The organism is Microbacterium sp. NPDC089320 (assembly GCF_040684875.1).
Taxonomy (GTDB): Bacteria; Actinomycetota; Actinomycetes; order Actinomycetales; family Microbacteriaceae; genus Microbacterium.
In genome coordinates this window covers 1-57671 of the sequence record NZ_JBFBGY010000005.1, presented here as the reverse complement: position 1 = coordinate 57671, position 57671 = coordinate 1, and the positions used below count along the sequence as shown (strand labels likewise).

At 69.1% G+C, this 57671-nt stretch carries 42 protein-coding genes (1 of these 42 running past the window's edge); 23 read left to right on the top strand and 19 right to left on the bottom strand.

The window, feature by feature from the left end; all coding sequences use genetic code 11:
* The 7 genes from AB0N61_RS14335 to AB0N61_RS14305 form a co-directional block, all read left to right on the top strand.
* Positions 1 to 4778: the 3' portion of an Ig-like domain-containing protein gene (locus AB0N61_RS14335; protein ID WP_363365020.1), read on the top strand. 1201 nt of this gene lie to the left of the window's left edge; only the last 4778 of its 5979 coding nucleotides appear in the window; its start codon lies beyond the left edge, outside the window; it ends in the stop codon at positions 4776 to 4778.
* Positions 4779 to 4877: 99 nt separating this feature from the next.
* The gene (locus AB0N61_RS14330; protein WP_363365392.1) at positions 4878 to 5843 is read left to right on the top strand and encodes a MoxR family ATPase; all 966 of its coding nucleotides are present in this window, start codon (positions 4878 to 4880) and stop codon (positions 5841 to 5843) included.
* Positions 5840 to 7210 carry a DUF58 domain-containing protein gene (locus AB0N61_RS14325; protein ID WP_363365019.1) on the top strand — a complete coding sequence of 457 codons (1371 nt, stop codon included), beginning with the start codon at positions 5840 to 5842 and terminating at the stop codon, positions 7208 to 7210. Before AB0N61_RS14330 ends, AB0N61_RS14325 begins: the two co-directional genes overlap by 4 nt.
* Positions 7207 to 9759: a transglutaminase domain-containing protein gene (locus AB0N61_RS14320; RefSeq protein ID WP_363365018.1), complete on the top strand. Its 2553-nt coding sequence runs from the start codon at positions 7207 to 7209 to the stop codon at positions 9757 to 9759. Before AB0N61_RS14325 ends, AB0N61_RS14320 begins: the two co-directional genes overlap by 4 nt.
* Positions 9756 to 11531 carry a DUF5684 domain-containing protein gene (locus tag AB0N61_RS14315; RefSeq protein ID WP_363365016.1) on the top strand — a complete coding sequence of 592 codons (1776 nt, stop codon included), beginning with the start codon at positions 9756 to 9758 and terminating at the stop codon, positions 11529 to 11531. The genes AB0N61_RS14320 and AB0N61_RS14315 overlap by 4 nt, the downstream gene beginning before the upstream one ends.
* Entirely contained in the window at positions 11528 to 12358 is an 831-nt protein-coding gene (locus AB0N61_RS14310) for a protein phosphatase 2C domain-containing protein (RefSeq protein ID WP_363365015.1), read from the top strand. Before AB0N61_RS14315 ends, AB0N61_RS14310 begins: the two co-directional genes overlap by 4 nt.
* Entirely contained in the window at positions 12355 to 12939 is a 585-nt protein-coding gene (locus tag AB0N61_RS14305) for a hypothetical protein (protein ID WP_363365014.1), read from the top strand. Before AB0N61_RS14310 ends, AB0N61_RS14305 begins: the two co-directional genes overlap by 4 nt.
* Positions 12940 to 12970: 31 nt before the next feature.
* Here the strand turns inward: AB0N61_RS14305 and AB0N61_RS14300 are convergent, their stop codons facing one another.
* From AB0N61_RS14300 to eccD, 7 genes are all read right to left on the bottom strand, one after another.
* Entirely contained in the window at positions 12971 to 13438 is a 468-nt protein-coding gene (locus AB0N61_RS14300) for a hypothetical protein (protein ID WP_167945385.1), read from the bottom strand.
* 28 nt (positions 13439 to 13466) lie between these two features.
* Entirely contained in the window at positions 13467 to 14180 is a 714-nt protein-coding gene (locus AB0N61_RS14295; protein ID WP_167945387.1) for a hypothetical protein, read from the bottom strand.
* 49 nt (positions 14181 to 14229) lie between these two features.
* Positions 14230 to 14553, bottom strand: coding sequence for a hypothetical protein (locus tag AB0N61_RS14290; protein WP_167945390.1), 324 nt, complete (start codon positions 14551 to 14553; stop codon positions 14230 to 14232).
* Between the two features lie 4 nt (positions 14554 to 14557).
* A complete protein-coding gene (locus AB0N61_RS14285; RefSeq protein WP_167945397.1) occupies positions 14558 to 15283 on the bottom strand; it encodes a hypothetical protein in 726 nt (241 codons plus the stop codon).
* Between the two features lie 108 nt (positions 15284 to 15391).
* The gene (locus tag AB0N61_RS14280) at positions 15392 to 16732 is read right to left on the bottom strand and encodes a S8 family serine peptidase (protein ID WP_363365013.1); all 1341 of its coding nucleotides are present in this window, start codon (positions 16730 to 16732) and stop codon (positions 15392 to 15394) included.
* On the bottom strand, positions 16732 to 18084 hold the full coding sequence (gene eccB, locus AB0N61_RS14275) for a type VII secretion protein EccB (RefSeq protein ID WP_363365012.1): 1353 nt from the start codon (positions 18082 to 18084) through the stop codon (positions 16732 to 16734). The genes AB0N61_RS14280 and eccB overlap by 1 nt, the downstream gene beginning before the upstream one ends.
* 3 nt (positions 18085 to 18087) lie before the next feature.
* On the bottom strand, positions 18088 to 19422 hold the full coding sequence (gene eccD, locus AB0N61_RS14270) for a type VII secretion integral membrane protein EccD (RefSeq protein ID WP_167945422.1): 1335 nt from the start codon (positions 19420 to 19422) through the stop codon (positions 18088 to 18090).
* A gap of 290 nt (positions 19423 to 19712) precedes the next feature.
* Between eccD and AB0N61_RS14265 the strand changes: the two genes are divergently transcribed.
* The 8 genes from AB0N61_RS14265 (at position 19713) to eccCa (ending at position 30370) form a co-directional block, all read left to right on the top strand.
* On the top strand, positions 19713 to 20027 hold the full coding sequence (locus AB0N61_RS14265) for a WXG100 family type VII secretion target (protein ID WP_167945424.1): 315 nt from the start codon (positions 19713 to 19715) through the stop codon (positions 20025 to 20027).
* 41 nt (positions 20028 to 20068) lie between these two features.
* Positions 20069 to 20350, top strand: coding sequence for a WXG100 family type VII secretion target (locus AB0N61_RS14260; RefSeq protein WP_136052373.1), 282 nt, complete (start codon positions 20069 to 20071; stop codon positions 20348 to 20350).
* Between the two features lie 126 nt (positions 20351 to 20476).
* Positions 20477 to 20908, top strand: coding sequence for a hypothetical protein (locus tag AB0N61_RS14255; RefSeq protein WP_363365011.1), 432 nt, complete (start codon positions 20477 to 20479; stop codon positions 20906 to 20908).
* Positions 20908 to 22242 carry a S8 family serine peptidase gene (locus AB0N61_RS14250; protein WP_167945430.1) on the top strand — a complete coding sequence of 445 codons (1335 nt, stop codon included), beginning with the start codon at positions 20908 to 20910 and terminating at the stop codon, positions 22240 to 22242. Before AB0N61_RS14255 ends, AB0N61_RS14250 begins: the two co-directional genes overlap by 1 nt.
* Complete coding sequence (locus AB0N61_RS14245; protein WP_363365010.1) at positions 22232 to 23674, top strand: hypothetical protein; 1443 nt, start codon at positions 22232 to 22234, stop codon at positions 23672 to 23674. Before AB0N61_RS14250 ends, AB0N61_RS14245 begins: the two co-directional genes overlap by 11 nt.
* Before the next feature lie 119 nt (positions 23675 to 23793).
* Positions 23794 to 25158 carry a hypothetical protein gene (locus AB0N61_RS14240; RefSeq protein ID WP_363365009.1) on the top strand — a complete coding sequence of 455 codons (1365 nt, stop codon included), beginning with the start codon at positions 23794 to 23796 and terminating at the stop codon, positions 25156 to 25158.
* Positions 25155 to 26399 (top strand): FHA domain-containing protein, encoded by a 1245-nt coding sequence (locus tag AB0N61_RS14235; protein ID WP_363365008.1) that lies wholly within the window; start codon positions 25155 to 25157, stop codon positions 26397 to 26399. The genes AB0N61_RS14240 and AB0N61_RS14235 overlap by 4 nt, the downstream gene beginning before the upstream one ends.
* Complete coding sequence (gene eccCa, locus AB0N61_RS14230; protein ID WP_363365007.1) at positions 26396 to 30370, top strand: type VII secretion protein EccCa; 3975 nt, start codon at positions 26396 to 26398, stop codon at positions 30368 to 30370. Before AB0N61_RS14235 ends, eccCa begins: the two co-directional genes overlap by 4 nt.
* 48 nt (positions 30371 to 30418) lie before the next feature.
* On the opposite strand, the gene AB0N61_RS14225 is transcribed toward eccCa, so the two are convergent.
* The gene (locus AB0N61_RS14225; protein ID WP_185274861.1) at positions 30419 to 30889 is read right to left on the bottom strand and encodes a recombinase family protein; all 471 of its coding nucleotides are present in this window, start codon (positions 30887 to 30889) and stop codon (positions 30419 to 30421) included.
* Positions 30890 to 30941: 52 nt separating this feature from the next.
* Positions 30942 to 31931: a malate dehydrogenase gene (locus AB0N61_RS14220; protein ID WP_363365006.1), complete on the bottom strand. Its 990-nt coding sequence runs from the start codon at positions 31929 to 31931 to the stop codon at positions 30942 to 30944.
* A 49-nt stretch (positions 31932 to 31980) separates the two neighbouring features.
* Between AB0N61_RS14220 and AB0N61_RS14215 the strand changes: the two genes are divergently transcribed.
* Both AB0N61_RS14215 and pip read left to right on the top strand, forming a co-directional pair.
* Positions 31981 to 32865 carry a neutral zinc metallopeptidase gene (locus AB0N61_RS14215; protein WP_167946638.1) on the top strand — a complete coding sequence of 295 codons (885 nt, stop codon included), beginning with the start codon at positions 31981 to 31983 and terminating at the stop codon, positions 32863 to 32865.
* A gap of 9 nt (positions 32866 to 32874) precedes the next feature.
* On the top strand, positions 32875 to 33837 hold the full coding sequence (gene pip / locus AB0N61_RS14210) for a prolyl aminopeptidase (RefSeq protein ID WP_363365005.1): 963 nt from the start codon (positions 32875 to 32877) through the stop codon (positions 33835 to 33837).
* 35 nt (positions 33838 to 33872) lie between these two features.
* Here pip and AB0N61_RS14205 read toward each other — a convergent pair whose 3' ends face one another.
* From AB0N61_RS14205 to AB0N61_RS14195, 3 genes are read right to left on the bottom strand one after another with little or no spacing between them, the layout of a single operon-like run.
* Positions 33873 to 35627: an aldehyde dehydrogenase family protein gene (locus AB0N61_RS14205; protein ID WP_363365004.1), complete on the bottom strand. Its 1755-nt coding sequence runs from the start codon at positions 35625 to 35627 to the stop codon at positions 33873 to 33875.
* A gap of 28 nt (positions 35628 to 35655) precedes the next feature.
* Positions 35656 to 37053 (bottom strand): MFS transporter, encoded by a 1398-nt coding sequence (locus tag AB0N61_RS14200; RefSeq protein WP_363365003.1) that lies wholly within the window; start codon positions 37051 to 37053, stop codon positions 35656 to 35658.
* A 38-nt stretch (positions 37054 to 37091) separates the two neighbouring features.
* Positions 37092 to 37355 carry a glutaredoxin domain-containing protein gene (locus tag AB0N61_RS14195; RefSeq protein WP_363365002.1) on the bottom strand — a complete coding sequence of 88 codons (264 nt, stop codon included), beginning with the start codon at positions 37353 to 37355 and terminating at the stop codon, positions 37092 to 37094.
* A gap of 108 nt (positions 37356 to 37463) precedes the next feature.
* Between AB0N61_RS14195 and AB0N61_RS14190 the strand changes: the two genes are divergently transcribed.
* Positions 37464 to 37856 carry an SIP domain-containing protein gene (locus AB0N61_RS14190; RefSeq protein ID WP_363365001.1) on the top strand — a complete coding sequence of 131 codons (393 nt, stop codon included), beginning with the start codon at positions 37464 to 37466 and terminating at the stop codon, positions 37854 to 37856.
* Positions 37857 to 37899: 43 nt separating this feature from the next.
* Here the strand turns inward: AB0N61_RS14190 and AB0N61_RS14185 are convergent, their stop codons facing one another.
* Positions 37900 to 38361, bottom strand: a complete 462-nt coding sequence (locus AB0N61_RS14185; protein WP_167945452.1) for an adenylyltransferase/cytidyltransferase family protein — start codon at positions 38359 to 38361, stop codon at positions 37900 to 37902.
* A 160-nt stretch (positions 38362 to 38521) separates the two neighbouring features.
* Between AB0N61_RS14185 and AB0N61_RS14180 the strand changes: the two genes are divergently transcribed.
* Together AB0N61_RS14180 and AB0N61_RS14175 are read left to right on the top strand one after the other, a co-directional pair.
* The gene (locus tag AB0N61_RS14180; RefSeq protein ID WP_363365000.1) at positions 38522 to 39703 is read left to right on the top strand and encodes a glycosyltransferase; all 1182 of its coding nucleotides are present in this window, start codon (positions 38522 to 38524) and stop codon (positions 39701 to 39703) included.
* A gap of 301 nt (positions 39704 to 40004) precedes the next feature.
* Entirely contained in the window at positions 40005 to 41471 is a 1467-nt protein-coding gene (locus AB0N61_RS14175; protein WP_363364999.1) for a right-handed parallel beta-helix repeat-containing protein, read from the top strand.
* A gap of 75 nt (positions 41472 to 41546) precedes the next feature.
* Here AB0N61_RS14175 and AB0N61_RS14170 read toward each other — a convergent pair whose 3' ends face one another.
* The 6 genes from AB0N61_RS14170 to AB0N61_RS14145 all read right to left on the bottom strand — a co-directional run bounded on the left by AB0N61_RS14170 (position 41547) and on the right by AB0N61_RS14145 (position 46638).
* Positions 41547 to 42827, bottom strand: a complete 1281-nt coding sequence (locus AB0N61_RS14170; protein WP_167945458.1) for a nucleotide sugar dehydrogenase — start codon at positions 42825 to 42827, stop codon at positions 41547 to 41549.
* 12 nt (positions 42828 to 42839) lie between these two features.
* Complete coding sequence (locus tag AB0N61_RS14165) at positions 42840 to 43565, bottom strand: polysaccharide deacetylase family protein (protein ID WP_167945460.1); 726 nt, start codon at positions 43563 to 43565, stop codon at positions 42840 to 42842.
* Positions 43562 to 44557, bottom strand: a complete 996-nt coding sequence (locus AB0N61_RS14160) for a glycosyltransferase family A protein (RefSeq protein ID WP_363364998.1) — start codon at positions 44555 to 44557, stop codon at positions 43562 to 43564. The genes AB0N61_RS14165 and AB0N61_RS14160 overlap by 4 nt, the downstream gene beginning before the upstream one ends.
* A 217-nt stretch (positions 44558 to 44774) precedes the next feature.
* On the bottom strand, positions 44775 to 45470 hold the full coding sequence (locus AB0N61_RS14155; protein ID WP_363364997.1) for an acyltransferase: 696 nt from the start codon (positions 45468 to 45470) through the stop codon (positions 44775 to 44777).
* A complete protein-coding gene (locus tag AB0N61_RS14150; protein WP_363364996.1) occupies positions 45463 to 46203 on the bottom strand; it encodes a CDP-alcohol phosphatidyltransferase family protein in 741 nt (246 codons plus the stop codon). The genes AB0N61_RS14155 and AB0N61_RS14150 overlap by 8 nt, the downstream gene beginning before the upstream one ends.
* A 306-nt stretch (positions 46204 to 46509) precedes the next feature.
* Positions 46510 to 46638, bottom strand: a complete 129-nt coding sequence (locus AB0N61_RS14145; protein WP_363364995.1) for a hypothetical protein — start codon at positions 46636 to 46638, stop codon at positions 46510 to 46512.
* Between AB0N61_RS14145 and AB0N61_RS14140 the strand changes: the two genes are divergently transcribed.
* The 3 genes from AB0N61_RS14140 to AB0N61_RS14130 form a co-directional block, all read left to right on the top strand.
* The gene (locus AB0N61_RS14140; protein WP_363364994.1) at positions 46625 to 47020 is read left to right on the top strand and encodes a hypothetical protein; all 396 of its coding nucleotides are present in this window, start codon (positions 46625 to 46627) and stop codon (positions 47018 to 47020) included. The genes AB0N61_RS14145 and AB0N61_RS14140 overlap by 14 nt on opposite strands.
* Before the next feature lie 125 nt (positions 47021 to 47145).
* Positions 47146 to 52194, top strand: a complete 5049-nt coding sequence (locus AB0N61_RS14135) for a PKD domain-containing protein (RefSeq protein ID WP_363364993.1) — start codon at positions 47146 to 47148, stop codon at positions 52192 to 52194.
* 246 nt (positions 52195 to 52440) lie between these two features.
* Positions 52441 to 57671: PKD domain-containing protein (locus tag AB0N61_RS14130; protein WP_363364992.1), on the top strand; the 5231-nt coding region annotated here is incomplete at its 3' end.

The window sequence follows — 57671 nt, the reverse complement described above, 5'->3', positions numbered from 1 at the left end:
TCGTCGAAGACGTGGCCGAGCAGATGCCGCCGGTCGCCGTCGACGACGCCTTCGGTGTCCGCTCCGGTGAGCAGGTGATCCTGCCCGTTCTGCTCAACGACCACGATCCGAACAAGAAGGACGTCCTGTCGATCGACCCCGAGTCGGTCGCGGGCGGGCTCGACCCGGCGTTCGGCGATCTGACGCTCGTCGCGAACGGGCAGTCGCTCGTGGTCAACGTCGCAGCGGGATCGGGGCAGGCGAGCTTCACATACGCGGTCACCGACGGCGCCGCCGTGTCGTCTCCGGCGACCGTGACCCTGACCGTCGTCGACCAGGCGACGAACTCTGCGCCCGTGTGGTGCGGCGTCGATGCCTGCCAGCAGGAGTGGCCGACGCCGCAGCTCCTTCCGGGCGGCAGCACCGTCGTCTCGGCTTTGTCGGGCTGGGTCGATCCCGAGGGCGATCCGTTCGTCCTCAGCGACGCCTACGAGACCGATTCCTCCTCGCCCGTCATGGTCGTGCCAATGGCCGACGGACGGGTGGCGATCCGCCACACCGACCCGAATGCCGCGGATGCCGTGATCTCGGTCACCGTGGTCGTCGAGGATGTGCACGGTGCGACCGCCGAGAAGACCCTCGACGTGCAGGTCACCGGAAGCCCGGCCCTGGTCGCCTCGCCGGTCGCGCTCACGGCGCGTGTCGGGGAGCTGCAGTCGGTGCGCATCTCGGACCACCTGTCCGGCGGCTCCGGTTCCTATCGCCTCGTTGACGCCGTGCAGACTGCGGCGACCGCGCAGGGACTCGAGGTCAACCCGAACGCGGCATCCGGCACCGTCGAGATGACCGTGGCCGAACCCGGGCAGTACGTCGTGACGTACACGGCCCAGGACGTCACGACCCAGGCCGAGCAGTCGGCCGTCATCCGCATCACCGCGGTCGACGGATCCGCCGGCCTCGCGATGGCGCCGCTGACCGCGTTCGTCCGAGAGGGCGAGGACACGACGGTCGATGTTCTCCGCGCCGTGCAGAACACGAGCGGTCGGGTGCTGATGCTGGCCGATGCCGTGAGCTCGACCCCGCAGCTCGGGGTGCGTGTGGTCGGCAGCGAGAGCATCCGGGTGAACGGCACCACGGAAGACGGCGAGCCCGGGGTGATCGGCAAGGCGACCGTGACGGTCGCCGACGGCACCGGCGCCGCAGTGCAGGGAACCGTCACGGTCTTCCTCACACCGCCGTCGACGGTGACGCGGCCGATCGTCTTCCCCGACGCCATCACCGTGCGTGCGGGCTCGCTCACGCGCATCAACGTCACGGCCAACGACGTCGCACCCCGAGGCGAGCCCTTGGTGGTGCTCCCCGAGGTGACCGGCTCGGGCGAATCCGGCGAGCTCGTCTTCGCCGACCGCAACGCTCTGCGCTACCTCGCCCCCACGACGCCAGGAACATATCGGCTCTCGTACTCGGTCTCGCTCGAACGCAATCCGGCGCTCTCCGACAACGGCGTCGTGACGGTCACGGTGGTTCCTCCGGGCACCAACCGCGCGCCGACGCCGTCGACCCTGACCGGCAGGGTCCTCAGCGGCCAGACCGTGTCACTGCCCGTGCCCTCGACCGGCATGGACAGCGACGGCGATCGAGTGGTGCTCACGGGCGTCGACCAGCCCCAGAAGGGTGCGGGGACGGCGACGATCTCGGCCGACGGAGACGCGATCGTCTATCGGGCGCCCGCCGCGGGGGTCGACGGCGGCCAGGTCAGCTTCCGCTACACCGTGCGTGACCCGCAGGGAGAGCAGGGGACAGGCGCCGTCCGCGTCGGCGTTCTCGACGCGGACATCGACGACGCAGCCCCTGTGACCTTCAGCGATTATGTGCGCGTCGAGGCCGGGTCGAGCACTCCGATCGTCCTCGACCCGCGTCTCAACGACCTCGATCCCGCGCAGAGCGAGCTCGAGATCACCGAACTCGTCCCGAACGCGCCACCCGTGAAGGGGAATCCGCTCTACGACCGTCTGAACGCGCTGATCGACCCCGACACCTCTCTGGAAGACGGCCGGGTCGTACTCCGCGCGGGTGACACGGCCGGCACGAACTCCTACTTCTACACGGTCAGGTCGAGTCGCACGTCCAGCACGTCGCAGGGGCTCATCGTCGTCACGGTGACCGACGGCGCGGTCGCCGACCAGCCGAGCGTCACCGACACCGTGCTCACCGCGCGTGATCGCGAGGAACTCCCGGACGGCGGCATCGACGTCGTGACCGACCGCGTCAGCTGGCCCTCGGGTGACACCTCGTCCCTCACGCTGAGTCTGTGGGGCGACCAGCCCGGGTTCACGGTGCAGGGCGACCGCATCGTGGGCGCGGCCCCCGCAGACGGAGCGCTCGTTCCGTTCCAGCTGAAGGGCAAGGGCTCGGGCGGCAGAGACGTGGTCGCATACGGCTTCCTGCGCATTCCCGCCTTCGATGACATGCAGGTCCAGCTCAAGCCCGCATCGACCCCCGTCGTGGTCGACGAGGACGCCTCGGCATCGTTCGAGGTGGCGGAGTACGTCGACCTGATCTCCTCGGATGCCATCGAGGTGGGCTCCGGGCAGTTCACCGCGCAGCGGGCAGCCGCGTCGTGCTCCGCCGAAGGGCCGGGCACCGTGACCTACCGAGCCGGCCGCGAGGCGCCATGGTCGGACACCTGCCTGGTCCAGGTGAGGCTGCAGGGCCAGGAGCGCTGGTCGTTCATCGACGTGCCGATCAGCATCCGCCCGGCGGAGCCGCAGCTGCTTCTCTCGTCGATCTCGCACACGATCGCTCCCGGAACCACCGAGACGGTCGACATGTACGCGAACATGGCCGCATGGGAAGGCGGCCGCGAGGGTGACGTCGGATCCCTCGATTACCGAATCGTCTATTCGGGCTCGGCGTTCATCGTCACGCGCAACGGGCCTCAGCTCACCATCGAGGCGCGGGCGGACGCGCGGCCCGGCAACACCGAGAACGTCAGCGTCACGGTGCCGCAGTACGGCGAGCCCTCGGCATCCGTCCGCCTGGTCGTCGGGGCCGCGCCGCCGGACGCGCCGCGGGGCGCGACCTTCACGACGCAGTGCATCGTGACCGACCCGAGCTGCACGATCGATGTCGTCGACGTCGCGGGGGAGTACGACCCCTTCGCAGGCAAGCCGGGGTCGGGCCTCCGACTGATGTCCCTCGGCGGGGGCACCCGCTGCGACGTCGCGTCGATCTCGACCTCTGGGAGCACGTCGATCACGGCGAGCTGGCCGGGTGGGGGACAGGCTCCGGGCGGACAGTGCATCATCTCGTTCGTGGTGTCGGACGCACAGGGTCGCACCGGCACGGGAACACTGACTCTGGATCTGCAGGGCTTCCCACAGGCCCCCGCGAGTGTCACGACCGTCGGCTTCACCCGCTCGACGGTGGTGCTCGACGTGCCGCTCGGAGAGGCCGGACGCGCGCACCCCGGCGTCACCGGAGTGACCATCCTGCAGGACGGATCGCCGGCGAACGCGTCGTGCAGTCCGACCGGAGGCGTCTACCGCTGCACGGTGAACGGACTCGTCAACGGAGCGCCGCACGTCTTCACCGCAGCGGCGGTCAACGCGGTCGGGACATCGGCGGCGACGTCACCGCACACCAGCTGGGCGTATGCCGCCCCCGAGGTGTCGAACGCGACGGCGACCCCGGTCTACCGCCCCGGCAGCACCGAACGCGGACGCGGAATCGTCGCGCTGGCGGTCGCCGCGTCGGATGACTCGCTCGCGTTCCGCATCGAGGAGACCGGGCAGGTCATCAACCGCACGGGTGCCACGACGTCGGCCGAGATCGCGCTGTCGCCGGGACCGCAGAACATCACGATCGTCCCGATCAGCCAGTTCCAGCCGCCGACCGGCGACGGCGGCAACGAGGGCGGCGCGTACCGCACGTCGGTCACGGCCGCAGGAACGGTGTTCTTCGATCCCTCGGGAACCCAGGCGAGTGCGGCGTCCAACACCTCGATCACCGTCTCGGGAGTGGCTGCGCAGCCCAACGGCAGCGCCGAAGGCGTCGATGTGGTCTATCTGGCGTGGCGCTCCGGCAACGCCAGCTGCACCGCTGACGGCAACGGTCGCCTGCAGGTCTCGGGCGCCGAGGCGCAATCCTCCTCACCCACGCTCACCAAGCTCGCCGAGTATTCGACCTACAACGTCAAGGCGTGTGCGTCGAACGGCTTCGGCGTCGCCGAGTCCGCCACGACGCAGGTGTTCACGTTCACCTCGGTCGAGGGCCCCAAGGGCAATGCGACCTACACGGTGGCGACCCAGCCATCCCGTGAGGGGAACCGCTACACCTACGGACTCGAGTCGGCGCCGAACATCTCCGCGAGGGACGGGTTCGTGACGCAGTACTACATGTACGGATCGCGGCGGCCCGACTTCCAGCTGACCACCGACGCATCGCCCCTCCCGGTCTCGGCCCGCTCATGCCACGCCGTCCTGACGGACTTCTGCTCCGATCCCGTCGAGATCACCCCGAGGACGGCGCCGACGACGGTCGCGGTGCAGTTCCAGAAGTGCGTGCCGGTCAATCCGGACGACATGTTCGCCGTCAGCGGCGCCGCGCGCGGCTCGTACTCGTACATCCTGACCCCGAGCATCGTCGACGGTGTCTCCGTCGTCGACGCGCGGATCACCTGGACGAACGCTTTCGCGGCGCTCAAGCCGATCACCCATCGACTGCCGCTGTGCACGCAGCCCGAGCCCGAGCCCGAAGACCCCGCCGACCCTGCCGACCCTGCTGATCCGGCCGGATGACCCCGCCGCGATGACGACCCCCTGCTTCCCACCGCCCTGCACAGCGCAGGTGCCAGAGACGAATACGGTTGCCCTATGCCTGCTCCCTCCGCTGCTCCCGTGACCATCGCCGCCGAACAGGCCGCATGGTTCGCCGAGACGTTCTCGATCCTCACCGCCAACGTCGAACAGGCCATCCTGGGCAAACGGCACGTGATCGAGCTGGTGCTCGCCGCCGCCGTCAGCGGGGGTCACGTGCTGCTCGAGGACTTCCCCGGCACGGGCAAGACGGCTCTCGCGCGGGCGATCGCGCAGACCGTGACGGGAACGAGCAGCCGCATCCAGTTCACCCCCGACCTGCTCCCCGGCGATGTCACGGGCATCACGGTCTACGACCAGAAGGAGGGCGCCTTCGAGTTCCACGCGGGTCCCGTCTTCGCGAACATCGTGCTCGCCGACGAGATCAACCGTGCGAGCCCCAAGACGCAGTCGGCGCTCCTGGAGGTCATGGAAGAGGGCACGGTCACGGTCGACGGCGTCACGAGGCCGGTCGGATCGCCCTTCCTGGTGATGGCGACGCAGAACCCGATCGAGCAGGGAGGCACCTACCGACTGCCCGAGGCACAGCTCGACCGCTTCATGATCAAGACGTCGATCGGATACCCCGACGACGCCGCCACGATGCGGATCCTCCAGGGGGCGGCCCAGCCGAAGCACGTGCTCGACGGCATCGTCGGCGTCGACACCGTCCTCACGATGGCCGAGATGACGCGCGGCGTGTACGTGAACCCGCTGGTCTCCGACTACATCATGCGCATCGTCGATGCGACCCGGCGGGCGTCCGAGGTCCGCCTCGGAGCCAGCGTGCGTGGAGCCCTCGCGCTGTCCCGTCTCGTGATGACATGGGCCGCCAAGAACGGTCGCACCTTCGTGACCCCCGACGATGTGCGAGAGCTCGCGGTCGTGGCTCTGGCCCACCGCCTCGTGCTCGAGCCGGAGGCCGAGTTCGACGGCGTCACCGCGGTCGCCGTGGTGGGGCAGATCCTCCTCGACGTCGAGCCGCCTCGCGAGAACGGCGCTGCGTGAGCTTCAGCACCGAGTCCCGTCTGACGCGCACCACGGCGGGCACCAGCACGTCGACGCGCACGTCGACGGTCACGCGCTACGACCGCACGCGTCGCGGTCCTGTTCGCGGTGCCGTCTTCGGCGTCCGCCGCGCGGCGCGCCGCACCGAGCGCGCGGCCCGTGCGGCTGTCGCGTGGGTGCGAGAGACGGTCACGTCCGCCGGGATGCTGGTCGTCGCGGCGCTGGTGGTGTGCCTCGCCGCCGGGCTGCTGTTCGGCTGGGTGGAGGCGTGGGCCGTGGCGGCCATCGCGCTGGTGCTTCTGATCGCCTGCATCCCGTTCATCCTGGGCACCCACGACTACCGCATCGAGTTGACGCTCGACCGCGACCGCGTGGTCGCCGGAGCCGAGATCGGTGCGACGCTCGATGTGCGCAACAACAGCGAGCGTCTGTCGCTGCCGGGCATCGTCGACGTTCCCGTGGGCGAGGGCCTGGTCGAAGCGCACGTCCCGCTGCTGCGTCCGGCCGCTCACCATCGTGAGCAGCTGACGATCGCGGCCCATCGTCGCGGTGTCATCGACGTCGGTCCCATGACCATCACCCGGGGCGACCCGATCGGCATCCTCCGCCGCGAGCTGCGCTGGCCCGACGTGCAGCGCATCCACGTGCATCCGGTCACGGTCCGCCTTCCCAGCACCAGCGCCGGCCTGATCCGCGATCTCGAGGGCACGCCGAGTACGACTCTCGTCGATGCCGACCTCTCCTTCCACGCGGTGCGCGAGTACGTCGTGGGCGATTCGCAGCGACACGTGCACTGGAAGTCGACCGCCAAGACCGGCACCCTCATGGTGCGACAGTACGAGGAGTCGCGGCACGCCCGCATCGCGATCATCCTCGACCTCGACAGCGAGTCGTACGAGAGCGACGACGAGTTCGAGAACACGGTCAGCGCTGCCGCATCCCTCGCGCTGCAGGGTGTGCGCGACGGCCGTGATGTGCTCTTCTCGGTGAGCAACGAGATCCCCGAGCACAGCCGTTCCGAGGTGCTGTCGATCCGCACACTGCCGACGGTGACCCCCAAAGCCCTGCTCGACGCGACCTCGACCATCGACCCGGCCGACCGCGTGATGCGACTCGAGGCTGTCGCCGCGCTCACCGCGCAGTCGTACCCCGATCTGTCGATCGGATTTCTTCTGACCGGCTCCCGCATGCCGCTCGAACGGCTGCGCCACGCCGCCATCACGCTGCCGCCGGCGGTCGAGGCGGTGGCGGTGCGCAGTGAACTCGGCGAACAGCCCACCATGCGCACGGCACGCGAACTCGCCGTGATGACTCTGGGTGCACTCGGCGACCTTCCGCAGATGCTCGCCCGCGGAGCACTGCGATGAGCGCCGCAGGTCCTCGGCGCGGCGTGGCGCGGTCGCGTCGGACGTTCGCGCTCTCGACTCTCACGCTCTGGTCCCTCGGATACGTGCTGGTCGGCATCGGTCTCGCGACGGCGGCGGCATGGCCGGTGTACGAATCGCCGCGCGCGGTGGCGGTCGGGCTGATCGGCGGACTGCTGGGCATGATCGTCGCCGTACTCACCCGCGTGCTGAGATGGGGGCTGCTGATCGGGTCGCTCGCGGCCGCCGGCGCGTATCTCGTCGTCTCGGTCCCGCTCGCGATCCCCTCGGCGGTCTCCTCGCTCCCCGGGTTCCTGGGGGGACTCCGCGACGCGGTGCTCGGGGTCGTGCTCGGGTGGAAGCAGATGCTGACCCTGAACCCGCCGCTCGGCGAATACCAGGCGGTGCTGATCCCGTTCCTCATCGTGATGCTGTTCGGCGCATTCGTCGCCACGCTGCTCGTGCTCGAGGGCGGACGCCGGGCGACGATCGCTGTGCCCGTCGTGACCGCCATGAGCGTCTTCGGCATCGCATTCGGAGTGAGCGGCACGACAGCTCCGGTGTCGGTGCTGGGCGTCCTGCTCCCGGCGCCGCGGGAATGGCTGATCGGCGTCGCGCTCTTCGTGGTCTCCCTCGTGTGGCTGGTCGGCCGCACCCGGCTGCAGCGTGCGCAGGCGCTGCGCACCGTCGCGGCGGCCAACATCTCACGGAGGGCGACACCGGTGTGGCTCACGATCCGTCGTCATCTGCTGTCGGCGGGGCTCGCGGTGATCGCGCTGGTGGCCGGTTTCGCGGTCGCGCCCGCAGCAGCAGGGTGGAGCGACCGCTCCGTGCTGCGCGACGAGGTCGAGCCCATGATCGTCGTGCAGCAGCAGGCGAGCCCGCTCAGCGCCTACCGTTCCTGGTTCGCCGGCAGCACCCTCGATGACACCGTCGTGCAGGTGGAGGGCGACCCCGGCGCACTCGAGCGCCTCCGGCTCGTCACCCTCGACTCCTACGACGGCGAGGACTTCCACATCGCTCCGGACGACCGGTTCAGCAGGTTGCCCCGCAGTGCCATGCCGGGGGAGGGGCGCGTGTCCCTGGGGATCACGATCGGCGAGGCGTATCGCGGCATCTGGGTCCCCTCGCCCGCCGGTCTCGCCGAGGCGCCGGACTTCTCGGGCTCGCGTGCCGAAGCGCTCGCCGACGGCTTCCACGTGAACTCCGGCGGGGACACCGCGATCACCGTGGCAGAGGCGCCCGGCGGGGGAGAGGGACTCGTCCCCGGTGATCGCTACAGCGTGCTCGTGGACGCCCCGGCGAGCCCCGGCGACATCGCCTCGGTGCAGGGTGGCGCCTCGAATCTCGACACCGACCTGTATCCCGCGCTCACGGAGTGGGCCGAGATGCAGGAGCAGCCCCGCACCGGCGCCGGCTACCTCGAGATCATCGACCGTCTGCGCTCGCGCGGCTACCTGAGCCATGCGCTGCTGGACGACGAGGCGGCGACGGGGTGGATCGCGTCGCTGAAGGAGTCCGAGGGATACGCATTCGCCCCCAGCTATGCGGGGCACTCCGCGGCGCGCATCGAGGAGCTGTTCACCGACCTGCTCGAACAGGAGCGGCGGGCGGGCTCCGATGCCGCCCCCGAACTGCTCGTGTCGGCGGTCGGCGACGACGAGCAGTTCTCGGTGGCCGCGGCGCTTCTCGCCGAGCACTGGGGGCTAGAGTCCCGAGTGGTGATCGGCGCACGCCTCGCGGCTGCAGAAGAGGTCCCCGGCATCCCCGCCTGCACCGAGACCTGCACGGGCGCGAACATGAGCGCCTGGGTCGAGGTGCGCACGTCGGGCGGCGAATGGATGCCGGTCGACACCACGCCGCAGTACGCGATGCTTCCGAGCTCCATCACCGAGGGAGAGCAGCTGCCCGAGCATCCGACGGTGCCGGAGCAGCCCCGGTCCGAGGCGCTGGACCCTCCTCAGGCGCAGAGCGATTCCAACAACGACGCGCCTCCCCTCGAGTCGCCGCAGTCAGAGGTGCTCGCCGTCCTGCTGCCGATCCTCCGAGCCGTGGGACTCAGCCTGCTGGCGCTGGTGCTGCTCGCTCTGCCGTTCCTCGTGCTGATGCTCGCCAAGAGGCAGCGAGCCAGGGCTCGCCGAACCGCAGAAGATCCCGAGGTGCGTCTCGCCGGCGCGTGGGAGGAGCTGGTCGACGTGTACGCCGACCACGACGTGTCGATGGATGCCGACGGCACCCGCATCCAACGCGCTCTCTCGACCGACCGAGAGGCGGCAGATCGCTTGGCCGCCCTCGTCGACCGCGCCGTGTTCGCCGAGCATCCTCCGACGAACGACGATGCGAGCGCGGCGTGGGAGATCGTCGACGCCGAACGGACGGAGCTCGAGGCGTCGGGCAGATGGTGGCACCGCATCCTCACGCGCGTGCGACCGACGTCGTTCACCGATCGGGTGCGGGGTGCGCGCGGTCGGGGATACACCGCCGCCGGACCCGTGCTCGCTACGCTCGGACTGACCTGGTCGCTCGGCGACCGGAAGAAGGGGAACTCATGATCGCGCCCGTGGATACCGGCTACGTCACGATGCTCGCCATCGTCGGCGGCGTCGGCGTGCTGATCGGCCTCGCCGTCTACGTCTGGTACGCGCTGGCGCTGTCGCGCCTGTTCCCGCGCATCGACGGGGAGGGGTGGAAGGGCTGGGTCCCGATCCTCAACGAGGCGGAAATCCTGGCCCGCGGCGGAGTGCCGGCATGGTCGGTGGTGTTCTACTTCATCCCGATCGTGCAGCTCTACGGCATCTACCTCAAGGTCGTGGCGACCCATCGCATCAATCGCCGGTTCGGGCGCGGCGCGGGAATGACGGTGCTCGCCATCCTCCTGCCTCCGGTCTGGGCGACCGTTCTCGCGTGGGGCGCCCCGCCCTATCCCGAGGGAGATCGACTGGCGGCTCTCCAGCCCGGCCCTCGCCGCAGCTCGCAGCCCGCCGCAGCTCCGGCCAGGGATGCATCGGGCTACACGATCCCCTCGCTCGCGCCCCACAGCCAGAGCCAGCCGGACGCCCCCGCGTCCGTGTTCCCGGACTACGCCGCGCCGAGTCAGCCGACCCGGCCGGTGGCCCCGGATGCCGGTGCAGTCGCGGCGAGCGGTGGCCCTGCGAGTTCCGGATGGGGTGCGCCTCCCGCACCGGGCGCCCCGCCGGTACCCCTCGCCGGTCAGCAGTCGGCGCACGGTGCGCCCGCCGCATCCTTCGCGCCGCCGCAGCCGTCCGGCTCCTCCTTCGCGCCGCAGCCTCCCGCTCCTCAGCCTCCGGCTCCTCAGCCTCCGGCTCCTCAGCCTCCCGCGCCTCAGCAGCAGCAGTACCACTCCCCGCAGCCGCAGCCGCAGCCGCCGTCGGTGATGCCGGTGCCGCCTGCGCCCGTGCGTGCACCTCAGCCGCCCGTACCGGAGCCGGCTCCCGCCGCACAGCCGTCGGTTCCGGACGAGGCGCACCCGACGACCGGCATCATGGCGGCGATGGGTGGCGGTCCGGTGACGCCGGCCGCTCCGCAGGTCGCCGCGCCTCCGACGCCCGCATTCGACGACCTCGGGCCACAGCCGGGACAGCCACACGCACAGGCACCGGAACAGGAGTCGGCACCGACCCCGACATCCGTGCCCGAGTTCGAGCGGCCGGCGCGGCCCGCGCCCGCTGCACCACCCGTCGAGGAGCCGCAGCGGATGGTGCGGCCCGCGCCGCCCTCATTCCGTGACGGTGGCCCGTCGGACGAGGCGCCGCAGGCTCCCGTCATCCGTCCGGTCCCGTCGCCCGTCGCCGATGCCGCGAGTTCCGGTGCATCCGCGCCTGCGGCTTCCGGTGCGGTCGACGAGTTCGCCCCGGTTCCCGTCCCGATGCCGCTCGGAGGGCTCGCGGCCGACGTCGACAAGACGGTCGTCACCCCGCGTCCGACGGATGGGGTCGACGACGACCTCGATGCCACGGTCGTCGTCGCACGCAAGCGCGGCGTCCGTCGCTCGCTCGTGCTCGATGACGGACGCAGGTTCTCGCTGTCCGGCGCGAGCGTCGTGATCGGCCGCAACCCGATCGGTGAGCCGGGCGAGCAGCGCCTCGCGATCTCCGACACGACCCGCACTCTGTCGAAGACGCATGCGCGTCTCGTCGTGCACGATGACGAGTGGCGGCTCACCGACCTGCACGCGACGAACGGCGTCGTGGTCGAGGAGAACGGCACCGAGACGCTGCTCGATCCGGGAGAGAGCGTCACCGGCAACGGCCGCTTCATCCTCGGCGAAGTGGGGATGCACGTGATCGCGGAGCGCGATTCATGACGCTCTCCTCGGTCGTGCTCAGCGTCGCCTCACTCACCGACACCGGTCTCACGCGCACAGCGAACGAGGACTCCGTGCTGGTGGCGTCTCCGGTGTTCCTCGTCGCCGACGGCATGGGAGGACACGAGGCCGGCGATCGCGCGAGCGCCGCGGTGGTCGAGGCGTTCGAGCCGCTTCGGGGGGCCTCGGTCGAGGTCGCCGATGTCGGTGACGCACTGAGCCGAGCCTCGGCCGTGGTCGACGGCATCTCCGCCGAGCACAAGCGCGGGGCCGGCAGCACGGTCACCGGCGTCGTTCTCGTCGATCACGAGGGGGCACCGCACTGGCTCGTCTTCAACGTCGGCGACTCCCGTGTCTACCGTCACTACGGCAACGAGCTGACCCAGTTGACGATCGATCATTCGCTCGGACAGGAGCTGGTGGATGCCGGCGAACTCCGCGCGGAGGACCTCTCGTCGTTCGCGCAGCGCAACGTCATCACGAGGGCGATCGGCGCGCCGGACAGCACGGCCGACAGCTGGCTGCTGCCGGTCGTCGACGGCGAGCGGCTGCTCCTCTGCTCCGATGGGCTCAGTGGTGAGGTCAGCGACGAGGCGATCCGGGCGACCCTGACCATGAACGGGCGGCCCGAGACGGCAGCGGCGGCTCTGGTGAGTCGAGCTCTCAAGGCGGGTGGTCGCGACAACGTCTCGGTCGTCGTGATCGACGTCATCTCGGGAGGCGGGCGTCCGCGTCGTGACGACGCGACGGACCATCGCGAGACCGCATCCGCTTCGCTGACCGACTCGATGCTCGAGGGCACGACGATCCCGGTGCGATCGCGATGACCGACGAAGAGTCGAGGGCCGAGGGGACGGAGGTCGAGGAGACCGTCATGCTCACCCGGCGTGATCGGCGCCGGAGCAGAGAGGCCGTCGAGCCCGTCGAGTCCGATCCGGCCGAGTCCGGTGAGCCCGGTGATGACCTGGATGCGGCGACGGTCGTCGTCGACCGGCGCTCCGCGGCGTCCGAGGGGCCGAGCGCCGATCGCGAAGACGACCCGGCGGACGAGGCGACCGTACTCGTCGCCCGCACGCCGCGACGCGTGGGACGGGGGCGATCCGCGAGCTCGGATGAACAGGGCGAGGGATCCGTCGGCCGCACAGCTGCTGCCGTGCCCGTCTCGTTCGAGGCGCCGACGGACGCTCCCGCACCGGAGATCTACCGGCCGCGCCCCGCCCCGCTCGGTCCTTCCGCGCCGCCCGTCGTGGTCGGCGCCGCGGCGCCCACCCGCACGGTGGACCCGGGGTTGCGCTCGGTCGCGAAGCAGGGACTTCGGTGGAGCAGGGCGACCCTCGTCGCCGTCGCGGCGGCCTGCGTCGTCTCTGTCGCCGGTCTGGTGGGCCTCGGGTTCGTCGTCTTCGCGTGACGCCTGGCCGCTCCGGGCACGGGCGCCGTGCTCAGCGGCGGCGCTCTCCCACCGGCCGCTGCGCCGCCAGCGGGCCCTGGAGCGAACGCGCCTTCCAGTTGAGGATCAGCAGCGTCTCGAGCGCGGCAGACAGCGCCACGGCGTAGACCACGAGCGCGACCCATCCGTCGGACCCGACGGCGGTGAGGGCGGAGAAGACCATCGCGAAGACGACGAGGAGCCCGACCAGCGCGATCAGACGATCCGCTGCAGCGCTGCTCTCGGTGTGCCCGCCCCTCGCCGAGATGGCGAAGGCTCGAACCGAGGCGACGACGAAGGCAGCGCTGAGCAGCAGATTGCTGGGAAGCGAGATCATCCCCGGCGCCACGGTGTGCTTCCAGAGGTCGAGGGTCAGCAGCACACCGATGAGGCTGACGACCGCCAGGATGACCGCGATGATCCCGCGCAGACGCGCGAGACGACGGACGCGGTCCGGCGGAGAACCCGTGTAGGACGTCATGCGATTCTCCTCTGCGGAACGCCTGGCCTCAGCTGGCTGCGAAGTCGGGCCATCCGGTCGCCTTGGCGGCGACGCCCGCGATCTGGCTCTTGGCGGAGTCGATGGCGTTGTCGAGCTGCACGTTGGCACTGGCGATCTGGATCAGCGCCGCCGCGAGCGCGCCGACCATGGCGAGGATGCCGGCGGGTGCCGCGATCAGAGTCGCGAGGGCGGCGATACCCGAGATGAGGCCGGCGACCAGAGTGCCGATCGTGGTCCACATCAGCGTCGTGAAGGTGTCGAGGCCCCCGGCGAGCTTCTCGAGTCCGCCGGCCACCGGATTCACGATGGCCGATTCGAAGTCCGAGAGCGTCGTCCGCTGTGCGGCGGTGGTCTGCTCGTAGCGCTCCGCGCCCTTTCCGCCCCACTCCTCGTCCGTCCGCAGAGCGGAGGGATCGATCTGGTCCTTCGCGTTCGACAGCGGTGTGGCGAGGTCGGAGCGCCAGGTGCCGGCGAGCGCACGGATCTGCTCGCGGTAGCCGGGACGCTGATACGGGTCCGAGATGACGTCCCAGAACTCACCCAGGCGCTCCATCAGCCAGTTCCAGGCTTCCCGCAGGCGGTCGGCTGCCCACTGCAGCCAATCCCAGACGTCGGACAGCAGGCCGTTGACGGTGTTGCGGGCCTCTTCGATCCGCTGCTCGATCTCGTCGACCAGCTGCGCCCAGTCGGGCGCTCCCGAACCGCTCACAGGGATGGACATTGCCGCCTCCAGACGTCGCGGATCACCCGCGGATTGCTTCGGACTTCGTTCACAGCTGCACGTCCCACGCGCCGTTGATCGTGCTGACCGTCTCGTCCTCGCGGGCGATGAACAGGTCGCGCACCTCTCGCAGCACCTGAGCGCCGTCAGCCGCTGCGGACGATCCGTCCGCGAGATAGGTCGATACCGCATCGACGATCTCGGTGTACTGGGCGTAGAGCTCATCGCCCTTCCAGCAGAACGCCGCGTCTGAGGAGCGCATCGATCCGGCAGCCGACGCTGCGGTGGAGAGCGTCGACGAGACGCCGTCCCACACGGTGGCATCGCTGCTGAGCGCTTCGGATGCGACCCTGATCTCTTCCGGTGAGAGCATCGTCTCAGCTTCCCTTCGTCAGCAGTCTGATCATCTCGACCGGGTCGGCCATCCCCTCGGCGTACTGCGCGAGCGGCGTGCCCTCGAAGGGGAGCGCCGGCGTCGCCGCCGACAGGGATGCCTGCGCCGTGGAGAGCGCGGAGCGGATCGCGTCGGTGACATCTCCGCCGTCGGCGGTGCGCAGCCAGGCCTCATCGAGCCGGAGCCCGACGATCGTGCCCCTGCTGTCGAGGTCGACCTGCGCGTGGCCCTCACTGTCTTCGCCGCCGTGCACCTGCGCGGCGCGCTCGCTCAGCTGGGAGAGGGTGGATGACAGCTGCGTCGAGAACGTCTCGATGAATCGATTGACGTTGCGGTGGAAGACCTCGCCGTCTGCGGATGCCACGAGTTCGGTGATCTCGTTCGCGGCGATCGCGGGGGAGGGTGCAGGAGGCGCTGCGACCTCGGGAGCGTCATCGGTGAAACTCGCCCCCCACGCCTCGAGACGAGACAGGAGCACGGTGTTCACGGTCTCCAGGATGACGCCGGACAGCTCCTCCGGGCGGATGGAGGTGCGCCAGAAGCTGCCGACCGTGATCTCGATCGCCGGATCGTCGAGTCGGACCGAGACCTGCCCGGTCGGATCCTCAGCGCTCTGGGTGCTGGTCTGCTCGAGTGCCTCGCGCATCTGCGCGGATTTCCTCATGAGCTGATCGTGCAGCTCGTAGACGGCGTCGTTATCGTAGGCCATGCAGTCCCCCCCGGGTGAGCGTCTTCGACGATCCCACCGTACATGATCCGACCGCGCGCGACCCAGGGCCATCGCGGGTCGCGCGTCGCGGGTCGCGGGTCGCGCGGCTCAGAGGCGCGTGCTGGCGTCACCGGCGCCGGGCGCGCCGGTGCTCAGCAGTCCGCCCTCGCGCTCGACCTCGACGGGGTCCACGACGGGGTTCTCGCGACGGCGCCGCAGCACGATCAGGATCCCGAGCACGCCGAGCAGTGTCGCTCCGCCGATCGCGGTGAAGAGCGCTGCCTCGCGGGTGAGCAGGAACGGCGATGCGCCGTGATCCGGGTCGACCGCGGCTGCGGGCGGCCGCACGGCGCTCTCGGAGGTGTCGAAGTAGGGGCTCACCGGTCCGCGGGTCGTCTCGTCCGGGAGCAGCTCGATGGCGGCGAGCGGCTGGATGAAACCCCAGCCGTCGATGTCGTCCCGCTGGTCGGCGTCTGCGCGCAGGGCGGTGGCGGTGAGTCGGTACGCCCACCCGGCGGGTGGGTCCTCGGGGTGCGCCTCTGCCACCAGCGCTGCCGCTGCGCTCGCATATCCGGTCGCGAAGCTGGAGGCGGGGGCGTCGGCTGCGAAGATGCAGTCACCGCCTCCGACCGCGGCACTCAGCACGGAGCTCCCCGGGGCCGTCACGCCGACCTGGGGGCCGTGGAACGAGTCGTCGGTCGCGCGGCCGCCGGCGTCGGCGGCGCTGACGCCGAGAACCTGCTCGTATGCCGCCGGATAGCGCGCGCCGTCCTCGCCCTCGGGATCCGATGCCCGGTTGCCGCCGCTCGCGACGACCAGGGCGCCGACCGCCGACGCATGCTCCACCGCTGCGCGCAGGTCGGGGGAGTCGGCGGTCTGCGACATCGAGACGTTGATGATGTCGGCGCCGTTGTCCGCCGCCCAGTGGATCCCGTCGGCGATGCGCTGCGAGGTCGGCCCGAACCCCTTGTCCTTGTCCTGCTGCTGATCGCTGCGGAACACCCGCACGGAGAGCAGCCGCGCATCGGGCGCGAGGCCGACGACACCGGAGCCGGCCACCGGCTGGGCGGCGATCTGCCCGGCGATCGCTGTGCCATGACCGGTCGTGTCGCTCAGTCCGTCGGCCCGCTCGCCGTCGCCGACGAGATCGACGCCGCCGATCACGACTCCGGCGAGATGAGGGTTGCCGGCATCGACGCCCGAGTCGACGACGGCGACGACGACGCCTCTGCCGGTGGCGACGCGGTTGACTTCTTCGGCCCCGAGCAGGGCGAGGGCGGGCGGCGCCTCGGGGGTGTAGACCACGTTGCCGGGTGCGCAGGCCTCGCCCGACGTCGCCATCGAGACCGTCGACGTCGTGCTGACGGGCGACGCCAGGGCGGATGCCGGCGCGCCGAACACCGTGACGCCCAGGACGACGGCCGTGAGGGCGGCTCTGCGACCGCGCATCAGTCGCTCCCCGAGCCGGGCGACTCTCTCGCAGCGTCGGAGGTCAGTGCGGGGCCCGCGGCGAAGAACTCGATCCACGCGTCCGACACCTGTCCGACGTCGCCCGCGGAGTACCCGAGCTGAGCGATCGGGCCGCTCTGTGCATCCTCTGCGCTCTGCGCCGCCGCAGCGCCGGGAATCGCGAATGCGGTGCCGGACTCGTCGATGAGCACGGCCAGGCCGGCCGCGTCATCGGATGCACCGGTGACCTCGACGAGCGCGCCGCCGCCGACCGTCACATCGACGCCGGAGCGCTTCTCGGGCAGCTCGGAGCTGGTGGCCGCCAGCACCGTGTGCGCATCGTCGGTGAGCATCGCGCAGGGCGTCTCGCCGGCTGCGAGCGTGGTCAACGGCAACGTCGGCCAGTCTTCGCCGCCGATGTACGGACGCGTCTTCACATCAGCGACCTCGGCGGGGGAGACCTCCTGCTCAGCGCCCACCTCCTGGCCGCTGCCGAGGAGGTAGAGCTGATACGCGAGGGGGCTGAGCCTGGCCAGCTCGCCGGTCGCCAGGGCCACATAGCGCTCGTCGGCAGGGCTGCCCTGCGTGTGCACGATCGTGCCGGCGGTCAGGTCTGTGCCGGGCACCGACGCGCCGACGGCGTTGATGCGGATCGGCTCGAGCTCGTCGCCGGACTCGAAGAGGTTGAGCCAGCGTCCGTCGACCTCGAGGATGTCGCTGGTGCCGAGTCCGACGGCGCGGAGCACGGCGTTCGCGTCGTCGGCGGACACGGCGTGCCGTCGGCCGTCTGCGATCACGAAGAGCTCGTCGCCGCGCTGGACGACCGCACCGGTTCCCGTCGACACGTCCGCGATCGGAGTGTTCGACAGCGACACGGCGGCGCCCGCGGTGTCGTCGATGCACGCCGTCCAGGACGCGTTGATGAGCGAGGCCGGTGCGGGCAGATCGTCGGGCGCGCCCAGGATGCCGATCGAGGGGCCGACCGGGATTCCGTCGAGTGCCGCCTGATCTGTGCGCACGACTGTGAACTCTCCGGCGGGGATGAGAAGTCGTGCGCTGGCGGTGTTGATCACCGGGTACAGCGTGCCCTCGACCGAGACGTAGCGGGCTCCGGTGTCGGTGGCGACGATCAGGCGGTTGTTCTGCCAGTCGCCGGGAAGGCCGGGCTGCATGATTCCCCAGAACACCCCGACGAGGATGACGCCGACCGTGAGCGCGACGCCCGCGACGACGGCGCGCAGAGGCTTGGCGGGGTCGAGCTCCTTGCCTCCGGGGGCTCCTCCGGTGAAGGCCGAGAGGAGACGGCGCCTGCTGAAGCCCTGGGCCTCGATCAGATCCTTCTTGGTCGCCATGGGTCAGAGCAGTCCGGCCGTCGTGACGCCGAGCGGCAGCAGCAGCGCGAGGGCGATGACCTCGACCGTGTCGCCGAGTCTCGTGAGTCGCAGACGCGCCTTGGGCGTGAGCAGCGTGAGGCCGACCAGGATCACGGTGGCCACGACGAGGATGAGCAGCATCCAGGTGCGCACGTCGGGCAGCGCGAGTGCCACCGTCACACCGGTGACGGCGAGCCCGATCGCACCGATCGCCATCAGCACGAGCACTCCGAGGCGCGCGTGGATCTGGCGGGACTGGAACATCATCCCCACGAACGCGAGCACGCACAGCAGGGCGCCGAAGACGCCGCTCGCAGCGACCAGTGGGGTCGCGATCAGCGCTGCGAGGCCCAGCGCAGCGCGCAGTGCGATGAGCGTGCGGGTTCCTGCGGCAGCGCGGCGCTTGACCTCGTCGGCATCGATCGGCTCGGGGGCCGCGAACATGTCGGCGTCGCTCTGAGGTGAGATGACTCTGATGCGGGTCGTGCTGAGGGCGAGCCACGGGATGCCGTTCGCGAGCAGTGCCGTCGTCGCCAGCATGATCGCGTAGGGGGCGAGCGCGTCGCCGAAGATCGCTGCGGTGGTCGCGGTGATGCCGATCGAGGCGCCCAGTGCGATCGGAACGAGATGGATCTCGGGCTTCTCCTGCGTCACGGCGAGGCTCAGGCCGCCGACGATGACGAGCCCCAATCCCATGGCCGCGAGAGGCCAGCCCCAGATGGTCTGCGCCGGAACCGCGAGGTACCCCGCGAGTCCGCCGTAGGCCGCGGCGGTGAGCCCCAGTGCGTGTCCTGCTTCCGGCTGACGGAGGCGCATGAGCACGGCGGCCGCGACGCTGAGGACGATCGCTCCTGAGCCCGCGATGATCGCGGGCAGGAGCGACGTCGGCGGTGTGGCGACGAGCAGGAGCGCGCAGAGGGCGAGGAAGGTGAGGCTGACGAAGAGTGCCGTGCGCGAGCTGTCGGCCGGGGTCCACGAGCCGTGCTGCTCGGCCGTCGCGTCGATCACGGCTTCGACCACGTCGTCGTAGACGCGAGGCTCCTGCATCAGGCCGCCGCGGACGAGAGTGAGCAGCTCGCCGTCGTGCACTCCCTGCGCGGCTGCGCCCCGTGCAGGGTCGAGGGGCGTGCCGTCGGCTCGCTGCAGCGAGTAGCCGCCATGGGTGAGAGTCGGATCGAGCACTCCCAGACTCCGCGCGAAGCCGGGGATGATCTCGACCAGCGGGATCTGCGACGGCACGCCGACATCGAGTCGCCGGTCGTCGCTGACGACGGACAGCCGCAGCACCGTGCCGGCCGTTGCGCTGCTCTGAGTCATGGAACGATGCCCCCTCCATGGTGTGCAGCCGAGCGGGAGGAGACCCGTGGCTGCGCATTCCGCCTTTCACCCTAGTTGAGGCGTGCGACAACGCGCAGCCGGGCCGCTGGCCGATTTCTCCACCGAGTGCACGATCTCCGTGCGGATGCGCAGGGAATTATGGAGATTCATTCCGATGTGTTCTAGCCTGTCTCGTGAAACAGATTCGTGGGGGGTTGTTTCGATGTCGTCCCAACACTGGGACGCGCTCCCCCGCACGTGTGTCCCATGTGGACCGGAGGGAGTGAGTTATGGCTGATGTCATCTCCGCAGAAGAAGGGGCTCTGCGCCGCGGAGCCCAGGCGGTGCGGGAGACCAAGTCCGGGATCGACCAGCAGACCAAGAAGGTCCGCAGCGAGATCGAGCAGCTTCGTGGCTTCTGGACGGGTGCGGCCGCCGCATCGTTCACGACGCTGATGTCCCGCTGGGACGAGCAGGCTCGTCAGCTCAACGAGGTCCTCGTCACGCTCGAGGATGCCCTCGCCGGCACCGAGCGCGACCAGGCTGCGACCGAAGAAGCTCACCAGCAGACCATCTCGGGCCTCGGCTCGATGATGGGCGCCTGAGCGTAGACCACAGAGATTTCAAGGAGAACATGATGCAGTCGATGTCAGTTCGCCCGGAGCAGGTCAACGCTCTGGCGGCGCAGATCCGCAGCGGGTCGCAGGGTATCCGTTCCGAGCTCGACCGCCTCGAGTCCGAGGTCGGCAAGCTGCGCGCGGCGTGGGACGGTGCCGCGCAGCAGGCCTATGACCAGGCTCAGGCCAAGTGGAACCGCTCGCTGAGCGAGATGCAGCAGCTTCTCACGCAGATCGCGGGCAAGACCGAGGAGATCTCGGGCCAGTACGTCCAGACCGACAAGTCGGCGGCTGGGCGCTTCGGAGCCTGATCCGTGGCGCGGGCCCGACGCAGCGATGCGGCGGGCCCGCGCCGTCTGCTGTGCTGTTCGGCTGTCGGGTCGGAGGGCGCAGCAGACGATTCGGATCATGTGCCGTTGTGAAGGGGAGGGACGTCGATGAGCATCGCAATCGACTTCGATGGAGTGTTCGCTGAGCTGAAGCGCATCCTGCGTGAGCTGCAGGAGTTCCCCAGCCCGTCCGAGGTGGCGGTCTCGGAGGGGGGCTCGTCGAAGGCCACCGTCGAGTTCCGGCAGGCGGTCGCCGATGCCGCGCAGTCGATGGGAGATGCCACGGCGAGGACGATCGCCAAGATCCAGGACACCCACGACGTCATCCGCGCCGCCGTGCTGCAGATCGCCGAGCAGGACGCCTCGCTCGCCGACGAGACGAATCTCATCGTGTCGTTGCTCGATTCGGCAGTCGCCCAGGGAGAGGTCGACGGGGCGACGTCCACGGGGGCATCGTCCGACGGTACGGGTGGTGCCTCGGCCGGAGTCGACGCGTCCGCGTCGACGACCGCGGATGAGCCCGAAGAGGCCGACTACTGATGAGACGCAGACGCCGCGGAGCGGTCGCCGCGGTCGGCGCCCTGGCGCTGGCCGCCGCGATCGCAGTGCCGTCGAGCGCGACAGCGGCGGCGGCGTCATCGGGGTTGTGGTGGTTCGACCGCGGCAAGGTCCAGGAGGCGCATGACGCGGGCTTCGACGGGTCGGGGATCACGATCGCCGTGATCGACAGCCAGATCAACCCCGACATCATCGGGCTCCGCGGCGCGAATGTCACCGTCGATGACTCCTCCTACTGTTTCGACGCATCCGGCACGGCGTATCCGTCCGTCTCGGCCGAGTACGGCGAGTCCTCTCACGGCACGCAGGTGGTCTCCATGATCGCCGGGACCGGCGAGGCGCCGGCCGGCGGTGCCCCGGTCGAGGGAGTGGCGCCGGGGGCCGAGGTGCGCTTCTACAGCACCGGCATCCTCGACGGCGTCGTCGGCGACGACGGTGGCGACGTGGAGTGCCTCCAGGAGAACGGAGAGGAGCTGGGCGACGACGGTCGTTTCGCTCTCGACCGTGCGATCTCCGACGCCGCGGCAGATGGCGCGGACATCATCTCGATCTCCTCCGGGAGCAGCATCAACATGCGACAGGGTCTCGCCGACGCCTATGCCGCCGACGCGGTCGTCGTCGCCGGCATGTCGAACGAGGATGGGATCAGCCTGTGGCCCGCGGGGCTCAACGGAGTCGTCGCGGTGCAGGCTTTCGGTGAGGACGGCAAGATCCAGACGGGAACGAACGGCAAGCCGAACCTGGCCGACGATGTCGTCGTCGCCGCCCCGGGTGTCGGACTTCTCCTGCAGGGGACGCCGGATTCCTGGGACGCCCAGCAGATCGGTTCCGGCACGTCGTTCTCGACGCCGATCGTCGCGGGCTTCCTGGCGATGGTCAAGCAGAAGTACCCGGACGCGACCGCCGGTCAGCTCATCCAGAGCCTGATCCACAACACGGGCACGAAGGGCGAGCACGAGCCGGAGTGGAACAACAGCACCGGTTATGGAGCTGCCTCGCTCACAGGCATGCTCGCGGTCGACCCGTCGAAATACCCCGACGTCAATCCGCTCTTCGACACCGAAGACACGTATGCGCAGCCGTCTCTCAGCGACGTGAACGCGGCGAAGGCGGCGCTCGGCGGCGCACAGACAGCGTCGCCGACAGACGAGCCGGGCGCCGAGCAGCCCGATCAGCAGGCGTCGCCGATGACGCCCTGGATCATCGGCGGGATCATCCTCCTCGTGCTGGTGATCGGCGGCATCATCCTGGCGATCGTTCTGACACGCTCCTCACGACGACAGACCACCGAACAAGGGGGAAACCATGGCCGGTAAGCAGATGGGCCCGGGCGGGTACGAGGCGGAACTGAACCGCATCCGGCAGCTCGACGACTCGATCATCCCGCGGCTCTCGGCCGTGACGAACGCCTTCACGTCTCTCGAGCGCGCACTCTCGGCGGTGCGCCTGTCCGAGTTCTGGGAGGGCGAGTCCGCCAAGGGCGCGACGGCTGACATCGACGAGATCCGGTCGAAGGTGACATCCATTCTCAGGATCGTCGAGGCCGTCGACTCCGCGGTCGTCGAAGGGAACTCCACTCGCCGCGAGGTCGCGGCCGCCGAGCTGCCCTCGGCATCGATCGACCCCTTCTGGGCGAACGCCGCCAAGGGCGCATCGTTCGTGGTCCACCCGGTCCTCGGTCCCCTCGCGGCGGACAAGGCGCTCGGCGCCATCGGCGACTTCCTGGGCAACCAGCGTGAGGAGGCCGCGCGGGAGGTCGTCGAGAAGGTCGAGACGTCGCTGTCGGAGCCGACGACCAAGCTGATCGAGGCGTCCCGCGCGATGAACGAGGTCGACTACCGTTCGTCGAAGGGCCCGGCTGAGAATGATGACTCGACGAACGACAGCGAGATCGACAGCCTGAGGATCGATTCGCCCGACATCGGTCGAGGACCCTCCGGGTACGTCCCCGGTGGCGGCGGATACCAGCCCGGTGGTGGCGGCGGCGGTGTCGGCGAGTACGTCCCTCCGACGCCGACGAATCCGACGTTCCCCGACTACCCCACGTCCCCGACCTACCCCGGCGGCCCCGAGGACTGGGAGTACGACCCCGACGGTCCCGGTGGGCCTGGCGACACGGGCGTCGACGATCCGTCGGTCGACTTCCCCGGCGGCGGCGTGCTGCCCGGAGGTCCCGGCACCGGTGGCGGTGGAGGAACGGGCGGCGGATATCCGCTGCATCCCGGTTCGACCCTCCCGGGTGGAGGCATCGGCGGGGGCGCGGGCAGCGGCATCGGCGGCCTCGTGGGTGGCGGCGCGGGAGCCGCGGCCATCGCTGCCGGATCGAAGATCGCGGGCATCGGCAGCATGGGCACCCTCGGCGGCTCTGCACTCGGCGGCTCGTCCGGTGCAGGCCAGAGAACGGGTGGCGGTCTGCTGGGCAAGTCCGGCGTCGGCGGAGTGGGCGCGCGCGGCGCGGGTGGATTCGGCTCGGGGGTCGGCGGTCCCGGCGGTGTGGGCGGCGGTGTCGGCGGTGTCGGCACTGGTGCAGGTGGCGCGGGAGGTGCGGCCGGCTCGTCCGGTGCCGCAGGCTCCGGCATGCGGCCCGGCATGGGAATGATGGGTGGCGCCGCAGGCGCCGACGAGGAGGAGAAGGCGAAGCGCTCCGGTCTCGGCGGTCCCATCGCCCCGAAGCTCGAAGACGACGAAGAGCGCGGTCCGCGTGCCAAGGGAGCCCAGGCGGGCTCTCGCGACGAGCACGCAGGCTGATCGGAATCGCAGCGGCGGTCGTGGACGGCGGGTGCCGTCCACGACCCCCGCGTCTGTGTGGTCAGTGGTCGGATGGGGCCATGGAGTGGGCAGCTTCTCACGGTCGATAGGGTTCAGGTATGTCAGTCGAAACGGTAGAGCGGCGTCGGATCGTTCTCCAGAGCGAGGACCGTCGGTTCGACCTCTCGCTTCCCTTCGACGAGACCCTCGACGACGCCCTCACCCTCAGCGGACTGTCGACGGATGATCGCTTCGCGACGATAGGTCCCGGCGGATTCGAGATCCCCGGTGACACCGAATGCGAAGACCTCGTCGACGGAGGTCTCTATGCGCTGGTCGACCGCACAGCACTCGCGCCTCAGGCGCGACCCACGGGGTCGCCCGAACGACCGTCGCGCGCGGATCACGGCGCCCGATGGTGGATGCTCGGGGTCAGCGGACTTCTGCTCGTCGCGGTCTTCGCCCAGGGAGCGGGCGATCCGCTGCTCAGGCTCCTGGTCGGTCTCCTCCTCGTGATCGGCGCCATAGGCGGAGCTGTGGCATGGTCGCGCCGCGACTCCGCTGCGGGTGTGCGCGGCGTCCTCGGCGTCCTCGCGCCGGTCCTCCTCTCGTTCTCCGCCGGAGCACTCCTGATCCCGGCTCAGCTCGACGCGAGCGCGCACCTCTCTGCGGCATCCGGATTCCTCGCCGCGGGCGTCACCACCGCAGTCATCGCCGTCTCGGCCCGGGCCCGTCCGATGCGTGCGGCCGCAGGAACCGCGACCGTTCTCCTCGTGGGGCTTGCGGCGGTCTGGGGGCTGTCGTTGCTGGTGCGCTGGGGGCCGGCCGAGGCTGCCGCCATCTCGCTCGGGCTCGTGCCGCTCGGGCTGCGCGCACTGCCCAGCAGCCTCGTGAACCTCCCCGAGGGCTACTTCATCGACTACAAGCACTTCATGACCAGCCGATGGACGGTACGCGGCGCGATTCCGGAGTCGGTCGGCCTGCTGCGACCCGAGCGCATCATCGCCGTCGTCGACGACTCGTCCGCACGACTCATCGCCGGAACAGCCGTGCTGAGCATCGTCGCCGCTCTCATGGCTCCTCTTGCCTTCCTGCGTCCCTGGCCGGATGACCCCTTCGTGATCTCGGGCGGCATCGCGCTTCTCGTCTGCGTCACGCTCGCACTCCTGTTGACGCCTCGGCACACGACGTCACGCATCCTGCGCTGGCTCCCGCGTGCTGCCGCGGGGGTGGTGTCGGTGGTCGCCGGACTGCAGGCGGCCGCGGCATTGGGCGCGGGCCTGCAGGTGCTCGGCGCGGCCGTGCTGTTCGCGGTGGGTCTCGCGGCGGTCGCCGTCATCATTCCGGTCTCCCGCGGAGCGAGCTCGCTCATCTGGTCGCGCTTCGGTGACGCTTTCGAGTGGCTCGCCGTCGCCCTCGCTCTTCCCGCAGCACTGCTCTACGCGGATGTCCTGTCCCTCGTTCGTGGAATGATGGCCGGATGAGCGGGAACGGTGAGCCACAGTCCTGGCCGGGCGGTGGAGCGATCCCACCCGTGCAGCCCGGTTCCGGCCAACTCGGGCAGGTCCCTGCACTGCCGCCAGCGCTGATCGCGGCTGCGCCCGGCGTCGACGGCGCACCCCTCCGATCCGGATCCACGCCTCCGGCTCCCACGCCGATCGTCTCGACGCGCGCCAGAGCGAGGCGACCCGAAGACGGGCTCGGTCCGGCCATCGCCGGCGCACCCGCGGGGACCGGAGCGCGGATCGCCGCCTTCACGCTCGATACCGCCGCGGTCATCCTCGCCGCGGCCATCGTCCTCATCACCACTCGCAGCATGCTGCTCGCGGGCCTCACGGTCGCCGAGCTCGCGATCTTCCTGTGCGTGCTCGAAGCGCGCACCGGACTCACGCTGGGCAATGCCGTGCTGCGTCTGAGGGCCTCTCGCGGCGACCGGCCGTACTCGCCCGGCGTCGGGCGCCAGTTCGTGCGGGGAATCATCACCGGCGCCGGATTCCTCGTCGTCGTCGGCAGCTGGATCGTCGTCGCCTCGAGCGCGTGGGATCGTGGCGGTCGCCGTCAGTCCTGGGCCGATCGCGTCGCCGGCACCGTCGTCGTCGCGATCCCGCCGCGCGCGGCTGCGGAAGCACAGCAGGAGACGACGATGGTCGAGGTCGCCGCTCCGCTCGCTCCTCCGCAGGTCGTGCCTCTCGGCGTTCAGCCGTCGATCGTCGACGAGGACTCCGAGCCGACCGACGCCCGCGCGGCATCACACCGCGTCGAGGCCGCCGCGGCAGGCGTTCAGGGCGACGGCAAGCCGCTCTTCACCGTCGCGCCCGCGGCTGCTCAGCAGTCCGACGCCCCCGCCCCTGCGACCGAGTCCGGAGCGCTGCTCCTGATCTTCGATACCGGCCAGCGTGTGCAGCTGGGGTTGCCCCTCGCGGTGAACCTCGGACGGGCGCCGGTGGCGAGCGTTCATGACGACCGACTCGTGACCGTCACCGACCCCGACTCCTCGGTGTCGAAGACGCATCTGCGTCTCGAGCACTCCCGTGGCCGGACCTGGGTGACGGACTTCGGATCCACCAACGGCTCCGACATCCGATCCGACGACGGGCAGACGACCGAGCTCGTCGCCGGCGAGCGTGTTCTGCTCGACGATGCCGACCGGGTGCGGATCGGCAACCGGAGTTTCACCATCAGCCTCCTGCTGGCCACAGACAGCAGCGCCGGAGAGAGAGCATGACAGGACCCCGCCTCGCGCCGCCCCGTGTCCCTTCCGGAAAGCTCCCCGTCCAGGCTCCGCCCGAGCTGCAGCCCAACGACGGCGGCATGGGGATCCTCGGATCCCTCCTGCCGATGCTGGGCAGCGTGGGCGCGATCGTCATGGTCACGATGTCGAACCAGTCGGTGACGGGCCTGCTCACCGGCGGCATGTTCCTGCTGTCGTCGCTCGGGTTCGTGGCGGTGAACGGATGGCGTCAGCGATCGCAGCGGCAGGCTGCGACGCTCGGTTCCCGCCGCGAGTATCTCGCCTACCTCACCGAGCTGCGCCAGACCGTGCGGGTCGCAGCCCGCCAGCAGCGGCGCGCCGCGAACTGGCATCTCCCCGCACCGTCCGCGCTGCCCTACATCGCCGAAGAGCGCACCAGGGTGTGGGAACGCGGCGTGAACGACCCCGATTTCCTGACCGTGCGCGTCGGCACGAGCGACCAGCCGCTGTGCATCTCGCTCGAGGCGCCGGAGCTGCCGCCGCTCGCCCAGCTCGATCCGGTCGCCGCGTCGGCGGCGCACCGCTTCATGCTGACGCACGAGATCCAGAAGAACCTCTCGCTCGGCGTCACGCTGCGCGATTACGCGCGCGTCGAGATCACGGGAGACGAGAACGAGTCCCGCGGCCTCGCGCGCGCCATGCTCCTGCACCTCGCGACCATGCACGATCCCGACACCGTGCAGATCGTCGTCGCCGCGGACGCGGCCGTGCTTCCGCAGTGGGAGTGGGCGAAATGGCTGCCGCACACGCACTCGCGCACGGTCACGGACGGCCTCGGCGCTGCGCGCATGATCGGCTCGCAGCTGTCGGAGCTGGAAGAGATGCTCCCGTCCGAGGTCAGAGAGCGGTCGCGTTTCGCGCGTGACGGATCCGGCGCCAAGGTGCCGCACATCGTGATCCTGACCGACGGGGTCAGCACATCCTTCAACGACGCGCTGGTCAGCGGCGACGGCGTGCAGGGTGTGACCGTGATCGACCTCCCCTCGCGGTGGGGCGATCTCGACGATCCGAACGCCCTGCGCATCGCGTTCGAGCCGGGCGACAAGGGACGCAGGGCCGAGCTCGTCAGCCTGCAGGTGGCAGCGCGGCCGTTCGAAGCCGACGCGATCAGCATCGTCGAGGCCGAAGCGACAGCCCGTCGACTCATCGCCCTCTATGCGGGTGGCACGACCATCGCGAAGAAGAAGAGCGCGACCGATCAGGCTGAGCTCGTCGAGCTGCTCGGACTTCCCGACGTGCGCGATCTCGACCTCGACGCGGCGTGGTCGCCTCGCCTCGAGCGCGATCGGCTCCGGGTGCCCATCGGGCAGACCGAAGACGGCAGCCCGCTCATCCTCGACATCAAGGAGTCGGCTCAGCAGGGCATGGGGCCGCACGGTCTCATCATCGGCGCGACCGGTTCGGGCAAGTCCGAGGTCCTCCGTACGCTCGTTCTCGCGCTCGCGATGACGCATTCCCCCGAGCAGCTCAACTTCGTGCTCGTCGACTTCAAGGGCGGCGCGACCTTCGCCGGCATGGCGGAGATGCCGCACGTGTCGGCGATCATCACCAACCTCGGTGAGGAGATCTCGCTCGTCGACCGCATGCAGGACGCACTGCAGGGCGAGATGGTGCGGCGTCAGGAGCTCCTGCGGGCGACCGGGCCCTTCGCCAACGTCGCCGACTACGAGAAGGCGCGCCGCGGCGGACGGACCGACCTCGCCCCGCTCCCGGCTCTGCTCATCGTGGCCGACGAGTTCTCGGAGCTGCTGTCGGCGAAGCCCGAGTTCGTCGACACGTTCGTGAACATCGGCCGTCTCGGCCGATCGCTCCAGGTGCACCTGCTGCTCTCGTCGCAGCGCCTGGAGGAGGGCAAGCTGCGCGGCCTCGACACGCACCTGTCGTACCGGATCGGCCTCCGCACGTTCTCCGCAGCGGAATCGCGCACCGTCCTCGGCGTTCCGGACGCGTACCACCTGCCCACCCAGCCCGGCGCCGGAATCCTGAAGTCCGACACCGAGACGATGACGCAGTTCCGCGCCGCCTATGTGTCCGGACCTCCTCCCCGCCGTCGGCGTCGGGCGGCATCCGGCTCCGCCCAGAGCACCGGATCGACAGCCGTCGAGCTCTTCACCGCCGCGCCGGTCTGGCGCGCGGAGACCCCCGTCGACGAGCCCGAGGTCGTCGTCGACGCCGAGCCCGAAGAGAAGCGCAACACCTTCGAGATCGCCGTCGAGATGATGAGCGGACGCGGGCCGGCGGCCCACCAGGTGTGGCTCCCGCCGCTCGAGACCCCCGCCACCCTCGACCAGCTGTTCGGCGATCTCGTGGAGGACCCCGCTCTCGGGCTCATCTCCCCGCGCTGGCGAGGAGCCGGCGCGCTCACCGTGCCGCTGGGAATCGTCGATGTGCCGCTCGAGCAGCGCCGCGAGAACCTCGCGATCTCGCTCGGCGGCGCGGCCGGTCACATGGCGATCGTCGGCGCTCCGCTGAGCGGAAAGAGCACGCTCGCCCGCACCGCACTGGTCGCGCTGGCGCTCACGCACACGCCGCAGGAGGTGCAGTTCTTCGTCATCGACTTCGGTGGCGGCAGCTTCACCGGCCTGCAGCGCTTCACGCACATCAGCGGCGTGGCCACGCGCTCGGAGCCTGACATCGTGCGCCGCACGGTCGCCGAGGTCACGAGCCTGCTCAACGCTCGCGAGGTCTATTTCCGTCAGAACGGCATCGACTCGATCGACACCTACCGCCAGCGCCGGGCTCAGGGCCTCGCGGACGACGGGTACGGCGACATCTTCCTCCTGGTCGACGGCTGGGGAACCCTGCGCGCGGAGTTCGAGATGCTCGAGCCGCAGATCCAGGCCATCGCTGCGCGCGGCCTCACCTACGGCGTGCACATCGTCATCACGGCATCGCGCTGGATGGAGGTCCGAGCCAACATCAAGGACCTCATCGGCACGCGCATCGAGCTGCGCCTCGGCGACCCGACGGATTCCGAAGTCAATCGCAAGGCCGCCGAGAACGTCACGTCGATCCCGGGTCGCGGATTGAATGAGAACGGGCTGCAGATGCTCACCGCGCTTCCGCGCATCGACGGCGTCGACGACGCCGCCTCGCTCGCCGACGGCATCGACGACCTGGTCGCACGGGTGGCGTCCGCCTGGCACGGTCCGGCCGGTCCGAAGCTTCGTCTGCTTCCGTCGCGCATCAGTCACAGCGATCTGCGGGCTGTCGCAGCCGCTGCGACGGCGGACGGCTCGGAGCCCCGAGAGATCCTCCTGGGCATCGACGAGGCCAACCTCGCCCCGTTCTCGATCGACCCGCTCGACGAGCCGCTGCTCTATCTCTACGGCGACGCGGACTCGGGCAAGTCCTCGATGCTCCGCGGTGTCGTGCACGAGATCATGCGTCTGTACGGTCCGACCGAGGCGAAGATCTTCGTCGTCGACTACCGTCGAGCACTGCTGGGCGAGATCCCGCAGGAGTATCTCGGCGCCTATCTCACCTCGCACGAGATGACCGAGGGCGGGATGAGCGAGCTGGCGCAGTTCTTCCAGAGCCGCATCCCCGGCGCCGACGTCACGCCCGACCAGCTGCGCTCGCGGTCGTGGTGGAAGGGCGCCGAAGGATTCGTGCTGATCGACGACTACGACCTCGTGTCGACGTCGCAGGGCAACCCGGTGGCCGTGCTCGCGCCGCTGCTCGCTCAGGCCGCCGACCTCGGACTCCACGTGATCCTCACGCGGCGCACGGGCGGAGCCAGCCGCGCGGCCTACGATCCGATCATCCAGCGCATGACCGACCTGGGCGCCACCGGCATCCTGCTCTCGGGAAGCCCCGAGGAGGGACAGCTGATCGGCAAGGTCAAGGCGATCCCGGCGATCCCGGGACGTGCTCAGATCGTGAGCCGCGATCGCGGGCTGGTCGCCGCCCAGCTGCTGTGGGTGCCGCCGAGCTACCAGTGACCTCGGCGACGTGGTCGGCCGGCGCTCGCGCCGTCTGACCGCGGGTGATCAGCGCGCGGCGTCGGCCAAGTGGCGGGCGTCGTGGCTGAGCACCTTGACGATGATGCCGTGGCGACGCAGCTCTTTGGCGGTGCGCGCGCCCTCTTCGGCGTCACGCCCGAGAGCGTTGATGTTCGCCACCACGAGGACGTCCCCGGTCTTCAGCGTGCTGATCAGGCGCGACAGCCGATCGCTCCAGCTCTCGAGGATGTCGGGAGCGGGATGACGGAATCCCTCGATCGGCACCCCGAAACGGGTGAGGTCGTCGCGCTGCTCGACGACCGAGGGCATCCCCTCGCGCGAGACCACGAGGCCGACCAGACGCGAGCCGTCCGGACGAGCGAGCCAGAAGTCGCGATTCTGCTGCAGTTCGGTGAAGCACTTGGGGCACTCCGCCGCCGCGTGCGGCAGATGCAGCGGGCTCGTCAGGGCCTCGTCGACGGATGCCGTCGCCTTCATGGGATCGATCGTCTCGCTCATGGCGCACCTCCGGCATCCATTCTGCCCTGCGCGAGGCCCCAGCGGTGACTATTCAGAGCATCCCGAGGGCCCTGACCGCGTCCCGTTCCTCGACGAGCTCGGCGACGGACGCGTCGATGCGCGTGCGCGCCCACTCGCTGACCTCGAGCCCCTCGACGATCTGCCATTCTCCGTCGACCGAGCGCACGGGGAACGACGAGATCAGGCCGGCCGGCACACCGTACTCGCCGTGCGAGACCACGCCGGCCGAGGTCCAGTCGTCGGTGCCGCGCACCCAGTCGCGCACATGCTCGATCGTCGCGTTCGCGGCGGAGGCCACCGACGATGAGCCCCGCACCTCGATGATCTCGGCTCCGCGCTTGGCCACCCGCGGGATGAAGGTCTGATCGAGCCACGCGGGCACATCGCCGACGATGGCCTCGAGCGCGTCCGCGACCGGTCGGCCACCCACGGTCGCATGTGACACGTCGGGGAACTGCGTGGCGGAGTGATTGCCCCAGATCGGCACACGGCGCACGGTGTCGACAGGCACGCCGAGCGTCTGGGCCAGCTGCGCTCTGGCGCGATTCTCGTCGAGCCGAGTCAGTGCCGCGAATCGTTCCGCCGGGACGCCGTCGGCCGAGGCCGCGGCGATCAGAGCGTTGGTGTTCGCCGGGTTCCCGACCACGGTCACCCGCACGCCGTCCGCGGCGTGAGCGGCGATCGCGGCACCCTGGGGGCCGAAGATGCCGGCATTGGCCGCGAGCAGGTCTCCGCGCTCCATGCCGGGGCCGCGTGGGCGCGCCCCGACGAACAGAGCGAGATCGCAGCCGTCGAAGCCGACGGCCGGGTCGTCCGTCACCTCCACGTGCTCGAGCAGACCGAAGGCGCCGTCCTGCAGTTCGAGCGCTGCCCCTTCGGCGGCGCCGAGCCCCTGCGGGATCTCGAGCAGCCGCAGCCGCACCTTCTCGTCGGGGCCCAGCAGGTCTCCGGCGGCGATCCTGAACAGCAGTGCGTAGCCGATCTGTCCGCCCGCACCCGTGAGCGTGATGGTGGTGGTCATGCGTCGAGCCTACGACGGTGCGAGCCCGGGTGCAGAGTACCCTCGTGGCATGACCTTCAACCCTGACGCGGACGTCTCCGGCAACACAGCCCGCCGACGAGGCCGCGGTGCCGTCGTCGCCGGAGCGGGCGGCGTCGGCCTGCTCGGCATCATCGCCCTGATCGCCGGGCCTCTGCTCGGCATCGACCTGACCGGCCTCCTGGGCGGCGGTGCGACGGGCGGTGGCGGGACGGAGCCGCAGGGCGGCAGTGTGATCGAGAACTGCAAGACCGGCGAGGACGCCAACCAGAACGTCGACTGCCGCGTCGCCGCATCGCAGCTGGCACTCGACGGCTACTGGGAGGACTACGTCGACCCCTATCGTCCGCCGCAGCTGATCGTCGTCGACGGCGCCACCTCGACGGCCTGCGGCACGGCGTCGAACGCGGTCGGTCCCTTCTATTGCCCGCCCGATGAGACCGTCTACATCGACCCCACTTTCTTCGATCTGATGGAGCAGCAGTTCGGTGCATCCGCCGGCAACCTCGCTCAGCTCTACATCGTCGGGCACGAGTGGGGCCACCACATCCAGTACATCACCGGGGTCATGGACAAGTACCCGAACAACGGCACGGGACCCGACAGCAACGGCGTGCGCGTCGAACTGCAGGCCGACTGCTACGCGGGCGCGTGGATCGGGCAGATGACGAAGGAGAAGGACCCCGACGGGGTTCCCTACCTCCAGGCGCCGACCGAGGCGCAGCTCGAGGACGCCCTGAACGCCGCGAACACCGTCGGCGACGACAACATCCAGCAGCAGTCATCCGGGACGGTCAACCCCGAGAGCTTCACGCACGGCACGAGCGTGCAGCGCAAGGCCTGGTTCGCGCAGGGCTACAGCAACGGGCTGGACGTGTGCGAGCAGCCGCTGACCGTCTCCGGCGAAGAGCTGTAGGCGGCGACGATGGACCTCGACGCGCTGTACCCGCCCATCGACCCCCACGAGACGGGCGAGCTGCTCGTCGGGGACGGGCACCGCGTGTACTGGGAGGTCAGCGGCAACCCCGAGGGTAAGCCCGTGGTCTTCCTCCACGGCGGACCGGGCAGCGGCACGTCGCCCTGGCAGCGGCGGTTCTTCGACCCCGAGGTGTATCGGATCGTGCTGCTCGACCAGCGCGGCTGCGGGCGCAGCACACCGCACGCGAGTGCGCCGGATGCCGACCTCCGCTTCGTCACCACCGCGCATCTGATCGCCGACGTCGAGCTGCTGCGCAAGAACCTCGGCATCGAGCAGTGGCAGGTGTTCGGCGGCTCATGGGGGAGTGCCCTCGCGCTCGCCTACGCGCAGGCTCACCCTGACGCCGTCAGCGAGCTCATCCTGCGGGGCATCTTCACCCTTCGACGCGAAGAGCTGGAGTGGTTCTACGAGGGCGGGGCCGCCGCTCTGTTCCCCGACCTGTGGGAGGAGTTCCTCGCTCCCATCCCGGTGCTCGAGCGCTCGCACATGATCGAGGCGTACCACCGGCGACTGTTCGACGCAGACCCCGCGGTGCACGCGCCGGCAGCGGTCGCCTGGTCGCGGTGGGAGGCGTCGACCGTGACTCTGCGCCCGGATGCCGCGCAGATCGAGGCGATGTCCGACACGGACACCGCGATCGCCTTCGCGCGGATCGAGAATCACTTCTTCGTGAATCGCGGGTGGTGGGACGAAGGGCAGCTGATCGCCGGTGTCGACGGCATCCGCCACATCCCCGCGGTCATCGTGCAGGGGCGTCACGATGTGTGCACGCCCATGATGACCGCATGGGATCTGCACGTGGCCTGGCCGGAGGCGGAGTTCGTCGTCGTCGACGACGCGGGTCACTCGGCGACGGAGCCCGGCATCCAAAGGGCGCTGCGCGCCGCGACCGACCGTTTCGCGGGCTGACCGCTCGACGGCGACCGACGACCGGCGACAGTGCGTCAGGCGCGGAGCGCGGCGGACAGGGTCTTCAACAGCCCGACGATGCCGCCGTGGGCGCGGAATCGCGTGAGCCCCTCGCTCACCGTCGCGCCCGTGCGCGCTGAGACGAACCACGGGGGCTTCGGGAGGATGCTGAGCCGCCCGCCGCCGTTCACCACCGGGAGCGACCTCGGGAAGGGGCGGAAGGGTCCGCGGATCACCGAGCGCTCGACGCGGTCGAGTAGGAGTGCGTTGTGCACCACTCCGATGCCGCTGCCGACGTCGGCGATGGTGCTGCCCGGGAAGGCTCCCCAGGTCATCGTCGGGGTGATGAAGCCGAACGCGGTCCAGCCGTTGATCGCGATCGACCCGTAGCGCAGGGCCGCGATGGCGCGGTCGAACCCGGCGCCGAGTGCCTTCTCAGTCGCGGGATCGATGAGCAGGTTCGCGCCGAGGGTGCCCTGCGGTCGGTCATTCGCGTAGGCGACCGCGGCGTCGAGGAAGTCCTGCCCGGTGCCGGCCACCGAGACGACCCCGAGCACGGGGGCGAAGTACTCGGTGCTCTGCAGCTCCGAGGCGTCGTCCTGTTCGGAGACCTCGACCAGGACGCGATCGCCGAGCACGAGGGCGTCGGGATACGCATCGGTCGCGAGGTGCATCCGCGAGGGTGAGCCCGGGTACCAGATCGGTCGTTCGGGGGCGTTCGCGTAGGCGCGACGGAGGGCGGCGCGGAAGTCGTCGGCCTGCGCCCAGTCCGATGAGATGATGACGACCTGACCGGCGATGCAGTTGTGGCCGCTGTTCTGCAGGCGCATGGTCGCGACGTGCTCGGCCTGGTACGTGAGATCGGCGGCGGTCCATTCGCCCGGCACGATGATGATGGGCGACACCCCGCCGAGCTCGGCGGTGATGGGCTTCTTCAGCAGCGGGCGGTTCTCTCGGCGACGCCGGGCGGCGGCAGGCCCCGTGCCCCACACGATCGTGTCGAAGGTCGCGGCCGACCCCGTGATGTGCACGTGCGCGAGGTCGGGGTGCCCCGTCAGGTAGGTGCCGACCTCGGGCCCGCCTCGCGTGATGCGCAGCAGGCCAGGGCCGATGAGCGGTGCGAGCGCGCGCTTGTAGACGGGCACGAGAGCATCCTGGGTCGGATTGACTTTGAGCAGCGCGGTGCGATTGTGTGCGAGCAGTTCGTAGAGCACATCGAGCACGGGTATCGAGGTGATGTTGCCGGCGCCCAGTACGAGCCCGACGCCTCCCGATTCCGCGGGCGTCCGCTGGGCCAAGCCGGCCGCGGCGCGCGCACCGTTGGGTGTGACGCCGGGTTCGAGCCAGACCTCGCCCGTGTATCCCGAGAGCAGCAGCCGATCGATCCCGGTCAGGGGGAAGGCATGCACCCGCGTGCGTCCACCGGGGGCGCGATCGATCGTGATCCCCTCGAGCGGGTTGGCGCCGTGCGCGAGGCGATCGAGCGTCTCGATGTAGGCGTCGACGGCGCCGAGCACGCTGTAGGGCCCGCTGAGCCACTCCTCCCCGCGCAGGGGATGGCCGGCGTCCAGTCCCTTCGACACGGCTGCGGTCTGTGCCCAGTCCTCCGCGGCGGCGGCCACGCTCGAGCGCACTGCTCGCAACAGCGTGACGCGCTGGGCCAGCGTCAGGGCCGCCCAGGTCCGCGTGCCGGTGTGCAGGTCGTCGATCGCTGCGTCGAGGCGAGCACGCTCGGTCTCGCCCAGTTCAGCGGTCGCGGCCGAGGAGGCCGGCGTTGTCGCAGAAGTCATCGGTGTCTCCTTCGGACGGGATCCCAGCTTATGTCGCGTACTCCGGGAGGGTGTCTATGTCTGCCCGGCGCAGGCGATAACGGCGGAGCGTGAGCAGACTCCCGGCCATCAGCACCGCGGGGAGGATGCTGAAGGCCAGCACGATACCCGCGATCGCCGCATCCGGTTGCGAGGCGGCGGCGCCCGCAACGCTCGACACATACCCCGTCGTGGCGAGAGTGAGCGAGACCGCGCTCGCTCCGAGCGCGAACCCGACGGTCTCTCCCGCGGTCCACACTCCCGTGAAGGTGCCCGCCTGCCCGCGGCCACTGTGCCGCTCGTCGTACGAGATCACGTCGGGGAGCATGGCCATCGGCAGCGACTGCAGTCCGGCATAGGCGACGCCCGCGACCGCGATCGAGCCGTACATCCACGCTCCCGGCGCCCACACCGCGACGACGAGGGAGGCGGCGGCGATCAGGAAGACGCTGCTCGCGATCGCGAACGCCCGCTCCTTGCCCAGGCGCCGCGCGATGATCGTCCAGCCGGGCGTCGCAACGAGGGCGGGACCGACGAGCGCCAGGAAGACCAGTGTGACGGCATCCTCCGATCGCAGCACCCAGGTGGCCACGTACTGCGCGCCGGCGAGCATCGTGCCGGTGGCGAGCGCCTGCAGCAGGAATGTGCCGAGGAGGGCGCGGAAGGGCTGGCTTCGTCGCAGCGTGCGCAGGCCGGCGGCATACTGCTCGCGGACTCCCTCCGGGGCGACGGCCCTCGGCCGGTCGTCGGCGGCCATGCGGCGGGCGGCGGTATCGGCTGTCCGCGACGCGATGAGCATGCCGAGGCCGATGACCACGCCCGCGACGGCTCCCATCAGCAGATATCCCGAGACCTGGTCGCCGGTGGCGCTTCGCAGCTCGGGGCCGCCCGCACCGAACAGCAGGATGGATGCGGTGAGCACGACCACGCGCCACCCGAGCAGCCGGGTGCGCTCGTCGTATCCCGAGGTCAGCTCGGCGGGCAGCGCGACGTAGGGCACCTGGAACAGGCTGAACGACGTCGCGGTCGCGACGAACGCGAGGAGCACGCAGACGGCACCGGCGACGGGCCCCCAGGTCGGCGGCACCGCGAACGTCAGCGCGAAGAACACCGGAAGCGTGAGACCGCCGACGACCATGAGCCCGCGACGCGAACCCGTCTTCGCGTACTGGCGGTCCGAGGCCGCACCGATCAGCGGATCGATGATGACGTCCCAGATCTTCGCCGCGGTCACGATGAGTCCGGCCGCGAGGGCCGCGACACCGAGGTTGTCGGTGAGGAAGTACGTCAGAACGAGCCCGGGAAGGGTCGCGTAGCCGCCCGTGCCCAGCGAGCCGATCGCATACTGGGCGACCGTGCGGGCGGACAGGCGTGCGGAAGCTCGATCGGGCCGAGCCGCGGTGCTCATCGCGCCAGTGTATCGGTGCGCGACGAGGCCGTTCCGGGTCAGATCAGCGAGAGTTCGCGGAGCTTCGACTCGACGTCGGCGTTCGAGGGCTCGACGTGGTGCGAGGAGTCGGGGTAGACCACGACTGGGATGTTCGTGCGTCCCGAGATTTCCTTCGCGACATCAGCCGCGGCGGGATCGGCCACGAGGTCGACGTAGGTGTACTCCACCCCGAGGGAGTCGAGCTGCTTCTTGGTGCGGATGCAGTCGCGGCACCAATCGGCACCGAACATCGTGATGGCGGATTCAGCAGAAGAAGTCATGTATCCAGCGTAGGGCCGCTCGGCTGGGCGGGCGCCGAGATGCCGGACGAGCGGATGCCGTGAATCCGCCGTTGCTGGATAAGGGTAGCCTTACCTATACTCGGGCGTATGAGCAGCGCATGCGAACACCTCGAGGATCCGGACTGGGAGAACATCGAAGGAGTCGTGCTGATCGCGGGCGATTCGACCGATGCGGGAGCCATCGCCGCCATCGCCGCTCGCATGCCGTGGGATGCCGAGGGGGTCATCCTCATCGAGGCGGCAGCCCGCATCCAGTTCCGCCACATCGACGTGCCCGAGGGGGTGTCGGTGCGGTGGCTGCTGCGCGGTGACGGCGCTCATCAGCACGCCAGAGGCGAGCGCCTCGCGAACGCGGTGCACTCCTGGTGCGTCGAGTGGACCTGCGCGGAGCCCGCGTTGCCCTGGACGGTGTGGCTCGGCGCGCACACGCCGCCTCACGTCGCTCGGATGGCGCGCAGCCTGCTCGGCGTCGCGAACTGACCGACGGCAGGGTCAGTGCTCCTGGACCTGCCGTCAGCGGGGGTCAGCGTGTCGCGAGCGCAGGGCCGCCGCCGACGGTCGCGCCGGCGCTGATCGCATCGAGTGCACGCCGCAGCGACGAGCTCGATGTGTGCGCGGTGTACGGGAAGTACACGACCTCGACGCCCACCTCCGCGAACTCGCGCTCGAGCCGCAGGCCCTTGTCGGTGCCCCGCCAGTCGTCGCCCTTGAAGAAGTGCGTGAACTGCACGTCTCGCCAGGAATCCATCTTCGACGGAGTGGTCTCGACGTACACATCGTCGACGAACGAGATGTGACGGACGATCTCCGCCCGTTCCGCAGTCGGGATGACGGGCTCGATGCCCTTCACCTGTCGCAGCATCTCGTCGCTGACGACACCGGCGACAAGGATGTCGCAGTGCTGCTTGGCGTGACGAAGAAGGTTGAGATGCCCGACGTGAAACAGGTCGAAAGCACCCACGGCATAGCCGATGCGCGTCCCCATGATCTCCCCAGATCAGTGATTCCCCAGAGGCGGATCCCCATCCGCCAGCGACTCCCACAGCCGCATCCTGTCACTGTAGCAGGTCGCGGTTTCCTGACGCATAGGAACCCGTGGAACTATGGAGTCCGCAGTGTGCCGGCACGGGTGAAGGGGGGCGGACATGAGAACAGCGGTCACCGTCATCGTGCCGACCTTCAACGAAAGAGACAACGTCGCCGAGCTCGTCGCCCGCACCGCTGTCGCGCTCGCCGCATACGACGCCGAGATACTGTTCGTCGACGACAGCACGGACAGCACCGCCGCGGAGGTCGAACGCGTGGCGGCCGACGCCTCGCTGCCCGTCCGCGTGATCCACCGGGCCGACAACACGGGCGGGCTCGGGGGAGCGGTCGTCGTCGGACTCGAGGCCGCTCAGCACGACCTCTGCATCGTCATGGACGGCGACCTCCAGCATCCGCCCGAGCTGCTCCCCGCCCTGCTGGCCAGGCACGACGAGGGAGACGCCGATGTCGTGGCGGCCTCGCGATATGTGGGGGGCGGCGACACGAGCGGCCTGGGCACGGCGGTCCGCTTCGGCGTCTCGAGAGCAGCCACCTGGCTCACCCGGGCGATGTTCCCGATCCGTCTCGCCCGCAGCACTGACCCGATGACCGGATTCTTCCTCGTGGATCGAGGGCGCCTCGACCTCACGGCCCTCAAGCCGCAGGGATTCAAGATCCTCCTCGAGATCCTCGCGCGCACCGACCTCCGCATCGCCGAGGTTCCGATGGAGTTCGGCGAACGCCGTCATGGCACGTCGAAGGCGAGCCTGCGTCAGGGAGCGACGTTCGTCGCACACCTCGCCAGACTGCGATTCGGCAAGATGTCGCTCTTCGCGATCATCGGTGTGATCGGCGCGGCTGCGAATCTGGGCATCATGTGGCTGCTCACCGCGGCGGGCGTTCCTTATATATGGGCCGCGATCATCGGCGCCGAGGTCACCATCATCGGCAACTTCATCCTGCAGGAGCGATTCGTCTTCGCAGACATGCGCACGAACGCGCGCGGGCTGGGCGGTCGCTTCGCCGCGTCGTTCACGTTCAACAACGTCGAGGCGGCACTGCGGATCCCCGTGATGGCCCTGATGGTCGAGACCTGGCACATCTCCAGCGTGCTCGCGACGGGTCTGTCGCTCATCGTCGCGTTTGTCGCACGGTTCCTCTTCCACTCACTGGTGGTCTACGCGCCGAAGCGGGGAGCGAAGTCCGGGGCCACCGCGAATGAGGAGCCGAAGCCGGACACGGCGACGCTCCGCATCATCCGAGCGATCGATGCCGAGGCGATGAAGCCCGGCGAGCTCTGAGCCGAAGACCCGGCGACGGGGGCGACGCGGGACGACCCTTTAGCGGAATATATTGCCCGGGAGACATGGGCTTGCCGGAATATTCCAGATTCTCGGGTGACATACAGGTTCGCCCCACCTAGTATGGCCTGCGATAGCCGCCAAAATCTGTGCTCCGGCGCAGCCCCTCCCCGAAACGGCTCAACACCCTATGAAAAATATCTCTTACCCTGCCCCCGTCCATTCCCCCCGATTCTCACTCCCCACCCGCAGAAGCGGCCGACTCCTGGTCGCTCTCCTCCTCTCGACGGTCCTCGTCGCGGTGGGGCTCATCTTCGCCCCGCCGGCCAGCGCCGCGACCTCGATCGCGATCAAGCCCGGTTCGCTCTCGACCGTCCCTGTCGGGACCACCGCGATCCGTGATGCGAAGATCACGGCGTCGACCACCCTCGCCTCGCTGCCCAAGTCGGGCGGTGGCGTCTACACCTCGGTGCAGGCGCGATCCGGCAAGACGGGTGCCTACGTCGCTCAGGCGCGCACCTACCCGAACGGGACCGTGTCCGTGTCGATCAAGCGGATCAACGGCACCGGGCGTTCGCTGACGCAGACGACGATCTCGTCGTACGTGACTCTCGATCAGAAGATCAAGGCCGGTCAGAAACTCACCCTCACCCTCGAGGCGAAGGGCACCTCGACGGTGACCCTCAAGGCGACCGCCAAGATCGGCTCGTCCGCGAGCCGTGAGGTCTCTGCGAAAGACACCTCCGGGTCGCGCATCGCGGCTCAGGGCAAGGGCGCGGTGACGTTCTACACGTCGAAGGGCTCCCCAGCGCTCAAGGCTTCGGTCGCGTCGTCCTCCTACACCGCGGTGCAGCAGGCGGCTCCGGCACCCAAGCCGACCGTCACCCCGAAGCCGACGCCTTCGGCTCCTGCACCGGTCAAGCCGGCTCCTGCACCGGTGGAGCCCGCTCCCGCACCGGCGCCGCCGGCCAACCCCACCGTCCCCGCCTCGGGCTTCCCGACGGCAGCCACGACAGGCGTCCCTGCGGGAGTCTCGCTCACGGTGCACGAGGGTGACCTCGTGGTCACGAAGGCGAACACGGTCATCGACGGAGTGGAGGTGCGAGGGATCATCGACATCAAGGCGCCCGGCGTCGTGATCAAGAACTCGCGCATCGTCGGCGGTTCTACAGCGCGCAGCATCGGTCTGGTGACGAACGTCAACTCCGGTCAGCCGTTCACGATCCAGGACTCCGAGATCTACGCGGCGAAGGAAGACCCCGCCTGGAACGGTCTCGTGGGCTCCAACTTCACTGCCCTGCGGATGGACATCCACACGGTCGTCGACCCCGTGCGCGTGCTCGGGAACAACGTCGTCGTGCGCGATTCCTGGCTGCACGACAACTCCCATTGGGAGAAGGACCCGCTTCGCGGCGGCACGCCGTCGCACGATGACTCGGTGCAGATCGAGGGCGGCGCGTCGATCGTCCTCGAAGGCAACCGGATGGAGGGAGCGACGAACGCTGCGGTGCAGATCACGCAGAACTCGTCGATCGCGAAGCTCGGCACCATCACCATCCGTGAGAACTACCTCCAGGACGGTGGCTGCACCGTCAACGTCGGATCGTCCGCATCCAACAACCGGCCGATCGTCACGGACAACGTCTTCGGTCCGGAGCGGATCTTCGCCGGATGTGCCATCGTAGCCCCCGAGTCGAGCGCACCCGTGCTCAAGGGCAACATCTGGGAGGAAGGATCCGTGCCGATCACTCGTTACACGATCGGCTGATCCACTCTCTGCTCAACGAGATTCGGGCGGTGCGACATCATGTCGCACCGCCCGATTTCGTCTGTCCGATCCGGGTCAGAGGCGTTCGATGGCCTCCCCGTGCAGGCGGTTGCGGGTATCGAAGACCGGCACGCCGCTCGCCTCGAGCAGCTCGTAATCGACGTCATCGTGGTCTGTGATCAACACGATGACGTCGTATGACTGGAAGTCGACGGCCGACGCGGCGATCCGCTCGACCGTCTGCGGCCAGTGGTGCTCCTCGACATGCGAGTCGACCGCGTCCACGACAGCGGACTGGTCCTGCAGCAGCTCGATGAGCGGGAGAGCCGGGGACTCGCGGATGTCGCCGGTGTTCTTCTTGTAGGCGAGTCCGAGGAGCAGAACACGAGCGCCGTTGAGCGCGCTGCCTTCCTCGTTGAGACGTCGGCTCACGCGCTGCAGAACGTACTCGGGCATGTGGTCGTTCACGTCGTTGGCGAGCTCGACGAACCGGAAGCTCTTGCCGAGCTTGCGGCGAACCTGCCACGACAGGTAGCTCGGGTCAACCGGCAGGCAGTGCCCGCCGACACCCGGACCGGGGGTGAACTTCATGAAGCCGAACGGTTTGGTCGCGGCGGCGTCGATGGACTCCCAGACGTTCACACCCAGAGCGTGGGCGAAGACCGCGAGCTCGTTGACGAGGGCGATGTTCACGTGGCGGAATGTGTTCTCGAGGAGCTTGGCCATCTCGGCCTCCTTCGGAGAACTCACGGGCACGATCGTGTCGACGATCGCCGAGTAGAACTCGGACACCTTCGCCAGCGAATCGGGGTCGATGCCCGAGACGATCTTCGGCGTCTCCTGCAGACCCCAGGTCGGGTTGCCGGGGTCGATCCGCTCGGGGCTGTAGCCGGCGAAGAAGTCGGAGCCTGCGGTCAGGCCCGAGCCCTCCTCGAGCAGAGGGATGAGCAGCTCCTGCGTGGTGCCCGGGTACGTCGTGGACTCGAGCACCACGAGCGCTCCGCGCGTCAGGTGTGGTGCGAGAGACGCGGCGGCGCTCTCGATGAACGACAGGTCGGGGAGCGTTTCGCGCAGCGGAGTCGGCACGGTGATCACGGCGACGTCGAAGCCGGCTGCATCCGCGTAGTCACCCGACACGCGGTAGTGGCCGGAGTCGAGGGCGGCGCGCAGTTCTTCGTCGGAGATGTCATCGACGTGGGAGCTTCCGGCGCCGAGGCTGCCCACGCGGCGCGGATCGAGGTCGAGCCCGACGACCTCATGGCCGATGGCGACCGACCGCATCGCGACCGGCAGGCCGACGTACCCCTGCCCGATGACGACGACCTTCTTTGCCTCTCGGCGGTTCTCCTCAGTCATCTTTCTTCCCCTTCATCGTTTGAACCAGATTCCTTTGACCGGCGAACCGGAGGTCAGTGCGTGCGCGAGACTGCGCGCCTCGAGTCCGCGCTCGCGATATGCCGCGAGGATGCGGGTCGCGAGAGTGCTGCGGTCGACAGTCGGCGGCGAATCGCTACGGCCGCCGTCGGCGAACCCGGCATAGGAATCGTGCGACAGCAGGATCGCGCCGGGTTCGGCTCCGCGGAGCGAGCGGGCGATCCGCTGCTCGGTCGTCGCCTCGCGAGAGTCCCAGGCCGTCGGCCCCCAGAGCACGGGCTCGAGGCCCGTCGCCTTGATTGCCCGGAAGCTGGTCAGGGACTGCAGCCCGTAGGGCGGGCGGTACCACCGCACCGCCGCGGCGGAGATGTCCTCGAGCTCGGCCTTCGCCGAGGCGGTCCGGTCGCGGACCTCGCGGTAGCCGAGCCGCGAGATCGGTCGGTGGTCGGGGCCGTGCAGCGCCACCTCGTGGCCCGCTGCGAGGATCTCGGAGATCAGCGAGCGATGTTCGCGAGCTCTGGTCATCAGGACGAAGAAGGTCGCTGACGCAGACTCGTCACGGAGGACCTCGAGAACACGCTCGGTCTCGACGGGGTCCGGGCCATCGTCATACGTGAGCACGAACTCGGGGCGGCTCGTCTTCACGCGCACGATCGACCCGAGCGGGCCGCCATGGCTGCGAAGCCACCTCCGTGCACCGGCCGGAACCAACCGGCTCATGCCGAACTGCTCGGCCGCGAGTAGGCGGAGTACGTCTGTCCGACGCTCGCGGAGATCATTCCGGCTCCACGGTGGGCGAGCCGAAGTCCCCTGGCATCGTGACGGACCGATCTGGTGACCCGTCCGAAGAGATGGCGGGCGTAGCCGGCGACGATGCGCGCCGCTCCGCCGACGATGCCCTTGATGCGGATCAGCAGCTGACGGGCCGGCCTCGGTTCCAAGCGCAACTGCACGAGGATCGACACGTTGCCGTGGCTGAACGACCTCTTCAGCGCCCACGGCCGGGTCTGACGTTCGGGCTCCACGGTGTCTTCCGCGACGGACTCGTTGCACCACACGAGGCGGGCGCCCGTCTTCTTCAGGCCCATGCTGAACAGCGTGTCCGATCCGCCGCCGAGTCCGATCCGCTGATCGAAACGCACTCCGCTGCTGCGCACCTGGTTCAGGTCCAGGAGCAGGTTGCCGGTCGCCGCGACGCCGATCTCGGTTCCCGTCGGGCGTTGCGGCCGGCGGAACAAGCCGCTCTCGAGCACCCACGGGTCGGCGTCAGGGTCGAACAGCGACACGACGCGGCCCATCACGGCGGCGGGCCGGCCCGAGTTCGACCAGGTGAGCAGAAGCGACGAGATCCACCCCTCGAGCGGCACCTCGTCGTCGTCGATGAACGAGAGGAGGTCGACGTCGGCCGATTCGTCGAGGGCGCGGTTGCGAACTGCGGGTATTCCCGGTGTCGCCTCGGCGACATAGCGAGTCGCGACGCCGGCGTACTCGTCGCCGACGACCGATCGAGCAGACTCGGCTGGATCGTTGTCGATCACGAGGATCGAGACGGCCCTCGCGTGCCGCGCATCGATGAGTGGCGCCAGCTGCTCACCTACGAGCTGCAGAGTCTGGACCAGCCGCTCGGGGCGCTTGAACGTCGGAATGGCGACGACGAGTGATACCTCGCCGCTCTTCCGCGATTGCGCCGTGCGGTCGTGTGCTGCCTGCATGTGGTTCCCCCTCGGAGCCGACGTGCGTGAATCAGATGTGTACGGTGAACCGGACGGACGGTGTTCGTCGATCGACGGCACGCAGTATCACGTGACCGCAGGGCGCGTGTGTCGCTGCTCCCGCGGGTGCGCCAGAAATCACTGACATCCCCAGATCCCCAAAATCCCCGAAGTCCTTCCAGCCATGCCGTCCCCACGGTCATGACTGTGGATCAGCTTACACATTTCCTCCGCCCTCGCCACCCACTGATTTCTCTCTGGTGCGAATGACCTTCGCGGGACTCCCCGCAGCGATGCTGAAGTCGGGGATGTCGCGGGTCACCACGCTTCCGCTGCCGATGACGACTCCACGTCCGATCGTCACGCCCGAGGTGATCGTCACGCCGCTGCCGATCCAGCAGTCGTCGCCGATCTTCACGGCGCCTCGCTGCACTCCCTGCGACTTGATGGTGGCGCTCGGATCCGAGAACACGTGGTTCTCGGAGAACACACGCACACCGGGCCCGAGCATCACGTCGTCGCCGATGACGATGCTGCCGGAACACCCGATGAAGCACCCGGTCGCGAAGCTCGAGCGGTCGCCGACCACGAGTCCCTCTCCGGCCTCGCCGCCGTAGTAGGACGACGGTCGGATCGCCGTCCCGGCCCCGATCGACACCTCGGAACCGAAGACGATCCCGTTCTTGGACAGTCCCTGCAGCTCGACCCCGTCTTCGACGACGAGCCGACCGGCATAGCGGATGAACGACGGGTTGGTGATCCGCACGCGACGTCCGAGGAAGAGCGGTCCGCCTGCAGCCCCGAAGAACGGGCGGCGGATGAGACCTCTGGCCACCATCCCGGCAGCCCGCCGGTACGCACTCCATTTCGCTGCGCGCGCCTGGCTCGCGGAGAGCCCTGAGAACTCAGGCATGAGCTGCCCCGCTCAGGCTGAGAGACCTGTGCCAGCGCAAGACCGAGGCGATCAGGATCAGCGCGTTCACGAGCAGCAGCGCCGTGTACAGCGTGATGAACAGCCAAGGGACCCAGAGTGTCGCGAACACCAGGATCAGCAGTCCGTAGTCGGCCGGCAGGACGATCAGGGCGTAGATCGGAGAGTTCCGGAACGCGGCCTTCGACGTCGTGCCCGCTGATCCGACGCGTCGGATCAGCTCGGTGAGGATCACTCCGAAGAAGAACACGGAGGCCACGACCTGGAAGCCGAGGGGGATCAGAAGCATCGGCGGCTCGACATCGTAGAAGCGCCACCAGCAGATCAGGACTGCGATGTGAATGGTCGCCATCTTCGTGGCGTCGACCATGTGGTCGAGCCACTCGCCGCGGGGCGACCCGCCGCCCCGCAGCCGAGCGAGCTGACCGTCGGCTGAGTCGAGGGCGTAGCCGAGGACGAGCAGCAGCACGATGAGCAACGAGGTGAGCAGCGTCGGCGAGGCCAGCGCGATCAGCGCGATGCCTGCGAAGGTGAACAGGGCGCTGACGGCGGTCACCTGATCGGGAGTGCGGCCCGACGCGTAGGCGACAGCAGCGAACACGCGGCCGATCGGGCGATTCACGAACCGCGAATATGCGGGCGCACCTGAATTGGACTTCTGCGCGGCCCGCAGCGAGGCGAGCGCTTCTCGGACGCCTGGCGTCTGCTGAGACATGAATCCTCCGGTCGTTGCTGATCGGGATGGCGGACTCGCCGGTGCGGCCACGCGGAGCGTCGGTCGGCTCGACCTCCCCAAGGCCGACCCGCGCCGGTGACGCGCGGTTGCACTGACTTTAGCCGACGCATCGACCGTTCGCCTCGTACGCGGTAAAGTTTGCCCGAACGCCGAGATCGCACACACGTCGAGGCGCAGGGGAGAGGGACCCATGACTCGAACGCGCAAGACGGTACTCATCGCAGCGGGGGCGGTTCTGGTGGTCCTAGTCGCCGGGATCATCTGGTTCGTGACGGCACAGAGTGGTCAGCCCGAGGGGAATCCGACCCCCGCGGCATCGTCATCGGTCCCGCCGACGCCGAGCGTGTTCCCCACACCCACGCCGGGAACCACCGATGTCGAGCCTTCCGACGCCGAACCGGTGGAGGTCGACATCGATGATGTGGCCACTGTGGTGGAGGGAGTCACCGTCGAGGTCGTCTCGATGACGGCGTTCGAGTCCTCGAGCGAGCAGCCGGGCGATCTCGCCGGTCCCGCGTTGAAGGTCGTGGTCCGGGTGACCAACTCGACCGACGCCCCGCTCGACCTCGGAGGAGCGACGGTGAACCTCGCGTACGGGTCCGACCAGAACCCCGCGCCGCCGCTCGGCGACACCGTGGCGAGCGGCCTTCCGGCGACGCTCGCGGAAGGCGAGAGCGCGGAGGGCGAATACTCGTTCTCGATTCCGGTTGACGCGCGGGACGACGTTGGGGTTACAGTTGACTTGTTGACTGGCGAGCCTTATGTCGCGTTCAGGGGTGCGGCACCCGCCAGTTAGCGGTAACTGGGGTTATCTGGGGATCTCGTCCTTCACGGACGTGTCAATTCATTGGGGAATGAATTATGGCTGTACAACTGGGGATTCTTGCGCGCTCGCGTGCATTAGGTCGGGCGGTCATCGTCATGGCGACCGCGGGGGCGGTGGTCGCGGCGGGGCTCGTGTTCGCCCCATCCGCGGCGACGGCCGACACCGCACCGGTCGACACGAGCACACCGAAGACCGTGACGAGCGACGCCCTGCCGACCGCGCAGATCAACGGGGCGGCATGGGACCAAGTGATCGTCGGCAACACGGTCTTCGCGGCCGGGACGTTCTCGACGGCTCGTCCCGCGGGAGCCGCGGCGGGCACCGAGGAGGTGACGCGGAACAACATTCTCGCGTACGACCTGCGAACCGGGGCGCTGCTTCCGTTCGCGCCGAACGTCAACGGGCAGATCAACTCGGTCGCCGCATCGCCTGATGGCCAGCGCCTCTACATCGGGGGCGACTTCACGATGGTCGACGGGGAGACCCGCAACCGCGTAGCCGCCTTCGACATCGCGGGGGGAACCCTCGTCAGCACGTGGGCGCCGAGCGTGAACGCATCGGTGCGGGGCATCGTCGCGACGAACACTGCGGTCTACTTCACGGGCAATTTCGGCCGCGTCGCGAGCAACGATCGCAGTCGCGCGGCGGCAGTGACGTCGGCGGGCGAGCTTCTGCCCTGGGCGCCGGTGCTCGACAACAGGGGCAACGACATCGTGATCTCCGCCGATGAGCAGAAGATCGCCCTCGCGGGCCACTTCACCACGGTCAACGGCTCATCCAACCCGGGATACGGGATGGCGCTGGTCGACACGAACAACGGCGGGCTGCTTCCCTTCGCGGCCAACAGCATCGTGCGCAACGGAGGCGAGGACAGTGCGATCTGGTCTCTGACCACCGACGGCACCAGCCTCTACGGAACCGGGTACACATTCGGGGGCGGCGGCAACCTCGAGGGCATCTTCAAGAGCGACTGGGCGACCGGCGGCGTGACCTGGGTCGAGGACTGCCACGGCGACACATACAGTGCCTACGCCACGCCGGACGCCGTCTACGGCGTCGGGCACTCGCACTACTGCGAGAGCGTGGTCGGCGGGTTCCCGCAGAGCGACCCCTGGACCCACTATCGGGCAGTCGCCTTCTCCAACTCGGTCGCGCGGACCACCCCGAACGGCTTGGCTCTCGGCTACGCCAACTGGGCGGGCAATCCCGCTCCGCGCCTGCTCCACTGGTACCCGACGTTCGACACGGGATCGGTGAGCGGAGCGACCCAGGCCGCGTGGAGTGTCACCGGCAACGCCGACTACGTCGTGATGGCGGGGGAGTTCACCCGCGTCAACAATCAGATCCAGCAGGGCCTCGTGCGCTTCGCGACGACCGAGAAGGCGCCGAACACCGACGGCCCGCGGCTGAGCGGCAGCACCTGGGTGCCGACCGCGGCCGCCCTCGCCTCCGGCGCGGTGCGCGTGACCTGGCCGCTGAACTGGGATCGGGACAACGAGTACCTCGAGTACAAGGTGATCCGCGATGGGATCAACGGATCCCCGGTTCACACGACCACTGCCCGGTCGAAGCCGGCCGACTGGGGTCTTCCCGGCATGTCTTTCGTCGACTCAGGATTGGCACCCGGCAGCTCCCATACATACCGGGTGCGCGCGCAGGACGCCAAGGGCAACGTGGCCTGGAGCACGATCATCACGGCGACGGCCGGCACGACCGGAGATCTCGGGGGATCGTCGTATTCGCAGGCGGTGCTCACCGACCGGCCGACGCACTACTGGCCGCTCAACGACACGGGGCAGGCCTCATCCGACTGGGCGGGGTCGAGCAACCTCGCCGTCCGCGCGGGAGTGACGCGGAGCGTCGACGGCGCGCTCGCGACCTCCTCGATCCCCGCTTCCCGCTTCAACGGCACGACGTCGGGGTACGCGTCGACGGAGGCCGTGGAACGAGGGCCTCAGTCTTTCTCCGCGGAGGCCTGGTTCAAGACCACGACGACGGCCGGCGGACGCATCCTCGGATTCGGCAACCGATCGACCGGCACGTCGACGTCGAACGACCGCCTGATCTACATGGACACGAGCGGTCGATTGAACTTCGGCGTCTATCCGGCCGAGCGGCGGATCCTGACATCGCCGAACGCCTACAACGACGGTGCGTGGCACCATGTCGTCGGAACGATGGACCCCATCGTCGGGATGACGTTCTACGTCGACGGTGTGCGGGTCGGCCAGCGGACTGACTCCTACTCGGCCGAGATCTACAGCGGCTACTGGCGAGTCGGCGGCGACGCGACGTGGTCGGGAGCACAGTACTTCTCGGGCACGATCGATGAGGTGGCCGTCTACGGAGCACCGCTGACCGCGGCTCAAGTCGCGCAGCACTTCACGGCCGCCGGGCGCACGCTCGGAGTGCAGAACCCGCCGGCGGACGCCTACGGGGCGAACGTCGTGAAGTCCGACCCGACGCTCTACTGGCGTCTCGCGGAGTCCACGGGAACCGCGGTGCAGGATTCGTCGGGGTCGGGCCAGGGCGGAAAGTACGTGGGCACGAACACGAAGGGACAGGCGGGTGCGCTTCAGGGCGTCAGCAACTCGGCCGTCACGTTCGGCGGCGGTCAGGCGATCAGCCAGACCGCGTTCGTGAACCCCGTCGTGTATTCGACGGAGGCCTGGTTCAAGACGACGTCGACATCGGGCGGAAAGATCGTCGGCTTCGGCAACAGCGCGACGGGTAACTCGTCGAGCTACGACCGCCACGTCTACATGACCAGCGCCGGACAGCTCGTCTTCGGAGCGTCCAACGGCGGACAGGTGCGTGTGACGTCGAGCGGCGCCTACAACAACGGGCAATGGCATCACGTCGTCGCGACGCAGGGAACGTCGGGCATGCGACTGTACGTCGACGGCGCCCTGGTCGGCGAGAACGCGAACAGGACGTCGGGCAACTACACGGGCTACTGGCACGTGGGGGGAGATGTGTCGTGGGGCCCCGGTGGCAACACGTTCCTCGGCACCATCGACGAAGTCGCCGTTTACCCCTCAGTTCTGACGCCTGCGACCGTGACCGACCACTACAGCCTCGGTCGCGATGGTGTCACCGTGAACAAGCTGCCGTCTGCGAGCTTCTCTTCGCAGGTGTCGAAGCTGAAGGTCGATGTCGACGGTTCCGCGTCCACGGACACCGACGGATCGATCGTGTCCTACGACTGGAACTGGGGTGACGGCAGTGCGCACGGTTCCGGGGCGATTGCGACCCACACCTATGCGGCCGCAGGGACGTACTCGGTCACGCTCACGGTGACGGATGACAGAGCGGGCACGGCCGAGAAGACCGCCGCGACGGTCGTCGTCGCGAACGTCGCACCGACAGCGTCCTTCACCTCGGTTCTGTCTCCGTTGAAGATCGACGTCAACGGCTCCGGATCGACGGATCCGGATGGGACGGTCGCATCGTACGACTGGAACTGGGGCGACGAGAGCGCGCACGGGTCCGGTGCCACGGCATCGCACACCTATGCGACGGCAGGCACCTATGCGGTGTCGCTGACGGTCACCGACAGCGACGGTGCCACGACGACCAAGACGGAGAACGTGGCGATCTCGGTGGGCGACGGCATCCTGGCATCCGACGTCTTCGATCGAGTCGCCGCGAGCGGTCTCGGCGAGGCCACGAAGGGCGGCGCATGGTCGTTGGCGAATGCGGCGTCGAACTACGCCGTCGACGGGGCGGGTGTGTTCCGTCTGACTGCGGGTGGCGCGCTGCGGACCGCGTATCTCCCGAGCGTGTCGTCGGTGTCGACGGAGGTCACGGTGGATGCGGCGTTCGAGTCGGTGCCGGTGGGTGGAAGCGTCTGGGCGCAGGCGCTGGCTCGGCGCATCGGAGCGGACGACTATCGGGCGCGCATCACGGTCGCTGCCAGTGGTGCCGTGAGTCTGCAGGTGCTGCGCAGCGGTACGACGCTGGCGACGCAGAATCTCGCGGGTCTGACGGTGACGCCGGGTACCGCCGTGACGTTGCGGGTGGAGGCGTCGGGCACGAACCCGACGACGATCCGCGCGAAGGCGTGGAAGACGGGAACCGCCGAGCCTGCCGCCTGGCAGCTCAGCACCACGGATGCGACTGCTGCGCTGCAGGCGCCGGGACAGGTCGGCCTGGCCGCCTACGCGGGTTCGGGCGTCTCGAACGTGCCGTACCTGGTGCGCTTCGACAATCTCGTCGCGAAGATCCCCGGCACGGTCGTGCCTCCGCCCAACGTGCTGCCCGTCGCGTCGTTCACGACGTCGGCGGACGCTCTCGCCCTGACGGTGGACGGATCGGGCTCCACGGATCCGGATGGCACGATCACCTCGTGGGAGTGGGACTTCGGCGACGGCTCCGTGGGTACGGGCGCGACCGCGTCTCACCCGTACGCGGCGGCCGGCACCTACACGGTCGCCCTGAAGGTGACCGACAACCGAGGAGGAACCCACACCACGACGAACAGCGTCACGGTCGCTCTGCCGGAACCCGAGCCCGTGCTGCCGCTCGTGCTGGACGAGTTCGACCGCTCCGGCACCAATGGCTGGGGTTCGGCGGCCACGGGCGGTGCGTGGTCGTACTCGACCACGTCGCTGTCGGGCTACTCGGTCGACGGCGCGGCGGCGAAGGTCGCGGTCGGAGCCGGATCCACGCGGGCGGCCTACCTCACGTCGATCGCGTCGGATTCCGCCGACCTGACCTCCGCGATGACAGTAGCTCAGTTGCCTGTCGGCGGCAGCGCGTTCACGTCGTTCATCGCTCGGCGGGTGGGTGCGGAGGATTATCGTGCTCGGGTGGTCATCGCGGCGAATGGGTCGGTGCAGCTGCAGCTGCAGCGCACGGCGACGACGTTGACGGCGGCGAACATCGCCGGGCTCACGCTCGCGGCCGGTGAGGAGCTGCAGGTGCGGGTGCAGGCGTTCGGGACGAACCCGACCACGATCCGGGCGAAGGTCTGGAAGACCGGCACGACGGAGCCGACCGCGTGGCAGGTGTCGACGACGGATGCGACGGCGGCCCTGCAGGCAGCAGGTCACGTGGGTGTCGCCGCCTACCTCGGCTCGGGTACGACGAATGTGCCGTACACGGTGTCGTTCGGCACGATCAAGGTCGTCCCGATCCCCTGACCCGGCACCACCGAGTCACAGCACCGAGATCCGCAGGGCGTCCGCGACGTCCTGCGGATCTCCGCGTCGCCGCCCTTATCAGATGGATCTGTGGTCGCTATAGACGGCGTCCAGACATTCCGGTATTCTGGCGATCGTTGCAGACTTAGCCGTCTTGCGTGAAGGGGTTCGCGTAGACAGGCGGATGCAGTATCTGGGGTATTGGGGAGCACTCTTCGGGGTGCGCATAATTTGGGGAGCGAGCACATGGGTGTTCTGCGCAATTTTCTGGGGAACAAGAAGGCGTCCGGACTGAGGTTCGGAACGACGATCGCGATCACAGCGTTGATCGCGAGCGGTCTCGTGCTCGCACCGGCGGCTGCCAACGCTGACACGGCGCCTGTCGAGCCGAACGTGCCGTCGACGGTGACGACCGACGCTCTGCCGACGGTGCAGGTCAATGGCATCGTCTGGGATCAGGTCATCGTCGGCAACACGGTCTACGCTGCCGGCCAGTTCGCGACGGCGCGACCGGCGGGCGCCGCCGCCGGCGTCAACGAGGTCGCACGGAACAACGTGATCGCGTACGACATCCGCACCGGCGCGATGACGTCGTTCGCACCGAACGTCAATGGTCAGGTGCGGTCGATCGCCGCGTCCCCGGACGGCAAGCGCCTCTACATCGGTGGCGACTTCACCGCGGTGAACGGCTCCACGCGTAACCGCGTCGCGGCATTCGACATCCCGGCGGGCACACTGGTCGGATCCTGGGCCCCGAGCGTCAATGCCTCGGTGCGCGCGATCACCGCAACCAACTCGACCGTCTACTTCACCGGAATCTTCGGCCGCGTCGCCAGCAACGACCGCGTGCGGGCCGCGGCCGTGAGCTCGGCGGGGGCCCTTCTGCCCTGGGCCCCGCAGCTCGACAACCGCGGCAACGACGTCGTGGTCTCGGGTGACGGCACCAAGGTCGCATTGGCAGGTCACTTCACCACGGTCAACGGATCGTCGAACCCGGGCTACGGCATGGCTCTCGTCGATGCGACGTCGGGTGCGCTGCTGCCGTTCGCTGCCAACGGCATCGTTCGAAACGGCGGCGCCGATGCTGCGATCTGGTCTCTCTCGACCGACGGCGACAACCTCTATGGAACCGGCTACCACTTCGGCGGCGGCGGCAACCTCGAGGGCATCTTCAAGAGCGACTGGGCGACCGGCGGTCTGACCTGGGTCGAGGACTGCCACGGCGACACCTACAGCGCGTACGCCACCCCTGATGTCGTCTATGGCGCAGGGCACTCCCACTACTGCGGCAGCTTGGTCGACGGGTTCCCGCAGAGCGAGCCGTGGACGTTCTACCGCGGCGTCGCATTCTCGAACTCCGTCGAGCGCACCACGCCGTACGGCCTCGGATACGGCTACTACGACTGGGGCGGAAACCCCGCCCCGCGCCTGCTCCACTGGTACCCGACGTTCAACACCGGCTCGGTGAGCGGTGCGAACCAGGGCCCGTGGAACGTCACGGGCAACGGCGACTACGTCATCATGGCCGGCGAGTTCACCCGGGTGAACAACCAGCTCCAGCAGGGCCTCGTCCGCTTCGCCACCACCGAGAAGGCACCGAACGACGACGGCCCGCGTCTGAGCAGCAGCACGTGGGTGCCATCGGCGAATTCGATCGCTCAGGGCACGATGCGCATCAGCTGGCCGCTCAACTGGGATCGAGACAACGAGTTCCTCGAGTACAAGCTGATCAGGGATGGCGCCAGCGCGTCTCCGATCTACACCACCACTGCCCGGTCGAAGTCCGCCGACTGGGGACTCCCAGGGCTCTCGTTCATCGACAAGGGTCTCGTTCAGGGCAGCACTCACACCTACCGGGTGCGAGCGGAGGACGCCCACGGCAACGTGGCCTGGAGCAACATCATCACCGCGACGGTCAACGGCGCAGGCGCCATGCCGGCGTACTCGACGACGGTGCTCGATGATGCGCCGACCAACTACTGGCCGCTCAACGACTCGGGTGCCTCGTCGATCGACTGGGCCGGTTCCGGCGACCTCGCCGTGCGTGACGGCGTGACCAGGGGCGTCGACGGTGCTCTGACACCGGCATCCATTCCCGCGTCGAGCTTCAACGGCACGAACGCCGGGTTCGCGACGACGCAGTCGGCGATCGAGGGTCCGCAGAAGTTCGCGATCGAGGCGTGGTTCAAGACGACCACGAACCAGGGCGGAAAGATCGTCGGCTTCGGCAACAGTCCGACGGGCACCTCTTCCGCTTACGACCGCCACGTCTACATGGACCCGAGCGGCCGAGTGAACTTCGGTGTCTACCCGAACCAGGAACGTGTGGTCAGCTCGTCGTCGGCATACAACGACGGAACGTGGCATCACGTGGTCGCATCCCTCGACCCCACGAAGGGCATGGAGCTGTACGTCGACGGAGTGAAGGTCGCGCAGCGTTCCGACACCACGTCGGCCCAGCCCTACACGGGATACTGGCGCATCGGCGGCGACTCGACCTGGTCGGGCTCGCAGTTCTTCGACGGCGCGATCGACGAGGTCGCGATCTACGGCGGAGCACTGTCTCGCACGCAGGTGCAGGAGCACTACGTATCGTCCGGTCGCACGCTCGAAGGTGCGACACCGCCCACCGACGGATACGGCGCGGCCGTGTACGCCGCAGAGCCGACTCTGTACTGGCGCCTCAACGAGACATCGGGCTCGGAGACGGCCGACGCGTCCGGTTCGTCACAGCGCGGCACGTACTTCGGCGCTCACACCAAGGTCCCGTCGGGGGCGCTCGATGGAGTCACCAACGGAGCGACGACCTTCGAGGGCGGCCAGCTGATCAGTCAGAAGTCCTTCGTGAACCCGGTGGTCTACTCGACCGAGGCCTGGTTCAAGACGACGACGAACTCCGGCGGCAAGATCATCGGCTTCGGCAACGGCTCGACGGGCAACTCCTCGAGCTATGACCGCCATGTCTACATGACGGATGCCGGACGCTTGGTGTTCGGCACGTGGACGGGGCAGACGAACACCATCACGACGGATGCGGCCTACAACAACGGACAGTGGCACCACGTCGTGGCCTCGCAGGGTCCTTCGGGTATGGCGCTGTACGTCGACGGGGCACTGGTCGGCACGAACCCGAACACAGGCGCCGAGGGCTACACGGGCTACTGGCACGTCGGAGGCGACGTGACGTGGGGTCCGGGTGGAAACGAGTTCGCCGGCACGATCGACGAGGTCGCCGTGTACTCCACGGTGCTCCCGCCGGCGACGGTCGCCGACCACTACAGCCTGGGCAAGGAGGGCGCTCCGGCCAACAAGCTGCCGTCCGCCGAGTTCGCTTCGCAGGTGTCGAAGCTCAAGGTCGACGTCGACGGCTCCGCGTCCACGGACGAGGACGGCACGATCGCGTCGTACGACTGGAACTGGGGCGACGGCACCGCACACGGCGTCGGCGCGACCGCGACCCACACGTATGCGGCTGCGGGCACCTACACGGTGACGCTGACGGTGACGGATGATCGCGCCGGAACCGCGCAGAAGACCGCCTCGGTGGTCACGGTCGCGAACGTGCCTCCGACGGCGGCGTTCACCTCGTCGGTGACACCGCTGAAGGTCGCAGTGGACGCGTCGACCTCGGCAGACAGCGACGGATCGATCGCATCGTACGACTGGAACTGGGGTGATGGCAGTGCGCACGGTTCTGCCGTGACCGGGACCCACACCTATGCGGAAGCCGGCACCTACACGGTGACACTGAAGGTGACGGACAACGACGGCGTCACGGCCACCAAGACGGAATCCGTCGTGGTGCCGCCGATTCCGGCGAATGTGGCGCCGACAGCAGCATTCACCTCGACCACGAACGGTCTGGCTGTGTCGGTGAACGGCGGCGGGTCCACCGACTCCGATGGAACGATCGCATCGTACGACTGGAACTGGGGCGATGAGACCGCGCACGGTTCGGGCGCGACCGCGACTCACACGTATGCGGCTGCGGGCACCTACACGGTCACGCTGACCGTTACGGACAACGTCGGAGCGACGGGAACCGTGACGCACGACGTGACGGTGGAGGCACCTGCCACCCCGAGCGTCCTCGCCACGGATGCGTTCGGGCGCACGCTCTCGAGCGGTCTGGGCACCTCCGACGTGGGTGGCGCATGGTCGCTGGCGAATGCGGCGTCGAACTACGCCGTCGACGGGGCGGGCGTGTTCCGTCTGACTGCCGGTGGCGCGCTGCGCACGGCGTACCTTCCGAGCGTGTCGTCGGTGTCGACCGAGGTCACGGTGGATGCGGCGTTCGAGTCGGTGCCGGTGGGTGGAAGCGTGCAGGTTCAGGCGCTGGCGCGTCGGGTCGGGGCGGATGACTATCGGGCGCGGATCACGGTCGCTGCCAGTGGTGCGGTGAGTCTGCAGGTGCTGCGCAGCGGTACGACGCTGGCGACGCAGAACCTGGCGGGTCTGACGGTGACGCCGGGGACGACGGTGACGTTGCGGGTGGAGGCGTCGGGCACGAACCCGACGACGATCCGCGCGAAGGCGTGGAAGACGGGAACCGCCGAGCCTGCTGCATGGCAGGTGTCGACGACGGATTCGACCGCTGCGCTGCAGGCTCCGGGACAGGTGGGGCTGGCCGCGTACGCGGGAGCGGGCGTCTCGAACGTGCCGTACCTGGTGCGCTTCGACAACTTCGTGGCCAAGACTCCTGGCGCGGTGGTGCCGACACCGAATGTGAATCCGGTGGCGTCGTTCACGACGTCCGCGAGCGCCCTCACGCTCAGTGTGGACGGGACGGGGTCCACGGATTCCGACGGTACGGTGACCGCGTGGGAGTGGAACTTCGGTGACGGGGCCGTCGCCACGGGGGCGACGGCGTCGCACCCGTATGCCGCGGCCGGGACGTACACGGTGACCCTCAAGGTGACGGACAACGGTGGCGGTACTCACACCGCCACGAAGAGCGTCACCGTCACGGCACCCACGCCCCCGGACCCGACCCAGCCGCTCGTGCTGGACGAGTTCGACCGCTCCGGCACCAATGGCTGGGGTTCGGCGGCCACGGGCGGTGCCTGGTCGTACTCGACCACGTCGCTGTCGGGCTACTCGGTCGACGGTGCGGCGGCGAAGATCGCACTGGCGGCGGGGTCGACCCGTGCGGCCTACCTGGCGACGGTGTCGACCGCCGCTGCGGATCTCACCTCGACGACCTCGGTCGCGCAGCTGCCCGTGGCGGGCACGGTCTACACGTCGTTCATCGCTCGGCGGGTGGGTGCGGAGGATTATCGTGCTCGGGTGGTCATCGCGGCGAATGGGTCGGTGCAGCTGCAGCTGCAGCGCACGGCGACGACGTTGACGGCGGCGAACATCGCCGGGCTCACGCTCGCAGCGGGTGAGGAGCTGCAGGTGCGGGTGCAGGCGTTCGGGACGAACCCGACCACGATCCGGGCGAAGGTCTGGAAGACCGGCACGACGGAGCCGACCGC

Excerpts from the sequence above, each read along its gene's own strand:
- AB0N61_RS14255 (WP_363365011.1), top strand. The coding sequence starts at position 20,477 with ATGAGCATCGCAATCGACTTCGATGGAGTGTTCGCTGAGCTGAAGCGC.
- AB0N61_RS14310 (WP_363365015.1), top strand. The coding sequence starts at position 11,528 with ATGACGCTCTCCTCGGTCGTGCTCAGCGTCGCCTCACTCACCGACACC.
- AB0N61_RS14315 (WP_363365016.1), top strand. The coding sequence starts at position 9,756 with ATGATCGCGCCCGTGGATACCGGCTACGTCACGATGCTCGCCATCGTC.
- eccD (WP_167945422.1), bottom strand. The coding sequence starts at position 19,422 with ATGACTCAGAGCAGCGCAACGGCCGGCACGGTGCTGCGGCTGTCCGTC.
- AB0N61_RS14300 (WP_167945385.1), bottom strand. The coding sequence starts at position 13,438 with ATGACGTCCTACACGGGTTCTCCGCCGGACCGCGTCCGTCGTCTCGCG.
- AB0N61_RS14265 (WP_167945424.1), top strand. The coding sequence starts at position 19,713 with ATGGCTGATGTCATCTCCGCAGAAGAAGGGGCTCTGCGCCGCGGAGCC.
- AB0N61_RS14155 (WP_363364997.1), bottom strand. The coding sequence starts at position 45,470 with ATGCCTGAGTTCTCAGGGCTCTCCGCGAGCCAGGCGCGCGCAGCGAAA.
- AB0N61_RS14170 (WP_167945458.1), bottom strand. The coding sequence starts at position 42,827 with ATGACTGAGGAGAACCGCCGAGAGGCAAAGAAGGTCGTCGTCATCGGG.
- AB0N61_RS14205 (WP_363365004.1), bottom strand. The coding sequence starts at position 35,627 with ATGACTTCTGCGACAACGCCGGCCTCCTCGGCCGCGACCGCTGAACTG.
- AB0N61_RS14215 (WP_167946638.1), top strand. The coding sequence starts at position 31,981 with ATGACCTTCAACCCTGACGCGGACGTCTCCGGCAACACAGCCCGCCGA.
- AB0N61_RS14260 (WP_136052373.1), top strand. The coding sequence starts at position 20,069 with ATGTCAGTTCGCCCGGAGCAGGTCAACGCTCTGGCGGCGCAGATCCGC.
- AB0N61_RS14145 (WP_363364995.1), bottom strand. The coding sequence starts at position 46,638 with ATGTCGACCTCCACCGGTTCGGCGTCGGAAGGCTCGACATCGGTGGTT.
- AB0N61_RS14250 (WP_167945430.1), top strand. The coding sequence starts at position 20,908 with ATGAGACGCAGACGCCGCGGAGCGGTCGCCGCGGTCGGCGCCCTGGCG.
- AB0N61_RS14180 (WP_363365000.1), top strand. The coding sequence starts at position 38,522 with ATGAGAACAGCGGTCACCGTCATCGTGCCGACCTTCAACGAAAGAGAC.
- eccCa (WP_363365007.1), top strand. The coding sequence starts at position 26,396 with ATGACAGGACCCCGCCTCGCGCCGCCCCGTGTCCCTTCCGGAAAGCTC.
- AB0N61_RS14305 (WP_363365014.1), top strand. The coding sequence starts at position 12,355 with ATGACCGACGAAGAGTCGAGGGCCGAGGGGACGGAGGTCGAGGAGACC.
- eccB (WP_363365012.1), bottom strand. The coding sequence starts at position 18,084 with ATGGCGACCAAGAAGGATCTGATCGAGGCCCAGGGCTTCAGCAGGCGC.
- AB0N61_RS14160 (WP_363364998.1), bottom strand. The coding sequence starts at position 44,557 with ATGCAGGCAGCACACGACCGCACGGCGCAATCGCGGAAGAGCGGCGAG.
- AB0N61_RS14245 (WP_363365010.1), top strand. The coding sequence starts at position 22,232 with ATGGCCGGTAAGCAGATGGGCCCGGGCGGGTACGAGGCGGAACTGAAC.
- AB0N61_RS14220 (WP_363365006.1), bottom strand. The coding sequence starts at position 31,931 with ATGACCACCACCATCACGCTCACGGGTGCGGGCGGACAGATCGGCTAC.
- AB0N61_RS14295 (WP_167945387.1), bottom strand. The coding sequence starts at position 14,180 with ATGTCCATCCCTGTGAGCGGTTCGGGAGCGCCCGACTGGGCGCAGCTG.
- AB0N61_RS14200 (WP_363365003.1), bottom strand. The coding sequence starts at position 37,053 with ATGAGCACCGCGGCTCGGCCCGATCGAGCTTCCGCACGCCTGTCCGCC.
- AB0N61_RS14185 (WP_167945452.1), bottom strand. The coding sequence starts at position 38,361 with ATGGGGACGCGCATCGGCTATGCCGTGGGTGCTTTCGACCTGTTTCAC.
- AB0N61_RS14190 (WP_363365001.1), top strand. The coding sequence starts at position 37,464 with ATGAGCAGCGCATGCGAACACCTCGAGGATCCGGACTGGGAGAACATC.
- AB0N61_RS14290 (WP_167945390.1), bottom strand. The coding sequence starts at position 14,553 with ATGCTCTCACCGGAAGAGATCAGGGTCGCATCCGAAGCGCTCAGCAGC.
- AB0N61_RS14195 (WP_363365002.1), bottom strand. The coding sequence starts at position 37,355 with ATGACTTCTTCTGCTGAATCCGCCATCACGATGTTCGGTGCCGATTGG.
- AB0N61_RS14235 (WP_363365008.1), top strand. The coding sequence starts at position 25,155 with ATGAGCGGGAACGGTGAGCCACAGTCCTGGCCGGGCGGTGGAGCGATC.
- AB0N61_RS14240 (WP_363365009.1), top strand. The coding sequence starts at position 23,794 with ATGTCAGTCGAAACGGTAGAGCGGCGTCGGATCGTTCTCCAGAGCGAG.
- AB0N61_RS14165 (WP_167945460.1), bottom strand. The coding sequence starts at position 43,565 with ATGAGCCGGTTGGTTCCGGCCGGTGCACGGAGGTGGCTTCGCAGCCAT.
- pip (WP_363365005.1), top strand. The coding sequence starts at position 32,875 with ATGGACCTCGACGCGCTGTACCCGCCCATCGACCCCCACGAGACGGGC.
- AB0N61_RS14320 (WP_363365018.1), top strand. The coding sequence starts at position 7,207 with ATGAGCGCCGCAGGTCCTCGGCGCGGCGTGGCGCGGTCGCGTCGGACG.
- AB0N61_RS14150 (WP_363364996.1), bottom strand. The coding sequence starts at position 46,203 with ATGTCTCAGCAGACGCCAGGCGTCCGAGAAGCGCTCGCCTCGCTGCGG.
- AB0N61_RS14285 (WP_167945397.1), bottom strand. The coding sequence starts at position 15,283 with ATGGCCTACGATAACGACGCCGTCTACGAGCTGCACGATCAGCTCATG.
- AB0N61_RS14225 (WP_185274861.1), bottom strand. The coding sequence starts at position 30,889 with ATGAGCGAGACGATCGATCCCATGAAGGCGACGGCATCCGTCGACGAG.
- AB0N61_RS14280 (WP_363365013.1), bottom strand. The coding sequence starts at position 16,732 with ATGCGCGGTCGCAGAGCCGCCCTCACGGCCGTCGTCCTGGGCGTCACG.
- AB0N61_RS14135 (WP_363364993.1), top strand. The coding sequence starts at position 47,146 with ATGGCGACCGCGGGGGCGGTGGTCGCGGCGGGGCTCGTGTTCGCCCCA.